Source organism: Ochrobactrum sp. WV_118_8 (genome assembly GCF_039631535.1).
Classification (GTDB): domain Bacteria; phylum Pseudomonadota; class Alphaproteobacteria; order Rhizobiales; family Rhizobiaceae; genus Brucella; species Brucella anthropi.
In genome coordinates this window covers 57,672-114,119 of the sequence record NZ_JBDIUZ010000004.1, presented here as the reverse complement: position 1 = coordinate 114,119, position 56,448 = coordinate 57,672, and the positions used below count along the sequence as shown (strand labels likewise).

The window sequence follows — 56,448 nt, the reverse complement described above, 5'->3', positions numbered from 1 at the left end:
GTTAAAGAAGGCAAAATACATTCGTGCCAGAGCAGGGATGGTCGCAGCACATTGGGATAAATTTGCCAACGACTTAGGAGCAGCATTTTTCGAACGCGTGAAAGTTGAGGCTCTTGCCGATACGATTTTGCACTTGCCACCGAACAAGCAGGCAGTTGACGATAGCGGTGAGCTCGTTTGGCAAGTTTGTAAGCCGCCAGAAAACTCAGTCGCCCTATTCGTCGCGATCCGCCGAATCCGAAACAACTTGTTCCACGGTGGAAAACACGAGAACCTCTTCAACGACCGAGACCAGGAATTGCTATCGGAAGGGATCGCAGTTTTGAAGTTGGCTCTCGAAACCCACGATATGGTGAAGTGGCATTACATGGGTAATGCCTAGTAACCGACTTTAAAACCTGGGCGATGCAGGCGGCTCGTAATTCTGACATGCATCCAACGCCGCAACGTAGGCATCTTTCAGCGTCCTTGCCTTCCCAGACATAATTTCAGCATCCAAATTATCCGCCGAGCCGTCATAGTCACCCTGGGTGATCCGCCATGCCGATTTCGTATCAGATATGCGGCGGATTTCAACGGCGTACTCTTGGTCTCCAATCTCGACAGTTTTGAAATACGTTTCAACTGGGGAATTTAGATTTCTCTGCCAACCTGAAAGATCGACGTCGTGCATGAAGGACGCATATGCGTGCACGGTCGTCATCAACTCATGATATCCGTCCTCAAAACTATCGGCTAATCCACCTTTTATTTGCTTGTCAAATTTGCCGTGGCCTGCATCGTATTTCCGGCGCTGGAACAGCCATAAACCACGGCCCTCATTTGTGCGGCTAATCTCAATCGAGTAACTATCGCCATCGATTTTTATCGTTTTTCCAAATACGTTTGGAGACGACTTCGTCGTTCGCCAGCTGCTGAAATCAATTTTATTGGTCATGTTGCCTCCCTAAAATGTGCAGATGATCATAATAGCCCAACGGCTAGCAAGTCACCAATTGTGGGGGAGGTCGGAAAGACGTGGTTTCATTCGATGTTCAACGCGTGCAACACGAAAGAGTTCAGCCGTCCGTGGCCCAATAATTGAGTTTGGAATAAAACATCTGATGCCGTCGATCTCGATGGATTTCGGTATTGAACGCGGGGCGTCAGCCCTGATTTTGATAACGGATTCAAACGAGGTGAGGGCTTCAATTGGCAGAAATAGCCGATAAAAGGGTGGCAGTTCGCTTCCTGTGCAGGTGAATTCCAATGCGTCATCGAAGGCAGCTTCCTGAAAGCGGTACCAATATGTAAGTGGAAAGAGATCGAGCGCGGTTTCAACAAGAAAGTGTTCTGGATACTCCAATGTCCAGTCTTCACGATGATAGATAACGCCTTCCGTGCCTGTAAGTCGTTGGATCGCCTGCTGCCTGTGTCGGACTCGGTTTGTGATGAATGTCATTACATTGGCTTTATGTGACAACGGCTTTTTTGACCACTCGTGAACGATGAATCGGCCCTCTGGTGTCTCTGAAAGTATATTGAGAACAAGATTTTTGATAGCGGATAACTGAAGGTGATTGTTACCTTCCAGCCGCTCAGCGTAGTCCCAGGATAGCAATCCGGGTGCTGATTTTGCGATATCAGCTATTAGTAGGCAGGCGGCATCGATGTCGGCTAGAAGGATCAGGGCTACACCGATCTTGTTGGACTGCGATAACTCAGCATTGTAGTCCTGTCTCACAAATTTCTTAGAAGAAACGACAGTCTCAGCAACTTCCAAAGCGTAACCGAACACATATTTTTCGTCGAAAACCTTCCTGTCACAAGGCGCTACAGGATCAACGTTATCTTTGAATTCCTGAGCCGCCATCCTTTTAAGCGTAGCTGTAATCCTCTCTTGATCGTCACGGTCTTTAAGGATTTGTGTCATCTCAGTGGTCGGTTGAGATGCTTCCTTTGGTTTTTTTCGGAATCGGTTTCGTATTTTTTCTATCATATGAACTCTCAATTGTTGGGGGAGGGGCCTACTGAAATTTGGCAGAATGATCTGTCAGGTAATAATCTACTGCATGCCCGTCTGGGAGTTTCGTAATCGACCCGCCGCTTTGTAGATACTCGCGCACCAAATCGCGGTCAGCTTCAATCGAGTTTTGCTTTCCTTTTAGCTTTCGCTTCCATGCTCTGCTACAAGCAAAATAGTCGTAAGGACTATTGTGAAATTGATCTGTATTCATGGCAGCACCCCCTCAACGAATATCGATATGAGCGATTGCAGAACCAGCAATTACGCCGACAAAACAAACAATTGCATACATGAGGATTGAAGGATTGAAGTCGACTCCAAACAGAGTTGCGGCCTCCATGATCGACCACAGGATGGTCACGCAAGCCCAAATTGAGATCGCATATGTCCCAACAGTCGGGAATCCAGATTGGGAATAGGGGTCATTGTAATAAGCAGTATCAGACATCGATTTTTCTCCTTGTGATATCGGTTTCGGTTGGTGTGACTTCGGTTGCCTCACACAAGGGATATCGTCACCTGACGGCTTGCAAGGAACTAAAGATTTCTCTAAAATCCGAAGGCAAAATAAAACGGCCGCCGAAGCAGCCGTGTGTCATTAAGAGGAAGTAGGGCAGGGGCGCGCGTAGTCTTTATTTGACGTCAGCGGTCTTTAGTTCGTTTACCAGTTCCTCAATTATGATGTCCGGAATGGCCTGACAGGGATTCCGCCGCGCTTCACTGATTGCTAGCATTTGCTTGGCTACTTGGGCCTCGGATTTTTGAGTATTTGAATGCGGCATGGCGTTTTCTTTAATTCAAGCGGGGGGATGCTGGCATTGGTGTCATAAAAAACTCGACACCCAGGGCTTCTTCATAAGCGACGATCAATCCGCATACGATCTTAGCCTTCGCATCCGGATACATGCCATCCCATTTTTCCAATGCGGATGCTATGTCGTCATTATCATTGCTGTCGTCAGCATTCTTCAACAGCGCTCTTATCAATGCGTCGCGGAGTTCATCGTTGAGAAGAATTTCAATGGCATAATAAGGCTGCTCGTCTACGACACCATAGGCACGGTAAAACCAATCCAGCGTTTCGATGCAATCTTCGACCTCAGTCTGGTCGCCTGCGTTTTGGTGGTTTTCAAGTCTTTCCAACAGGTAATCGATCATCGCGGTCGCATTCGGATTTTCGATTTCGTCTTCATAGCTTAAAGCTTGCAATTCAGCTAAAGCTCTGGATTCAATGTTTTTTATTGCATTCATATGATTTTTCCTTTTTGGTTCATCGCATCTCCAAGTTCGGTTTCGAGATGGTGTAAATTTATGGTCGGTCAAACTCTTGCAAGGCACAAATAGTTTATCGGTGGGCTTCAAATTCAAGCTGAGGGCGCTGCCTTAGAACCCCACCTTCGACCACAAGGGTCAGGTTATGGGTACCCGCCTCAATGGCAATGAGGTCTCCCAGATTGCACCAGATATCGCGGTCTGATTTCTGCAGGATCTCGCCGAGGTAATCCAACGTCGTGTTGCGGTAGTCATTGGCGAAGTCGAACAGGAGAGTGATGTTGGCAACGCTTAAATCGGCGATATCAGTTACTGACCTGTTGATGGCCAGGTAGACTGCATCAAGCCGATCCTTTGCGATCTCGTCCTCATGGTCAGCACCTACTACAATAATAGAGTGGGGCTCATTCCATACATGCTCAAGCAGACGGAATACCCCTAACAACCCTCCATCCAGGTAGAAGTCAGGGTTGAATCCGGCGACCTTGATGACTCCGGCTTCTCGAAGCGATAACAAGCCAATGGCGTCAATGATCCGTGCCTTCATATGCGCTGTGCCAAAAAAGCCATTTTGTCGGCTGTATCGTTCACCGAGGCGGACAGCTTCAAGGAAATTGCCATTGGCTGCAATCAGCCGTGCAAGGCCATTTAAAGATGGCAATACGGTTTCATGCGGTTGTTCGAGAACTCGACGTGGCCAATAGGTTTCGCCGTCGTATATGGTGCCAACGCTCGGGCGGATGCGGTCGTTGATGGTTGAGACTGTTTCGGTGTTTATGTGAAGTGCGGGCATTACAATTTCCTTTAATGCATGGACATCTCCATGGTTTGGGGTTGATTTGGCTGTTGATAATAGATGACGTATTTTTTACTCAGATCACGATCACCGACCTTTACCTTCAAGGCTATAAATAAGATCGTCCATTGCATCCCGCACATCTTGTTCAATTGGATTAGCCTCGTCTTTTGCCAATCGTTTCGCGGTAATTTCGGCCATTTCATTCGGGTAGATTACTTGCATCAGCGCGATCAAAATGCAGTTCACCAGGAAATGTAAGATAAGAAATAACACTATTATAGCTATAAATGACGCGACGGCCGATAGGGAAAGTAATGATGTAATCTCAGAAAACGGATTAACTATTTGCCATAGGCAAATGGAAGTAATAAGTAGCGTTATTCGATATAGACCCATTATCGCAAATCGTGTACGTGCGTTAATTCTTTGTAGTATCTTATCTAATAGTTTCTTCATTCTATTCTCCATTATAATTGCATGGACATCTCCATGGTTGTGGTTGGGTTTATTAGGATTTAGTTAGAGGCAAATATTCTGAATATTCAGGATGCCGTATCTTTTTCACGCTCTATACGGGCGAGTTCATCGCGTACTGCCTGATTGATGATGTTAGTAATGAAACGCCTCGAACTAAACATCGAAGCTAATTTTGTAGCCAATGTAATAAGCCAAATTAACCCAACCATACGAAGTCCCTCTACAGAAAATATTTGATGAACCAATTTGGAAAACGCATCGCTGTAAGTAATGAGAGGCAATGCTACCGTGATTGTGAAGAATCCAATCAGGTAAACCGAACTCGCGACAAAGGCGAAGTCTGATATCTTTCTAATAATATTCCTCATATCGTAACTCCCATAGTCGTCTGTGTGGCCTTTGCGTTCTCTATAATTTCTCTGAATTTTGGATCGCCGCGATAGAAGCCTGCTGAACTGTGCCCGAGTTCAATAACTGGCGCTGCACGATGCCCCAGGGACAGCACGTGATCGAAAGCCACGGCATCGTCTTCGAGGTCGATTGTTTCATAGTCGAGGCCTTCGCGGTCGAGGTAATGTTTGAGCTGTGTGCAGCTTGGGCAAACTTTCTTGGTGTAAACGGTAAGCATGTTTGATTTCTCCTCCTATAATTAGCAACTGAATAATAAAACGGTAGCGCATTAGAATGATCAATGAAAATGCCTGATGTAGTCAATGTCACGGTCTTCCAGGAGGCTCTGCATGGCATCGTCGTCGTCATAAGCGTTGTAATCGAGCTTCCGATGCTTAATATTGGTGAAGATATCGCAACCGAATTCTGCGAGTTCATCGATGGAAACGTTCTGTGCAATGTAAGTCATTTGAAAACTCCTGAGATCAATAGCCCCATGCCTGATCTTTATATTATAATTATATGTCGCGGCGTCACACATGTAAAGATTAGTAAAAAGTTGACAAGACAGTGCGGTTGCTCGACTTTGCTAAAAGTAAGCAAAAATAAATTAAAAATATAGATCACGAATTGTTACAGAAAGCGAATCTATACAGCTACTCAATGTGGAATATTGAATAGCTCTTATGGAAATCCGTTGATTGACGTAGCAAAATCTTCATTTCGCGCGATGCTATAGGCGATAAGTTGCCACCTTTTACAATTTTGCGAGATTCCAGTCCTTTCAAACGGTAGTCTAGTTCGGATGCCGAAATCGATGGGAGCACCAAACCGACTGAACGCGCATCGTTGCCTCTTTCTTTCTCAACAATGTTGAACAGATCTCTTGCCCATCCGAGAAAAGCCGTCTGCATTTCATTCACTAAGGCAAGCGGAGGAAGTACCGGACGACTATACTCAGCCCAGCTACGAGCCTCAGAAAGGCCTATCTTGTTGCCTGCTGCGACGTCTTGTGGCGTCCGGATGCCAGCGTAAAGAGCAATAGCTTCGGCCGTTAAGCCAAAGAAATCGATGAAATTCCGATATCTGGTTTTCTGCCACAGGAATTCTTCAAGCTCGGTACGTTTTTTGCCAGCTGCCAGCTTGAGCCAATTGCGATAAGAGAACCATGCGTTGTCCAGGATGTCGTCAACGAACGCAACGGTGGCTTCGAAATCTGGTATGTAATGACCGCCTTCGACTGATCCCAATTTGCGGTCAATAGATGATGAAATGGAGCCAATGAAACCGACACGGCCGAGAATGTCGAACCTGTGAATTCTGCCTTCATCTGAATCCGAAATCATACTTATGACGCCTTTGACGTTCTGACGATTGGCGTCGATGAATTCCTGCTTGCTGAAGGGATTTTCGCCCTCAATAGAACGGCCATCGTGAATAGCCTTGTGGGCGACGGCGATGGTGAATTCGCGCAGCGCATCGACAGCAGACTCCTGTGGCTGATTTACATTTGCACCCGGCCATTCTTTGGTCGCGAGGTAGTGTTCAGCACCCTCTAGGCCATCCAGCCAGCCTTTGATTTGTGGCTCTGTCGCCGACACGATTTCAGCTATCATTTTGCGCGGCAGTCTCAGTATTTTGCTTAAGCGAATGAATTCAACCTTTCTCTGCATCGCTTGATGCCTTCTTTCATCATCTATCTCTCGCATTTAAAATTCCCCTTTCATTAGCCACCGAGTGGCTTAAACCTATTATGTGTAACGAGGACGCATACATCAATGGTAAAAATAAAGGGAGAAGCCATTAATCATCTCCTTCTAATAGTACATTCTCTCCATGAAAATCATTGCCGACATCATCTTCGCGAGAAAAATACCTCAATATTGCTGAGGTAACTGAGCCAATCACGACGAACCCGAAGACAAACACGCTGAATGTGGCAACCAAATCACTGGCTATGTCTAAGAAGTAAAGTCCATTTGTCACAAAGGCCAAAATCGAAACTGGCAAAACAGCTGGAATGGCAGCGAACTGGATATGTTCGGAAGCCGTTTCGAGTGCAAAGATCGAGATGAATAAAACTCCGAAAAAGCCCACCCAAAACACGATGTCATGGATTTCGGATAGCAAAAACATTGTGGTATGTATGAAGACCCCAATTGTCATTACCAGCAACAGGATAAATGCAGATCCCGCAATTCCTGCATCGATCTCATCGGCGATGTCCTTGAGAAACTGTTTCGTGATCATGTCAGCCCCCTGGATGCAAAGACCGAGAGCATTATGCCTGCAAAAGAGAAACCTGCAGCGAGTATCGCGGTGTGTTTTGTTGTCCCATCAGACAATATCAGCCCGATGCCCATTGAGATGACGACGATAGCCGCCGTTTTCATTGTTAGTAGTGGTAGTAGATAATTATACATACAAGAAACTCCTTTATAAACAGTTATGAATATTATTGCCCAATAGGCTGGATTTCGGTTGCGGTGACGATACGCAGATCATGCAATGGCAGGTCTTCGACTGTTCCGCGTTCAAAGCTATTAATCCAACGTAGGCGAGACAGCTTGTGACCTTTGCCGTAGCGCTGAAGTCTGAAATGTCCACGAACTTCATGACGTCTTCTGCCAATCACTGGAAGCCCGGAAGTCCCGCATTCGCCATTGTTTTCGATCTCTCTTCCAAGATCGCGACCGCCTATGATTTTCTTGACGCGGAACAAGCTGAATTTCTTCGCAACCTGTCCTGCTTTGCGACCTTGGCGTCGAACATGATCATAAGCGAGGTGGGGCAACTGCTGATACTCGACACCGCCATGCTGTTCTTCGGATTCCATGAATGCGAGCGAGAGCCAAAACAAGCTCTCGATGTCGGTCATGATGCGTTTGGTTAGCATATCTGCATTGGTCAGCATGACCTCCGGCGCACTCAATGCGATGCCAAGCTGCTTAATTCCGCGACCCATGAAAAAGTCGTTGCCTTCAACCCAGCTGAGACGCGGGTAGCTGTTGTTCCTGTGGTCTCGAAAAATCGCTGTGAAGACGACCTTATCATCAGGCTTTCTGTGACGCATGACGAAGCCCTGATCATTCACAACGGTGTCATACGTGCCTGGATCGTCGCTTGCTAAAGTCTCAATGCGAATGCCGCCGACATCAACCAGGATAGCCCTCAGGGACAGTCTGTCCCGAAGTCGATAGTCTTTATGCGGGATGTCGATATAGACGCATTTGTGGTCATCAAGAATTCCAAATGAATGGTCGCGGATGTCTTGCGAGGCATCTGCTGCGGCCAAGGCAGCCACCGTTTCTTTTGAAAGTTGGAGAGCGAGTGGTTTTGAATCCTGATTGAAGAATGGCAGCAGGCGGGCTTGAAAATAGTGAGTTTCTACACTCGACTCTGACAGGCCTTTGAATTCATCTGCCAAATCGGGCGACGTGAGCAGTTTGCTGGCGACCTGTGCTATAAAACTGAGAGCATAGCCATCGGATTGGCATGCTTTTTTCAAGAACTCGAAATCCGATTCTGAGTATTCATTTTTAGCCAAATGGAGTTTTGCGCCAGCTATTTTGGCTGACAAACCGTGGGCGTAATAATCTAAATATGTCTGCATAATATGTCTCTTTCCGGCCAACAGCCAAATGCATAAATAAACAACTATGCATAGTATGTGTGACGCCGTTGCATATAACAATACTGAAAATAGAAAATTATGTGTTCACGTCTATAGATCCGCTCCAACTGCGGTCATCATGGTCGATGTATACGCGTCCGAAAAACGGCTTGGTCACGATGCCGGGTAGGGGATTGCCGTAGAATTCAGCGACATCAAGCGGTAGCAGCATCAGTACCGACGACTTCACTCTTATCGATTGAACACCGCCCGGATAGTCAACGGACACCATCATTCCATCATTGTTGTCCTCAGTTGCCGTGGCTTGCCAGAGGCCTTGCATTCCGCCGATGAGAATGCCGCCACCAGCAAATCCCTGTCTCATGTATTGAGCCATGGCTGCACCCAATTCAAACCACTCGGATGCCGAGAATATGGCTGAGGGGTCGCCGAACCAGACCTGAGATCTCTCATCATATGTGAAGTCGAGATGGTCAGCGTCAAATAGCTTGTAAAATGGCATATCTTCAGTGATTTCAATTGGAAACATCGGGTTCTCCTATGGTGCATCAAGAGCAATTATGAATGGGAGGAGCGACACAGAAAGGAGTAAAGTGATCGACCCCTCCCATTCACGCGGTCGCCCCAGAGCAAGGCTCGATGGCAGCGCCGCGCTTCGAAGACGAGGAACCGAAACCGTCATCTCCGAAATTCTTGATATCTGAAGTCTGACCGCCACTTTTGAGTTCAACAAGCGACAATTTTGCCGCCGGTGGTTTTTCCTTAGCAAGCGAGAGCAATACGAGCATCGTAAGCAAGAATGCAGGCATCGACATCAAGACGATAACAGTCAGGAAATCCACTCGTTTCGATTTCTTCGCCATCCTTAAGCTGCTCTCGCCATCGGGCTTGGAGCAGGCGCGGATACCGAACCTTGCTGATAGACCTCGTTCATGTCGACGCCGTGCTTGGCAAGGATGTCTCTCTTGGCATCGAAAAGATCGCGCACGCCTTCGATACTATCGGTGCCCGCGAGATGGTTGTAGACATCGGCAGGATCGGCGTTCTGCAGGATTGCGCATTCGCGGTCACTCATGGAAACTAGCCAAAGACCGTGATTGCCGTCAAAATTGTCGACGTTCTTGGCCAGGAACTGAACACGCTCAAGCTTATCAAGGCAGGCCCAATCCTGCACAAATTGCGACACCGCAACTCTATCGTGATGGGAAGCGAACATCTGGTTCTGAGAGCGAAGCCATGCCACGTAGTCCTCACCTTGTAGTGGGGTGTCGTGCAGTGGGCTGATCATGGTCTTCGTATTTCGATTATAAAAGAAAATCGAGTTTTCTTCATCCGACAGATAAAATAGCCCGTAATCGCGCAGGAATTCCTCAAGACGTCGATTCAGATCATTCTGGTGATCTTCTGCGCGCTTCATCTCTATCCGCTGTTGCAGTCTTGCTTTCATTGCCTCATTCATTTTTGTTCTCCCTTTTATTGGTTTGGTTTCGGTTAGTTTTGCCCAAACGGCGCGATGTCCGTCAGATACGTCCACTTTTTGTTGTATCCAGCTTCTGAGCGTGCCCATCTTGGCAACAGCATCCATGTGATGATGATTACCGCGTTCGAGTACATAATTTTGAATTCGGTGGTGAGACGCTTGTCTTTCACGAGGGACTGGTGGATGTCTTTGTAGTCAGCGCGCTTCATAAACCATGCCCTGAATTCGGCGTATGTTCCGAAGGTCGGCGTGCAGATCAGTCTTTCTTCGATATCGTCCAAAATGTCTTTTTTGTCTGCCTGACTGTCGACGTGGCAGTAGTCGCGCAGCATATCTTCAAGAGCGTCATACGATCTCATGACCATGGTGATCGCCGTGGTATCGAAATGGAGTATATTAATGTCGAAAGTCTTGGTTGCACGTTTCAGCCTGACTCGAACACCGTTGTAAAGCTGGTTTCTTGTATAAGACAGATGATGCAAGATGCCGTTTGCAGCTTCTCTTGCGATCTTTTCATCTAGCTCAATTGTCAGTGTCGGTTGCATTGTCGAATACTCCTTTTCCTATGCGATCTCCATTTTTATTGAGAGTATCCTTATTGTGTTCTTGTCTCTTGCAAGCCACAAGGCATTTGTTTCTTGCAAATCGCAATGGCCTTGAAACCGTCGTTAAATGTGGCTACATGTGACTACATGAAGTTAGTCGACAGGAGGGCTCTGCCATGAGAAGTGTCAATCTTCGTGAAGCGAAGTCTGGGCTTTCTGCATTAGTAGATGCGGCTCAACACGGTGAAAGCGTGACTATCACCAAACATGGGAAGCCTGCAGCCGTAATCGTGCCGCTTGCATTGGCTGAAAAGTGGATGTCGAAGAAGCCAAATTTTGCAGACTTTCTGATGTCTTTCCCAGGCGAAGGCGTTGAATTCGAGAGAAATACGTCAGCAGGTAGAGACTTCGAGTTTTGAGCATGCCAGAAATCAAATTGAACGGGTATCTGCTGGACACGTCTGTTATATCGGCTTTTGCACCTGGTCGGCCGCCGTTGTCACCGGAGATGGCGTCGTGGTTCAAAGACAACGCCGATAGTCTCTATCTGTCAGCGATGACGGTGCAAGAAATCCAGAAGGGAGCTTCCAAGCTAACGCTGGCAAACCGAGGTGGATCCCGGCGGGCATCGGATCTTGTTGAGTGGTTGGAAAGGCTGCTAACCGATTTCGGCGATAAGGTGCTGCCGATAGATTCTCGTGTTGCCCGCGTTGCAGGTGGTCTGGAAGCCGAGGCGACATCAATTGGGCGCAACCCTGGACTTGCTGACGTCCTGATTGCTGCTACGGCGAAAGCTCATGATCTGGAGCTGTTGACGGTGAACCTGAAGCACTTCGCGCCGTTAGATGTGGGTTGTTGGAATCCGTTTGAGTGAAGGTGTCAAAACTGCCGTGTGACGAATTCCATGTCACCACGGTAGTAACCTTTCGAGACCATCAGCTCGGGTTCGACGATCCTGACCTTGAATTTGGCTTCCAGCGTTTCCCTACATTTTGCCCACTTGGGTAAGTCGTTATAAAAGAGCTGCAGGATTTGGCGATGCCGTTGGCCGTCACTCGACATCTCGATTAAGGCGTTTCGGACTTCAGGAATATCTGTGATGGCGTCCTCAAACTCCTCAAAGCGTTGATATAAATAAGCCTCTCCTTTCAATTTTCCTGTTCGGTCTGCTTCGCTGATCGGTTCCAGACATTGTGCAACAAGCTCTCGGAAATCGGCTGGTATGCGATATTCGACACCATTGGCGTCCGTCAGGATTATGTCGTTGAATTCTACAGTTTTCTGGTATGTCAAAGTCCTCTCCTGAATCGGTTTTTGACCGATCTTTGAAGCTGACTTTGCAAGGCACAAACGATGACAGAACTGATTTTACATATGGAGCTGACTGACGAAGCTCGTTCTGTCCTGAAGCGCGACGGCGTTTTGGTGAACGCTTCCGACCTCATCGGTGATCAGGACTGGCTTCCAGCTTATGAATGGCTGACTTCGAAGATGCTTGAACGTCTGCCAGTGCCAGAAAGTGGTTGGAAACCCTGGCCGCTGTGGGTGTGGCTTCGTAGAGATGGAAAGGAAAAAGGGTTCCGCATCTCAGAGCCTGGAAACTGGATGTTAAAATTCCGAAAGCCAGCCAATCAGGTTTTGCTTTCAGACTATATGAAATGGCATTCCTCGCTGAACCTGTCATTTTTGCCAGACTACGCCGCCGATGAAGCTGCCGCTGATCGCGAATACGATGAGTTTCAAGAGTTGCTGGCCAAAGCTGGACTTATCGGCGTCCACGAGCTGATCGAGAAATCGAAGCATGAAAGCAGTCTTCATCCCTTGCTGGAAATTGTGCATCGCTCGTGGGATCGTATTCTCGATGTTGAGAATGCTGAGACTGTGCAGGCAACCTTTTGGCAACTTGATCAACGTGAAGTGATTAGTGCTAGACAGAAAAAGTAAAACAGCCGAGTAATATTTAATAAATATTGTATCCGACAGTTCTCCGGGGCAAACTGATTACATCACTCAGTTTAAAAGGAGATAGAATGAGAGAGTTTGCAAATACAGAACAAAATGATTTCGAGGATTATGACGAATTCGCCTTTGATTTTACGATACCACTTGACGATGACAATCGCGTCAATCCGCATACGCTCTGTTTCGGAAGAAGTCGTTCCAATGATCCGGTAATACTGGGTGAAACCTTGGGCGGGGAGGGCTTTGTCATTCGACTGGATGACAATAATAAACCAGTCTGGATTTCTGGTCGCGAGGGCGAAACCGTTTTCGAGGACGAATGTTCCATCTTCAAGCCTGATGGTTCGCGACGCGCTGGCGACAAGCCTCACAGCAATAACGCCCTTAGAGAGGCATCATACTGGCTAGATGGGCAAACTGTGCCGGACTTCACGGGACTTCCCTTGGAAATCTCAAACGTCGAGTACTTTGAAGAGCATCCATTTGCGCGAAAAAAGCGCGATGTCGTGGTTTCGTTCGACATAAACGGATGCGATGGCGACGTTGCTATTTTGACCGATGACTACCAGGACATTCTTGGTGAAGACCACGCAAACATGCTGGCAGGTATCCAACAATTCGATCTCGAAACTCAAGAACGGTATCGAGCTATTTATCGTGAAATCGCTAACTTGCTGCGCGCTCACCTGAAGACCTATCCGTATCAGATGGCAGACTCCATGCTTTCTTATTACATGGAACACGGTGTGAGGGAGGTCGCGGGAGACGACAGCGAACTGATCCGCTACGATATCCCTATCATTACATACAAAGGCATTCCGAAAAACGACGCCGAGCGTAAGGCCAACGGAATTCCAGCTCGTCTGATTGTCAATCGCAAGAACAGCTATTGGGAATCCATTGTTTACGTCAATGACGATTTCTATTCAAAGAGCGCGCAGTTTGCGACCCCGACAAACGGCGGTTTTGGAAGCTATTTGTCTCACAAGGAATTCCTGCACAAAGTGCATACGGTCTCGCTTTTCGTAAGCGCTGTCGATTTCGACTTTGTTTCCGACGATTTCGAACCGATAAAATTGGCATCCTGACAGGTGGGGCAGGGGACGCGAAAATGGGAGGCTACGGCCTCCTTTTTCTATTGAAGACCGTTTGACCATTTCCTAAAGTGAAACTGTAAGTTGATTTGGGGCGGGGTGTTCCGTGTTGAAGAAAATAGTTCTCACTTGCTGCATTGCAGCAGGCCTTTCTGCATGCAAACAAGAAGTCGTTGGCACGCTTTACGTTCGTGACCTTCTGGAGGTCTTGGAAACGAAAAAGGACATTCCAGTCGATATTTCGATAAACATTTACGAGATGGGCATCGCCAAAAAATGCAATGACCCCAAGAGCGATCAAATTGTAAAAGCAGTTGCCGCTCAATTCCAATCTGCATCGCTTGCAGGCTGTGAAGTCGTAAAAGGCAGTATGAGAGACCGCATGACCATTAAGGCGACCACGGTCCTAACTGCACCTGAGGGGCGTGAACTCGCACCTGGGAAATACCTGCTGCAATTTGATGCGATGAAAACACCAGTCACCAACAATAATAAGCAGGTCGATGGGTTGTTTTTTGTCGCGCATTTTTCCAGAGACAAATATGAAGAAATCAGAAAAGCAATTCGGGCCGTTGATATGATGGCCAATATCGACCTCGAAGAAGTTGACGTTAAAATCAGTATTAATAACGATCTTCGCTCGGATGTGGTCGTCGTGCCGACGATTGGAACATTCGTCGATGGGCATCCTGTCGACGTCGAAAACGTGTCTCTTACACTGCAGCCACGTAAAGAAATTGAGGCGGTGTTTGGTAATGTGAAATCGGCTTCGCTTACAATGAACCAATGGGCAGCCGTTGCCACTCTGTTTGAACCGGAATCCTCCGACAAAGCGGCGACAAGCCAGTGATGCGTGCTTGGCTAACCATGGTCTTTTTGCTGATGGTGACGCAAATGTCACCATCAATCGCTGCCGAACTGACGAAAGCTGAAGCAAATGCTTCGATCTCACTCCAAGAGTTTGTTCAGGCTAACCCCGACTGCATGGATTTTACCGATCAGTGTACCACTTGCTCACAGCAGAGCGGGGAATTGGTTTGCTCGACGCCAAAGATCGCGTGCATTCAAAAAGAACTGTCCTGCACGCGATCTCGTAAACCTGACGCTGAAAAGAAGTGATCAGAATTCTTGTTGCTCGGTCAGTTGAAGTCCCCAATGCCGAATGAAGATGTCGAGCAGTTTTTGCTGGCGATCTTCCAGCACCTCCGGTGTCCAGGCTGGCAATGACCGGACTTCCTGAGTGAGCACGAACGGCGAAGCGGTGCCGTCATTTCCGGCAAAATAGACATTCTTCTTCGTTTCGAAATCAAAATTCGAAGCGGCTGGATTCTTACGGATGTGAAGCGGCACCAGGTTTGCCAATCGTTGCGTCCAATCCTCCCGCAGTTCGGTGTCTGGAAAGATATCCAGCCATCCGGATTCCACTGACGGTGTCTGTGGCAAGATGTGTTCAATAGAGACGTTTGTGAATTCCTGTCTCTTTGATCCGTCCGATTTCAATGCTTCGAGGCGTAGGATCAACGCCGCGCGTGCTTTCGGCAGCTTCTTGTAAACGTCGCCATCGAGTGCCGCGATAAAGGATTTCTTTGCATCATCGTTGAGATCCAAGGATTTCATGCTCTCGCTGAAGCCGTCAAATCCCTCCTTTTCAATCTCTTCAATGACAGCCACGAAATGCTCGATGCGGGAATTAATCCCAGCCTTCGTCACAAGCAGGTAATAGGATAGCCTTTCCAGGCGCTTCAGGAACTCGGCTATCAGGCGAGGCTGATTTCTGAATTTTTTGAAGAACGATAGCGCTGGCGGAACCCAATCTTTCCAATCAACTCGGTTGAGATGCCGAAGTTGTTCATTGATGTCTTCCGCTGCCTCGGTAGCTTGGAAATGAGCTTCCTTAAGGAATGAATAGATATCCGAATACGGTTCAATGACATCGTCGACCAGTTTTTCAGCTGGCATGCCCTTTGCAACGAATTCTGTGAACTCCTTTGACAGAATAGCGTGCTGCTTCTTCTTTGCGTATATCGTGCGAACGTGGCCGAGAAGATCTACGAAACCGTTTCGGCCCAACTTTCGTTCGAGTGAAGTCCATTTTTTCGCATAATCTTTGCTCTTAGCTTCACCGTCCTTTGACTTACGGATATCGCCCAGAATCTTGGCCTTCAGGATGTCACTTGGGAAAAGATCGAGGCCGCGATCATTCAGAACGCTAAAGATGCGATAGGCGGATTCAAAATTCGGCGTCGAGATGACCACCATCGAGCATTTGTAAGCTAGAAATCCGAGCAGTGAGGCGCGTTCTTCGTCTGTGAGCTTTCCAATCTCTTTGAGAAAGAGGGTGGCGTTTTCCTTGAACCGGAGACGGCTATCGACCAGTTTTTCTGTCGATGCGACCAACCGTTGGATTCCACCGGGTTCCTGAATGTAATCTCGAAAGAATGCTTCGTCTTCCTGAAACGCAGATAAACGGTACTCGTTGGGCTCGTCGTCACGAATGCCGAGGCCTTCCTTATATAGAAATGCTGTCAACGCTCTGGCCTTACTCGGTAGCAAGGCGCGCAGGGCGGAAAACAGAATAGTCAGTGTCGTTAGGCGCTGTTGGCCATCGACGACGTCGGCATTTGCAATGCGGTCTGCTTTGATCAGAACGATACTGCCAAGAAAATAAAAGGCGTTGTCCGTCGAACTGCTGGTTTGGAAATCCCGCATTGCGTCGAGGAGATCGCAAAGTAGCTCGCCAGCTTGCTCGGTCGTCCATGAATATGGTCGTTGATAATCCGGAATTCTAAATTGAAATTCGTCAGAAAAAATATCTTTAATCAGCTTATCATACGCTTCCAGAGATTTCGTCATTTCCCGCCCAAATCAGTACGTTAGAGGTTGTATTCCTATAATCCACATCTCGCGACCGTTGTGAATCGTGAATCTGTATCGTTCTTGATATGTTCCCGCATTGGGCGTATGACTCCTGACAAGCAAGACAGGAGATATCTCTCATGGTCGACGAACCAGAAAAGATCGCATTGGTGCTTAAGTGGACAAAGACATGGGAAGAGCGCGAAAACGATTTCGTGGCACGCTCTCCGGTGTATGAGGACAGCGTCGGTCGCATTTATCTCCATGATCACGGTGTCCAGCAAGGCGAATGGTCGTGGAGCTTTACTGCCCACGGTGAGGGCATTGCTCGTCCCAAAATTCACAACGGTATGGCTCCGTCACCTCGCGAAGCGGCGAAGGCTGTCGAAAATGCATGGTTCGCAGCCATCAAAGGCAGTCCGTTGGACGTCGCCGACCCACAAAAGCCTTCAAAGAACTCCTACGCAGCGGCAAAAGGTGGGGAATGATGACAACACTGACGCCAGTTCCAGTTTCCTACGTGCAGCGTTTGCTACCCTTAGCGTCAATTCGTGTGCCAGCTGGTTTTCCGTCGCCGACTGCCGATCACGAAGAAGACGAGATTGATCCAATAGCTTGGGTCATTCGTCACCCCTCAGCGACATTCTGGTGGAAAGTGTCAGGAGACAGTCTGATGGACGAAGGCATTCATGACGGAGATCTGATCGCCGTTGACAGGGCAGGGAAAAAGCGTGTCGGCAGAATAGTACTGGCAGTCGTCGATGGTAACGTGACCGTCAAGAAACTAGCAAAAAGAGACGGCCGATACTGGCTCGACCCGAAATCAAAAGGCAGGGATTTTGCGCCGATCCTGGTCACTGAAAGCACCGAAATCTGGGGCGTGGTTGCGGGCGTCGTCAGAAGATATGCCGTCGAGTGATTGTCTGCTGCTTATCGGCTCAATCCGGGCTATTGAAAGGAGAGGAAAGGGCTTCCGATGAACATGAAATCCGGTATCGAGAGTATCAGCATCAACCTTCCCGCAGAAGTCATTTCGAAGATCGAGGCAATTTCTGAAGCAACCGAACATTCGGTCGCTTGGGTGATTTCGCGAGCATTGAAGATATATCTGCTCAATGAGGGCGGGGATGTCTTAAATTCCATAGAGGGCCGAAATCAGATCGCTCGCGGCGAATTCGAGGATATTGACGTCGTGATCGCTGATTTGGAACACCTGATTAAGTGAAGGCTTGTGTTTTAGCTGATGTAGCCGATTGCAATGTCGACTTATCGGTCTGCTGACGGTATGAAATCTGTTCATTCGGAAATGTGAAATCGATACTATGAACCTGATTAAATCAAAGCAGCGCGTCAACGACCACGGGGAAGTCTTTACTCCGCCTTGGCTCGTGGAAAAAATGCTCGACCTCGTAAAAGGCGAGACCGAACGGATCGATTCACGCTTTCTCGAACCCGCCTGCGGTAGCGGAAATTTTCTCGTGCCAGTCCTGCAACGGAAAATGGCTGCCGTCGAGCTGAAATACGGGAAATCCGAATTCGAAAAACGTCATTATGCCCTCTACGGCCTCATGTGCACCTATGGTGTTGAGCTGCTCGACGATAATATCGCCGAATGCCGTGCAAACATGCTGGAAGTCCTCGCTGAATACCTGAATATCGATGAAGGCGACGATTGCTACAAGGCTGCATCCTACGTGCTGTCGCAGAATCTGGTTCATGGCGATGCGATGACCATGAAAGACCAGTCTGGACAGCCGATTGTCTTTGCTGAATGGGGCTATATGCAAAAGGGCAAGTTCCAACGTCGCGATTTCCGCTTCGATGTCCTGACAGGATCATCTGCTTACAACACTGAAGGCACGCTGTTTGCCCACCTGGGGGCGCACGAAATCTTTACGCCAGTGAAGGTTTACACGCCGATGACAATGGGCGATCTTGCTGAACAGTTGCGGGGATAGTTCGGGGAGGGGGCTTATGAACCAGCAGGTGCCATTTACGATACGTGGGCGCAATCCCGACGTGCTGACGTGTATCGCCAACCTATCGAATGATCAGGTTTTTACTCCCCCCAGTTTCGCCAACATGATGCTGGATACCCTCGCTGAGGCATGGGCAGATTCGAACAATGGCGAAAACATATGGGCGAACAGCTCGGTTCGGTTTCTTGATCCGTTCGTTAAATCTGGCGTCTTCTTGCGTGAAGTCACAACGCGATTGATTGCTGGGTTGGCGACTGAGATACCCGACTTGCAAACACGAGTAGATCATATCCTAACCAAACAGATGTTTGGTATAGCCACCGAGCAAATCACGAGTCTGATATCGCGACGTAGCCTTTATTGCACTAAATTTGCTGACGGTGAGCATTCCGTCGCCAAGGGCTTTACGCACGGCGATGGGAACATTTGGTTTCGTCGAATTGACCATGTTTGGGAAAGCAAACGATGTAAATTTTGCGGAGCGAGTAGGGAGACATTCGACCGTGATCAAGAGTTAGAGAGCCACGCGTACGAATTTATCCATACCGACAATATCCAGAATAAAATTAGTGAGCTTTTTGGAGCTAATATGCAATTTGATGTAATTATTGGCAATCCTCCCTATCAATTGGACGATGGAGGATATGGCACGAGTGCTGCTCCGATCTACGACAAGTTTGTTGAGCAGGCAAAAGCACTGAATCCCCGTTTTTTAACGATGATTATTCCATCTCGTTGGTTTTCGGGGGGGAAGGGACTCGATGAATTTAGAGCGTCTATGCTTACAGACAATCGGATTCGATCAATCGACGATTACCTGAGCGCCGCCGATGTTTTCCCAGGTGTCGGTCTCAAGGGCGGTGTATGTTTCTTTCTTTGGAACCGAGATAATGCCGGAGATTGCCGGGTAACAACACATTTTCAAGGTTGGCCATCTTCGACGGCGACCCGCCCGCTTCTTGAAAAGGGGGCGGACGTATTTGTCCGTTTCAATGAAGGTTTGTCGATCCTGAAAAAGGTTATTACTGCGGAGACAGGACAATCTGCATCAGTTTCGTTGCCGAAATCTCGACGCTTTGAACATTTAATTAGTTCTAGAAAACCATTTGGCTTGGACACAACATTCAAAGGTAAAACCCGAAAGTCGCCAGAAGACCTGATCGTTTATCAAAATGGCGGTACTGGTTATGTTTCTAGAGCTTCAATTACAACTGGGACTGAGCTTATAGATAAGTGGAAATTGTTTGCTGGTTACGCAGCGCCAGGAACGGGAAATAAGGATACCTATCCTCATAGGATCATTAGCACGCCATTTATAGGCGCACCGGGAACGATTTCCTCTGAGACTTACTTGAATATCGGCCCATTCGAAACGAAGATCGAAGCAGAATCTGTACTGTCTTATCTGCATTGTCGTTTAACCAGATTACTTATTCTATTGCATAAGCCGTCTCAACACGTAACGCGAAAAGTCTATACTTTTGTTCCGACACAAGACTGGTCTCACCGATGGACGGATGCCGACCTTTATGCGAAATACGATTTAACAGCTGAGGAAATTGAGTTCGTCGAAAAAGTTGTTCGTCCAATGGCTGGCAGCGATGAATAAACCCACCATCGACGAGATCCTGACAGCCAAGCCGGAAGCCCGCCCACGCATCTATGCGTATTCGATAGCTGATGCGGCACATGAGGGCTTGCTGAAGATCGGCCAGACGACGAGGGATGTTAAGCGACGGGTTTCAGAGCAGCTGAAGACGGCGGCCATTAAAAACTACGAGATCGTACTTGATGAAATTGGTATGCGAGATGACGGGTCGGTAATCACCGATCATGCTGTTCGGGATGCATTACGCCGCAAGGGGTTTGCCAATCCAATACTGGAATGGGTCAAATGCACGGTTGAAGACGTAAAAACTGTGCTGACGGAACTGCATACGGGCCAGAAGGTTACAGGTAACCGTCACGAGACGTTTCCACCACGCAGAGAGCAATCGGAGGCCGTCGAGCAGACCTACCTCTATTATCAGTCACGCTGGCAGCAAGATAAGAACGCTGTGCCTCGTTTTCTCTGGAATGCGAAAATGCGCTTCGGGAAAACATTCACGACATATCAGTTGGCAAAGAAACTGAATGCCAAGCGTATTCTGGTTCTGACGTTCAAGCCTGCGGTTGAAGATGCCTGGCAGACCGACCTTGAATCCCATGTTGATTTCGAAGGTTGGCAATATCTTTCCGAAAATGCAGGTCGCGATCTAAGCAACATCGATGATGCTCAGCCGTTGGTTTATTTTGGCTCGTTCCAAGACCTTTTGGGACGCGACAAAACGGGCAACATCAAAAGCAAGAACGAATGGCTTCATGCGATCAACTGGGATCTCGTTGTCTTTGATGAATACCATTTCGGGGCATGGCGAGACACAGCCAAGGAACTGTTTGAAGGTGAGGATGACAGCATCAGGCGGTCGGCTGATAAGGCCGAATATGCATCCGAATTGGGAACGGTGAACGACGACCTGAATGTTCTTACCGAAACCGAGGTAGAATTCCTCCCAATCACAACTCGCGCATACCTGTATCTGTCTGGAACGCCATTCAAGGCGCTGGCGACAGGCGAGTTTATCGAAGAACAGATATTTAACTGGACCTATACCGACGAACAGCGCGCCAAGGAGAAATTCGCCGACGAAAACCCCGGCATACGAAATCCATATGGCGCATTACCGCAAATGCGACTGCTGACCTATCAGATGCCACCTGAAATAACGCATATTGCCAGCGGCGGCGAGTTTGATGAGTTTGATCTCAATACCTTCTTTTCCGCCAACGGAACGGGCATACTGGCGCAATTCAAATACAAAGACGAAGTCCAAAAATGGCTTAACGTCATCCGTAATGCGCCGGATGCACCTCGTTCTGTTGAAAGCCTGAAGACTGGCACAGTTCCACCGTGGCCTTATTCGGACACAAGACTGCTGCCACACCTGCAGCACAGCTTTTGGTTCCTGCCCAATGTGGCCGCCTGCCACGCGATGGCAAATCTCTTGTCTGAACGACACAATACGTTTTGGCACGATTACCAAGTAGTCGTGGCCGCAGGTACATCTGCAGGTATCGGTCTTGATGCACTGCCACCTGTGCGAGCTGCTGTCGGCAACGGATTTGATACGAAGACGATTACACTTTCATGCGGCAAGCTGACGACTGGCGTAACCGTGGCGCAATGGTCATCAATCCTGATGCTCCGCAACCTGAAATCGCCAGAAACGTACTTTCAGGCCGCATTCCGTGTTCAGTCACCGTGGTCGATCAAAAATCCCAATGGCGACAATCCAAATGAAGAGGAAGTTCTGAAACCTGTTTGCTTCGTGTTCGATTTCGCACCGACACGTGCGCTGCGCCAGCTATCGGAATATGGCATCGGTCTTTCGCCTGGAGCTTCTAACCCGGAGGATGCCGTCAAGGAACTCGTTTCGTTCCTGCCTGTTCTTGCCTACGACGGCGCAAATATGTCTCAGATCGATGCTGGTGGCATTCTGGACATCGCGATGGCTGGCACCTCGGCGACGTTGCTCGCGCGGAAATGGGAATCCGCGCTGTTGGTGAATGTCGATAACGACACTCTTCGCCGTATTCTCGATAACCCGGAAGCCATGGCAGCGGTGGATCGTATCGAGGGATGGCGAAATCTTGGTGACAATATCCTCGAAACGATCATCAACAAAAGTGATAAAGTCAAAGAACTTAAGCAGAAGGCCAAAGACGGAGAATTGACGTCGAAGGACAAGAAGGAACTGACTGAGGAGGAGAAGGAATACAAGTCGAAGCGCAAACTCGTGCAGGAAAAGCTGATCAAGTTTGCCACACGTATTCCTGTCTTCATGTATCTGACCGATTTCCGCGAGAATACTCTTCGGGACGTCATCACAAAGATCGAACCGGATCTTTTCAAGACGGTGACAGGTCTTACCGTGGCGGATTTTCATCTGCTGGTTAAGCTGAATGTGTTCAATACCGAGCGCATGAACGAGGCTGTCTTTGCTTTCCGCCGATATGAAGATGCTTCACTCCGCTACACGGGTATCGAGAGCCATGAAGGGCTGACACACTACGGTCTATATGACACCGTTGTTGCCAAGGAGATGTCGGAACGAGGTTAGCGCCTGAGCCTGTCACTATTGTCGGATAATACGAAATGACGTCGCCCATTGCCCTCATCGACTGCAATAATTTCTACGTGAGCTGCGAGCGCGTTTTCGATCAACGTCTCGTTGGCGTTCCCGTGATCGTGCTTTCCAACAATGATGGTTGTGCCGTCGCCAGATCTGAAGAAGCGAAATCTCTGGGCGTGAAAATGGGCGTTCCATTATTCCAAATTCGCGACCTGGTGAAGAAGCATGGCATCCGCGTTCTGTCATCGAACTACTCGCTTTATGGGGACATGAGCCGCCGTGTGGTCGAAACCATTGGCGGTTTTTCACCTGCCATTGAAAATTACAGCGTAGACGAGACATTTGTCGATTTCGGTGGCTTCAAAGATTATCGGAAGCTGGCGGGAACGATGCGGAAATCGGTGAAAACCGTAACTGGCATTCCCACTTGTGTAGGATTAGCGCCGACCAAGACACTCGCAAAGCTGGCCAACTTCACTGCCAAGAAGAATCCGATATTTGGCGGAGTGTGCGATTTCATGGACGACAAGGTGCGAGCCTGGTGCATGGATCGCATTGATGTCGGAGAAGTCTGGGGTGTAGGAAGCCGAACCGGGGCAAAACTGAAGGCGATTGGGATCAATACGGCAGCCAAGCTCCGCGATATGCCGATGCCACAGGCCAGAAAGATCGGCACTGTTGTTCTGGAGCGCCTCGTTGCCGAATTGCAAGGTGTTCGTTGTCTTGAACTCGAAGAAGTGGCTCCGCAACGCAAGGGAATGGCTGTCACCAGATCGTCTGGATCGCCCATGACGTCGCTCGATGCCGTCGCCCAGGCGGTGACCGCTCATGCGACCCGCGCTGCCGAGAAGCTCAGGCAACATGGACTAGTTGCTGGGCAGGTGACGGTCTTCTTTCACACCAGCCTGTTTTCACCAACCGCTCCGCGCCACTCGGTATCGAGAACCGTCCACCTTAAGCCAATGAGCAATGACACGTTCGAACTCGTGCAGGCTGCCTTGCTTTGCGTTCGCAAGGCGTGGAAGGGAGACTCTTCGAAGAATGGGTACGCCTACACAAAGGCGGGTGTCATGCTCGATGACCTGATCGCGTCCGACAAGGCTCCCAAGATGTTGTTCGAGATCGAGCGGCCGAGAGATGCGCGGCTCATGTTGGCACTCGATGCGGTTAACGACCGTTGGGGAAAGAAGACGCTTCTGCTCGGTTGCGAGGGGTTCAAAAGGGAATTCGAAGCGAAGGCAACAATGAGGTCTCCCCGCTATACAACCAGACTAGCTGAACTCCCGGTCGTCTCGGTTTGAATGTCCTCAACAAATTTCAGGCTTTGACAGGTAATGCGGTAATTTAGTGCGATCACGTGTCATGGTGGTTCCAATGGAATTTGGATTGCAAAGATTTCAAATTCAAAGTTATGTCCGAACTCACGTGATGATTGCGTTATTCGGTTCAATGGCAACTGGGGGCCAATATGAAAAAACTGGTGATTTCGACTGCAATTTCAATGATTGCCGTCACAAGCCATGCAAATGCGGGTTGTCGAACTATGAGCCAAGTTTCCGACAACATGATGGAATTGGGTTATGTTGAGGATTACGAAGGGGACAACAATCGCGATGTGCTGGAATTTGTTCAAGCATACTCGCGCATGTGGTGCGGCGGCAAGTCTTGCAAAACGGACAATGACGCTGTTTTGAAAGCTGACCACGTTATCGTTTACTCGGGAAAAGACGACAGAGCTGTTTTCTTCAATCGCAAAGGCTGCAAGTCGCATTCAATAGTTCATCGAAAAGGTGATTTGACCAGTATTTGGTGAGACTTACATTCATTCAGACATTGGCGGTCGACTTGGAAGATTTGACACAACCAACAAACGGCGAACACACTTACAAAGTTCTGAAGTTTTTAACTAAGTCCATTGTCCAGTTTCTGCCGCCAGGAGCATCGGGAACAGCCTCGGAGTTGTTCGATCTTCTTGTGTCGGATCCGGCAGTCAAAAGGCGAGATCGCTTTATGATGGATCTCGCTAATAGGCTAGAGGAACTTGCGGAAAATGCGGTGTTTGACCCTGCATCGTTGGTACAGAACGATGATATTAGTGCATTCCTGCTTCACGCCGTACAGATTGCTATTCGCTCGCGCGGCGCTGAAAAACTAGAAGCACTCAAAGAAGTCGCGGCCCGAGGAACGATAGCAAGCGATGAGGAAGAACGAGCTCCTGCGTACGTCGCTATGGGTATAATAGATCGGCTTACGGAATATCATATCATTCGGTTACGATGGGAAGTGAAGCCACGCAGATCTTACACTTACGGAGAGGTCAAGGCTGGATACTTTGACGGCCTGCATTTTGGTCAACCTACATTCTCAGATCCTACCGTTCTAAAGAGTCCCACTGAAGTATTTAATTTTCAGGGAACTGTACGATATGTGGAAAAACAGAGCGTCTTGAACTTCCGTTTAGCGTATGCCGATCTTGCTGCAATGGGCCTCCTCACGGCCGTCCCTGAGCAGGAAAGCTATGTTGAAAATTACCATCGGAAACAGAGGCCAACAGGGAAGATAGCTGGATATGTCCCTTCGGAACTCGGTAAATTTGTTGTCCAGTACATCGAACCTTTGTAGACCTCTTTATCAACGAGAGCATGAATCTCAACTCAGATTGAGCAAGGCAACCATTGGGGTCTGAAGTATTCAGGGCCTTTCTCTCAGTCTGAAACGCAAAAAGAGGGCGGTAGCCCTCTTTTGTCTGGAATCGAACGTAAGATCAGAAGCTAACCTTCAACGAGGCATTAAAGCCATTTCGTTGTGCTCCTGAGCCGAAATGCCCACTATAGGACACGCCGAGAGTAGCATCTTTCGACAACTCGAAATCCAGCCCGGCTTCAATGATGGCCGTGTCCTTAGCTATCGGCGCGCCCGCGACAGTGAAAGCGTTCGAGCCGACAAAGCTGGCCGTTGAAACGGGGTTAACGTCACCAGCTGCATGTCGCCATCCAAGATCGGCCCTAGCGGTCGTCGGGATCGTTCCAAGATCGAAGCCAGTCGAAGCCCGGAAGCCAAGTGTGCTGAACGTTGTATCGGTCGTGTCGGAATTTACAGCCAGAGCCGCCGCCGTCTGACCATCCTCGTTGAAGCCATCAGTTTTCAAACGAACATAGGACAGATTGGCATAAGGTTCAAAAACCGCCTTCGGGAGCCTGATTTTGTAACCAAGTTCGCCAAAAATCTGGAACGTTCCTGCATCGTAGTCCGCATTCAAGTTATCGCCGAAAGCGGGGAAGGCGACAGATCGGTTCATTTCTATCTGATGCCAGGTGTAAGCGAGACCCGAGCTGAAGGCCAATGCGTTGCCGTTAGACATCGGCCATTCGGTGCCCGTGTAAGCGCCGAGGGTGTAGTTATCGCTGCTGCCCGACGATGCTCGGCTATCTACGTTAAACGAGGTATGGCTGTATCCGGCCAAGAGTCCAAGACGCCAGTTTTCATAAACAAGTCTGTCGATACCAGTTACAAAGCCACCTACCGAAGATTTCATGCGGCCAGTGTTGCTGGTCGAATCCTGTTCGCTCCAGGCTCCATAAGCGTATCCCCATCCCGTATAGCGATTTTCAGAATCCGTTTGGGGGATAACGGTCCCAAAGGCATCAGACTTTTTGGCTTCCGACATATAGTTCATCGTTGCCACTGGGGCTGTCGGCGTGGAGCCGTTTGCCTGCTGAAGTCGATTGGTTATAGCGCTGTTGATGAACTGCGACTGATTGATCAGCGCACCTTTCGCAGACGCATATGCCTCACCAGACAGATTGTCATAAGCCGCACGAGCTTCGTCAGCAGAGAGCATTAGGAGCCTGTTATAAAGCGCTAGTGAGCTTCCGGTCTGTGAGAGAGAATCCAGTGCCTGAGCGGTTGCGAACTGGTTGTTCGTGTTTGCAACTGTCGTGAACAATGGACTTGGCTCCGGCTTTTCGCCGGGTTCTGGATTGGTGCCCGGATCAGGCTTGTTTGGCTCCGGCTCCGTAGCTTTCGGCTTCAATGCAACGTTAAAGGCATTCGAACTCTGCTCTGGATCGAGTGTGAAGGTTAGAAACGCTGAGTTCGACGTCACATCAACAAACTGACCACTGACTGAATTGCCTGCTGACAGAATATTGTATTTCTGACCTGCCTGGTAGCTGATCTCGGGGCCGAGAGCCGTTATGACGAGATGTGAACCGCCAATGTTTGCACGACCAGTAACATTGACGAGATCGGCACTGCCATCGCCAGCCAGCTCGGTCATGAGATAGGAGCCAGCCTGCAGTGTTAGGTCGCCATTGATGGTCAAGGTTCCAATCGAATTTCCTGGCGACAGTATTCCGCCTGATTGAATGTCCACAAGGGAACCTACACCGGAGCCTAGTGTGCCGTATCCACCAAGGGTTGCGCCGTCAGAAACGGTTACATCGCCGCCGAGCTTGCCATTGCCCAGGTTGTTTCCAACGATCAGCTTGCCGCTTTTCACAAAAGTGGAACCTGCATATCCGGAACTGTCACCAGTCAGCGTGAGCGTGTTGGTTCCTTCCTTGATGATTTCGCCGTTGCCAGCATAGACACCTTTCCAGGAAACATCATTGGAGCGATTGTAAATCAATGTTCCGAGGTTGGATATCACTCCGGTGAAATTGGTGCCGCCAATGAGACCAGTCGTGCCGCCGTTACCCAGCTGAAGTGTGCTGTCAGCTCCAATAAGAACGTCGCCTCTTGAACTACTGGTGGTGGTAAGAGTGAGCTTTCCGCTGCCGACGTGGGCGAAAAGACCATTGCCAGTAATTTCTCCATTGTAGAGGACGTCATCTGAGCGATTGAAAACAACCGCGCCATAATTGGTTATGCTGCCAGCGACTGATCCTTCAGTACCGCCATTTCCTAACTCCAGCACCGCACCAGCCATGATGCCTGTCCCGCCTGTATAGCTATTGGTACCAGTGAAAACTTGTTGTCCACTACCGATATTTACGCCGCCAACGCCGGAGATCACACCGCTAAACGTTCCAGCGGCGTTATTGATTTGCAGATAATTGCTGCCAAGCGCGACATTTCCATGGCCTGAAAGGTTGTTAATCTGTGCGGAACTGGCATTGGAAACGTCGAACGTTCCATCAACTTGAACGCCGCTTGATTGGTTCACGCGCCCTTGACCAGATAAAGCTAACGTCGCGCCGTCGGCAATCGTGGTTGCTCCGGTATAATCATTCATGCCCTCCAAGGTCAGCGTACCATTTGCGGAATTGCTACTATCCTCGACTGTCAGGCCACCGCTTCCTGATATTGCCCTTCTGATCGTGCTCTCGTTCCCTGCCATGTCGATGGTGCCACCACCTGCCGACAGATTGATTGCCCTCGACGTCGACAAATCAAAGGCCGAGCCAAATTTGAGTTCGCCGCCATCAAAGGTTATTCCTCCATTGACGTCACCGAGATTGCTATCAGAGGAAACAGAAAGCGTACCCTGGTTGAGAACCGTGCCGCCTGCATAAGTGTTGTTTCCTGATAGTATAAGCGTCCCAAGACCTGTCTTAATGAGCCGCGCTGCTTCACCTCCACCAGAATTCGCCTGGATATTGCCCGTCAAAGAAATCGCATGTCCAGCAGTATCCACCGTAAGATTGCTAGAAGCGCTCAGGCTGAAGTTGTTGGCCAACGTTACGTCTTTATTTGCCGACAGCGTGGCCGAAGAAAACTGTGTTGTAATGCGAGCGGTTGAAAGAGCTCTATCATCGCCTGCCACGAGTGTTCCATTACCGATAAGGATAGATCCTGAACCTCCGCCAAATGTGTTGGCATGATTAAGAACGAGCGTCCCTTGGACGTAGATTCCCGTACCGCCGCCGCTGATCTCACCATCAATTGTAAGTGTGCCCGAGCCAGCTTTATCGATGAAACTCGTTCCGCCTTGGATGCCCCCAGTGATATGGCCGTTACCTAATGTGTTGAATTGCACATATTGGCCATTCGTGACGATATTTCCACTTAGAACGCCATTTGCACCGTTCGCAAAAAGCACAGTTGCAGGCATTACCAAATCGAAGTCATCCGTGACCGTCTCCTCACCTGAGATGGTGAGCGTACCACCTGGAAATACACTCTGTGTTAACGCCGATGAAATGAACGTAGTTGAAGACAACACAAAAATGGACGCCGCGATAACGCAGCGCGAAGAATTTCGCGATTTTGACATGTGTCCTACCCCAAGACGCCTACCGCGACGTCTATTTGCCCTAAATGTGATCTTCGCTTTTGAATGCCCGCAGCGAAGACTTTGCCCACTTTCTTATGCTCAATTTTATGAAGTATTTTTTGGAAAACGTCTACGGAAATCATGAGGTTGCACCTTAAAAATCCCAATAAATTGGGATCTAATTTACATGACAATGCTTGTGTACTTTAAATTGAAAATGCCGCCCAACCACGAAGGCTGGACGGCAAGGTAAGGACTCCGGAGCAACCCAAAGTCCTGATCATGAAAATCGCGATGCTGTGTGAGGGCACGTCGCGATTTCCAAGTTTGTTTTAGAACTTCACATTCAAAGTGGCATTGAAGCCATTCTGGGTCGTGTCGCTGCCGAACTGACCGACATAGCTTAAACCAAACGTCGAGGCTTCGGTGATCGCGACATCAAAGCCAGCTTCAACGAGTGCCGCATCCTTGGCAATTGCGACACCTTCAACCGTGAAGGCATTGCTGCCTGCAAAGTACTGAGTGGATTCCGGCGTGATGTCGCCATAAGCATGACGCCAGCCCAGCGTTCCCTTCAGATTAGCGGTGGTGGCACCAAACTGGAGAGGAGCAGATGCACGCAGGCCGAGCGTGGTGAAGGTCGTGCTTGTCGTTTCGCTGTTAACCGACAAAGCTGCCGCACCGCCCTTTTCCGTGAACCCATCCGTATGCAAGCGAACGTGAGAGAGATTTGCAAATGGCTCGAATGCCGCGACAGACGTGTCAATGCGATATCCCAATTCACCGAATGCCTGGAACGTACGGGCATCATAGTCGGCATCAAGGCTGTCGTTGAAGCCTGTGTAGGCAACAGAACGCGAGGAGTCGATGCTGTGCCAGGTATGGACGAGGCCAGCGCGCAGTCCAATCGGCCCCCACTGGTTGCCGCCATAGACACCCAGATGCCAGTTGTCGCTCGTTGTCGAAGCATAGCGGCCCTTGGCATCAAGATCGGTCTGGCTGTAGCCGCCGACGACACCGAGACGCCATCCGGATGCAAAGCCGACGTCAACACCCGACAGGAAGCCTCCCGTGGTCGACTTCAAGCCGCCCGTGTTTGCGTTTCCGTCGTGATCGACCCACGAACCGAAACCGGAAGCCCAGACGCCATAATCGTATGAAGCAGGTTCAACTGCATCGAACCGCTGCGGTGCACTGCCTTTTGGCGATTGAGCGAAGGACAGAACAGGAGCATCCTTGGCGGCTACACCTTCAAATGCCGAACGCAGGCGATTATTGATGGCATCAGCAGTCAGGTTTGCGGTGTCGATCAGACCCGTCTTGACCGAAGCATGCGTATCGCCCGACAGCTGATTGAAGGCGTTACGAGCTTCGTCTTCATTCGTCAGGAAGAGAACAGAATTATACAGTTCAAGCGAAGAACCGCTTTGTTCCAGGCTGTCCAGCGCACGAGCGGTAGCGACCTGATTGCTTGTCTGCGCCACCTTTTCGAATACGACTGGCGGGTTTTCCGGATCGACAGGATCGGCAACCAGGCCCACGGTCAGATCGACCTCGTTTGCCAAATGCTGCAATTCAGCCGTCAGGAAGATCGACTTCGAGACGGCTTCAGAGAACTGGCCGTCAACACCGCCGCCTGCAGTCAAGATCTTATAGGTCTGACCGTCCTGGTAGCTAACCTTGTCGTCAAGTGCAGTAACCTCAACAGTACCACCTTGCAGGATTGCCTTTCCGGTCACATCGATACGGTCGCTCGTTCCGTCGCCTGCGATTTCAACTGCATAAACAGAATTTGCGCCGAATGTGGCATCGCCGCCAACCGTTACGACACCAATCGAGTTGCCGGGTGTAATAATGCCATTTGCGGTCAGATCGCCTGCAATATCCCAATTGCCGCCCATAATGGAGGTCGGATCAACGAGGACATTTCCGCCAACAGTGATTGGGGTGTCGATGCTACCGCCATGGGTGGAGGAACCGTCATTCAGTTCAACATCGCCGCCGATATTCGCGCCTGAAGGATCGAAATTGAAGGTGCTGTTCGTTCCCGTCAGCTTGCCCGCGATCTCAGTGCCAGCTTCGAAAGTCAGTTCGGTGCCGGATTCCGCATCCAGATCCGTGATGCCTTCGATCTTACCATTATAGGTCGCACCTTGCTCAACCTTGACATTGGTGAGACCGGTCGTCTTCGTAGCGTCAGTATCAACGATATCGCCGCTTGATGTCGATCCAGCTCGCAGATTCAAATTGACGATACCGTCACCGCCAGCTGTTTCACGATTTACCTTTAGCAGCGTTCCGTTGTTCTGTGTTGCAACAGTTCCATCGCCCAAGCTCAAGTTCTGGGTCTGACCAGATTTCGTAAATGTGGAGTCGAACGTTTCCTTACCGGAGATAATCGTGGTCTTGTTAAGCGTTACGTCGGCATCGTCGGTCAGTCCAATGCCAATACCGCGTTCGGATTTCAGGGTTGAATCCGAGACCGTAAGAGTGCTGCCATACTGAACTTGGCCGATATAGGCGTTCTCACCAGAGGCAGTAATCGTGGTATTTTTCAGATCAATTGTACCAAACGTTTGGTCATTGCCAACTACTGCGCCAGCACGGAAACCATAGCTGTCAGCGCCCGTGGTATTAATCACGAGGTTCTGAGCGTTGATCACGCCGCCATCAGTCGTTGCCGTACCACCAACAGCAATAAGACCATTGGCGTTTTCATGTGGGGAATTGGAATTCTGCTCGCCAAAGACGTTATACGTACCGCCGTTCAGATTAAGAACGCCACCCGCATAGGCCCATGCAGCGTCGCCCACGTCGCCAGAAGTCGTAATGTTGACGTTCTCGGCGTTGAGCACAGATCCTGTACCAGACGCATACACACCGTAGGCCATGAAACCTTCGGTCGTGATCGACAAGTTTTTCAGGTAAACATCGCCGCCATTGTACGCATATGCGCCGTAGGCACGTTGGCCAAGTGTGTGGATTGTCGTACCGTCTGCACTGATAAAAGAATCGTCGCCTTGCGAGAAGAGAGCGTAGCCGCGCGACCCATCGCCATCTTGCGTTCCTTTGCCTTTCTCATTCGCAGTTGTGATTGAACCGCCTGTCAGGCTTATTTGGCCACCGTTGTCAGCAAACGCACCATAAGAATGAACACCATTCGTCGTGATGACGGTGTCTACGACCGTGATCTTGCCGCCAACGGTGTTTTTATCGTTGTTGGCGAGCAAACCGTAGGCTGCATCTGCGTTGGTTGTAATCGTAGAGTTGTTGAGGGAAATAACGGATTCGCTCTCGGCAAATGCACCGTGTCCGTTCACACCGGATGTCGCAACTGATGTGTTGCCCTGGATCGTTCCACCTTGAACAGCATGCAGACCTCCAGAGAAGATTCCTCCAGTGGTGACGCTCCCCCCTGAAAGATTGACCTTTCCACCCGGATTATTGGCGTCTTCGCCAGCCTGAACGCCATGGGTCTTATCGAATGAGGTTGTGACGTCGGCGCTTGAATTGACGATGCCTCCGTTGCTGGCGAGAATGCCATAAGCGCGTTCGCCTGTTGTCGTGATCGAGCCACCATTTAACGTAACTTCGCCGCCGTTCTTGGCATAAGCACCGAATGTCCAGCTGGAAGCGGTATCTATATCAACATCCGTCGCGATGATTTTACCACCGACAGTATTCATATCGTTGTTCGCGAGCAGACCATATGCAAGGCTGCCACTCGTGGTGATAGAGCCGCCAGTCAGATCGATTGTCGAGAAAGATTCTGCAAACGCGCCGTAAGCTCTGGCACCGGTTGTACCGACAGTCGCTGTGCCTGAGATTTTGCCGCCATCAATAGCATGAAGACCATAAGAATCATTTCCGCCCGTCGTGACATTCACGCCGTTGCCAAGATTGATTGCTGAATGATCTGCACCGTCTGCGTTGCCACCTTTGGCACCGACCTGAATTCCGTGAGCCTTCGCTCCAGACGTGATGACTGTTGTATCGGAAACGTTCGCAATTGAGCCGTTATATACGAGCATGCCCCATGCCCGCTTTGTCGGCCCACTCGTGGCAGCTTCAAAAGTGTTACCACTCGTCGTATCCGTGCCGCCCGCAGAATACCGATATGCGGCTCCATCCATTGTAACTGCGGGCTCAGCTTTCGCAACTGCGCCTGTTAGAACCAGTGCAATGGCGGTTGACCCCAGTACACGCGCCAGATCTCTGGAAATTAATGACATGTCTTACCCTCAGAAATAGCCTGGAACACAGGCTCGATTGAATGCAGGAATGCTGGTCGCGATAGGTGAAAACCTTGAGTATGAGTTGCCCCTGCTAACACGGCATCGATTAGATGAGTGCTGGTTTCCACGCCTTCGACGATGACGGTCTGAGCGGCACATTTTGCTAGCCCAATCATGAATTGAAGACTGTTGCCACGTGGATGTGATTCCTTAATTTCGCGCACGAATGCTGCGTCGATCTTTACGATATCCACTTCAAGGCGAAGCAATTGCCAGGGCGAAACATGCCCGCTTCCGAAATCATCGATGGCGATGAGACAACCAAGCTTTCGAGCCGCGCGCAGACTTTTGTTGATTGACGCAATGTCCCCGAGTGGCCTGGTTTCCGTAATTTCGAGTACCAGGCGGTGAGCCAAATGAGAACGATCTGCAAGTTGACGGTAAATTGGTGGCCATTCAGCGTCAGTAAGGCTGTCAGTAGAGATATTACAGCCCAGAATTGCACGTGGATCGGCCTCAAGCTCGTCGAGAATGAGTTTGATCATGTGCCGATCTAAAATTGGTGTTTTGCTCCAAATGTCCAGAACAGGAATGAATTCGCCTGCACTGTGAACAGTGCCGTCCCGGTCTATAAGTCGAGCGAGACATTCACCGTATAACAAACGGTCGACGTTAGTAGCTGAGTGTATGCCTTGCACGGCGATGTGAATTCGGCCTTCGTCAATGGCGTCAGTGACTTCAGTAAGCAAAATTTCGTCTGCGACATCGAGGTGATCCAACAAATCCGTCACCCCACTTCTGCGTAGTGAAAGGCAGTTATGCTCGTTGGATGGAGAAGGGACGTAAAGGAACCTTTATGGTATGCCTCATCATAAAACTCATGGCGGTAGGTTTAAAGTACGACTTTTTCAGTATTCTCGGCCTGTCGGCCAATAGTGTGGGGGCACGCTCGTTGCAAAAAAAGTTGCAGAAATCAAGGGACAGAAAAGGTTCCTTTTATGTCAATCACCAAGGGTGTCCACCGTACTAAAAATGGCGTTATAATTCATGAGAAAGCTCAGAATAACGAAAATGCCAATAAAAAAATCTAGTTACGATGCCACTCCTTCACGCAACGAACGCGGACGGCGAATTGGATATGCGCGTGTATCGACAGATGATCAGCATCTCGATTTACAATTGAACGCATTGAAGAAAGCGGATTGCGACCGGATTTTCACGGATCAGGGAATATCTGGCAGCGTTTCAAATCGACCTGGACTTAAAAGCGTCATGGATACTCTTAGGAAGGGTGACACACTAGTTGTTTGGCGATTGGATCGCCTGGGTCGATCACTCGTTAATCTAGTTGAGATCATAAATAATCTGGGAAAACGTGGCGTCGAGTTTCAGTCATTAACCGAGAACATAGATACGAGTTCGAGCGGGGGAAGACTGGTGTTTCACATTCTTGCGGCTTTAGCCGAATTCGAACGAGCCTTGATAAGCGAGCGAACGAGGGCAGGAATGGAAGCAGCGAGATTGAAAGGCAAACAACTCGGAAGGCCACCAAAGGTCAAAGGTAATGAAAGACGAGAGATCAGGACTGCACTCCAAAAGAGAAAGGCATCTGTTGCAGAAATTGCGCAAAAATATAATTTATCCGTTCGGGCTGTTCGAGCAATAGCCAAAAGCACTAACGACGCTTGTTGACAGCAAACGAGGTGAATATGTGCGGTCGATACACCCTTTACCTACCGTGGTCGGAGATTCATCGTCTCTACAATTTGACGCTGACTGCTGATCAGGCACGCAATACGCAGCCCCGATACAATATCTGCCCAACCCAGGATGTCCTATTCGTCACTCACGCCGACGACGGGATGAGATTACGGGAGGGCAGGTGGGGCTTGGTGCCGTTTTGGGCCAAGGAACTCGGTAATTTCTCGACTTTCAATGCGATGTCGGAAGACGCCGACAAGAAACCCATGTTTCGTGAAGCCTTCAAATCGAAAAGATGCCTAATCCCGGCCGATGGTTTCTATGAATGGACGAAAAATGCGGAAGACGGTGGCCGAGATCCGTGGCACATCCATTTGCCAGAACATGCACCGTTCTCCTTTGCAGGCCTTTGGGCGACGAATGAAGCACTGGGGATCACAAGCTGCACGATTTTAACGGCCAAGCCTGTTGAGCCGATATCAGAGATACACAACCGGATGCCCGTCATTCTAACGCCGGATGTCTATTCCGACTGGATTGATCCCGCGACGTCCGTACCCGACGCCAAAGAACTGCTGAAACAACACTTGGACGGCGATCTTCAGATGTATCGGGTTGATCGCCAGATCAATTCGAGTCGTTGGCCGGGAGATGAGACTGCAATTCAACCGATATAGATACTGAAGGAACGCCCTCAGCAAAAACAACCTGATTTCGGCCTTTATTCTTGGCGGCATAAAGGGCTCTGTCAGCTCTCGTAAGCGTTTCGGAGAAAGTCGCATTGTCGCTATGCAGGACAACTCCAATCGAAACCGTTACAGAAATCGCTGTGGTGCCAATCTGGAAAGTTCGGCTGCCTATGATCTGACGAATTCTCTCGGCAGAAATTTCAGGTGACATGCTGCCCTTTTCGCCGAAGATAACAACGAACTCCTCGCCGCCTGAGCGTGCGATGAAGTCCTCCGAATGTAGAATTTCCACAATTCGCATTGCTATTTCTTGCAGGACAATGTCACCCGAATGATGGCCGTAAGTGTCGTTGATGATTTTGAAATCGTCGATATCGAGCATAGCGACTGCTCGACGACTATTGTTAGCTTTATCGTTTTCCAGGCACGCCAGACTGTAGAAGATAAGCGAACGACGATTTGGCAATCCCGTTAAATGATCTCGCGATGCCGCGTCTTCCCATCGCTTTTTCACTTGGTCGGAGCACATCAACAAAAACGATGTCGTGCCTATGACAGGCATGATGCAGAGAAACATTGGAGTGACTGCATTCATCCAATGTCCGTTATCGGCGACGGTGTTCAGGCCACGATTGCCATCGAATATGTATATGAGCGTACGTGTGAGATTGGCAATTGTGCACACGACATAGATAACGGTCAGCGACAAACCGCCCCGTGAACGGTATTCGGGATTTCTGATGTTCTGAATTAATATGATTGCAGACGCACAGGTTATGAAGCCCCATAGAAGCGCAACAAGAAATATGCGCGCACCAATATCTGGGACAATGAAAAGATAATAGGAATATGGAATTGTGCCAACCGCAGGAACAATAAACGCATTGGTGTAGACTTGTAGCCCGTGAAACTTACGAATGCTGGCGTGATATAAACAAAGGGCAAACAGTAATACTGCATTAGCAGAAGACGTAGCCAAATTATACGGGAGCCTATCTTCAATTGCAAAAATAACGCAGCCGATTGCTACCAAAAGAGTAGCTGCTTGCCATATACGTGCAGCAGGCCGAAGAGACGAGGGTAGATCGGCCAGAACTGCGGTGAGGACACCACCGTTCGCCAGAATGACGAGCGTTACTGTTATATAAACCGACCGCGTGTCCATGATTACCCCCTCGCAGACAACTCGATCATATCGGGAAGCGGTTCAAATAACAACGCGAGCAGCGACGCCTGGAAAGCGTATACTGAAATCCATCCTTGAGAATTGACTATTCTGCGCGAGTTTCAGCGGGGCTACATCCGGAGAATTTATATACATTTTCTGGCAGAATCATCTCATCGACGGCGGGCTTATATCCATTCAGGAAATTGACCTCGATGCCGCCATAAGCCTTTCGGTAATAAGTCGCGTCCCGTTCTTTCATATAAAGAGTTTGCCGGAGTTCAGCGAAGACGGCCCATGGACGAGAATTGACATATAGCGGTTGGAAGGCCTCTTCATATTCTTCACCTGCTCGGGTCCGAAAGCTCATTCTGCATATAACTGCGCCATTCGAACACATGTTGTCGGGTCTGGTTGTCCAGATGGCTTCATTGTTTTTATACCCTGTGAGCGTGGCTCGCCCCTGTAAGTAGCCTTCTGTGAACTGAAGCACTTGATACGTGCCATCGTCGCGGGTGTCTGATTGCATCAGGCTGCGATCAATGGGACAATCGTCGGCCTTTGGTGTGTATTGTGGCAGCAGATAGGGGTTAATTGAAGCGCAATACTGATATTTTTCACCGCCTGGGAAAATTCGGATGCCGTCCTGTAATTTTACGACCAATTCACGCGGTTTCGTGATTTCAGAGTCCAGGTCGTTGCCACCGCATTCGTAATCAAGAATGATGGCGTCGATATCCTTGATGTTATGTTGCTTTGTTATTTTGCAGCTTGTCTCCCAGCCTTCCATCGTGGTGGCAGAAAACGTTCGTATGCTATCATTGTTCTCACAGATACCGCTTCCGTCTTTTATGAATTTATCTTGCCACCACTCGCCTGCTTTGCCGTTGACTGCAGAAAAAAAGAAACCAAATATCATTACCGTAAAGATGTAATTCTTTTTCATATGTAACATCCATATCAAGGCATTTGGCCGATTACAGAAATTTTATCAGAATAGCGTTCCGACTTATATATATTACGGATCTACTAAAGAATTCCATTCCTTAATATCTGGGCAACTGTCGAGTATCTTACCGATGGATGGAATTATATCGATTTCATATTGGTTGGATAACAGTGAATTCACCACTTCATCAAACTTTTGACCTTGTTTTTTTGTGGGGAATATTTTGTCGTTTACCTCGGTAAGCTCAAGGTGGCGGTAGTCATCAAAGTACAGCCGAAATCTATCTGCACGCAGGAGTGCAGCAATGGCTTTTCGCTGATCACCAACAAAATCAACGAAGATATGGTTGTCCTTGACCTCTCCTTCAATCGTGAATACCTGCTCTTTTGCCCCAGATAGCGGTGCTAACACCAAACCAAAATATTGTTTCTCAATGTATTCCTTCCCGTACAGGTCTTTCAATGGAAGCTGTTTTGGGATTACAAAATCTAAATATGCGGGTTCATCTCTAGCGCAATTCAGCATCAAAATATTTCTAAAAGGTATTTCTTTATCTTCTGGAACGAAGGTGTATTTGTGGAAAACCATGAAATTGGCGTTGTCTTTACCTTCTAAGTGCAGCCAAAGAGACGTAATAGGTAACTTCGGGTGCACAATATCGTCGTTCTTGCCGGGTTCTGCACCAACTGAGGGTGTGGACAACATAGCAGTCGTCCCAACCAGCAATGTCAAAATTCGTAGCAACCCTTTGAAATTTCCCATATCGCCCCCACAACGCTATTTCAATGTATGCAAACGCACTCCCCGCTCTTGCCAATGGTAGCAAAATTCCTGAGCACGTTCAAAGATATCGCTGTCCGGATTCAATACGAAAAAGGTTCGGCAGCTGTAAGCATTCGCACGTATCGCAAATGCTTTTTCATCAAAATGGCTTAGCCAATATTCGACTTCCAGATCATGTCCACCAGGCCGCCGAGTGTTGTGGTGGTAAATGATGGCGGGGCGATTGTGGGCGAGGGCGGTCGCCTCCTGCAGAGTTATCGACTTTCCAAATTTGGCCTTCGTTCGCCGCTTAGGATCGTCATCCACGAGCCCGTTGTCAGGATCGGCAAAAACAATGTCGGCATCGGACATGCGCGCAACGACATCTTGAAACCAGTTGTGACGCCAAGCTGACCGTTGTTGCCATAGCAGAGCCTCAGAAGTGAGCGGCGTGCCGTGAAATAGGTCTCCGATCATCCCAGTTTGCTGCAATGCTTGGACGGAACGTGCGTTGTCTGCAACCAGCTTCAGGGCGTCGAAGAGTTCCGGGTCGAGATGTCGCCAGCGGTCTGGGAGACTGAGATAGCCTATATGACGTCCATCGGCGTTGTGACCTTCATCGGGGTAGAGATACCAGGCGATACCGAGTTTTCGACCCGCAGATAAATGGCGAAGTAGGGCGAGCTTGACATAGTCCCCGATGTCCCCGGCGTATCTGTCCTGCATATTGTTCCCCGCAATCATCAAATAGGCGTGTATTAGACGGTTTATTATTTCGAAAGTCGAAACAATTTGAGATGGACGGGTTAATTATTGGTTTGAATAATGCTTCGAAATTTGAACGAATTGAGCAGGTGAATTAGACGTCGGGATGCGGCATCCAACGGTTATCAGACGGGTTAAACGACGCGGTTACTTCGGAAACCCAATCGTCATAAACTGCCCAAATAAGCGTTGATTTTGCATCAAGTGTGTATCCGGTCGGAATTTGCAAAGATGCAAAGATTTGTACGGTTTTTGAGGCGTGAATGCGTATGCCGTTAGCGAGGTTCATATTGCGTGTTGGCTAACGATGTCGTCATAGGCTAGTGGTTTTAATTGAGGTTGAGCCGATGGTGGAAAATAGAACGCCGCCTATTAAAGCTTCAAAAACGGCTCAAATCCGCGTGGTTTTATGATCTGATGAGTAACGGAGTGGGAAATGCGAAAGACGTAGCGATTTTGGCCGTTTCTGTAGATCGTAGAGGCATGTCGCCAACCATGGCTGATCGTATATCGGGCAAATTACAGCTTCATATCGGCTGAAGCCTTGTGTCCCTCTCCCTCAATTGAAAAAACCCGTCAAAGATTATCCGCTAGGTCGGATCGTAGAGCTGCAACGAAAAGGCCAGTGCGAAGCACCCAAGCGAAGCGCCCCACGGATTTGAAAAATCCAAACTGCACCGCAGGTTTGCCATACGCGCGCGTACGCGAGGGAAACGGGTAAAAGTCTTGGTGTGCCGCGATTTGTTAACATTGTTTTTATCCCACGATTTAATGGAGGCCATTCTTTGCCGTCAACAGAATAACGAAAAAGATACGTCTAGAACCCATGATTTAACGGCAAATGCCAACAGGAGGAATCAATAACTACAAATTTAAGAGCCCGACTCAAAATTCTAACCTTGCGATACGGCGTGTCATTCGTCTGATGGATGATATGAACATCCAAGCCTCTGACGATGCAATCGAGGCCTCCCAATCTTTTGCCAACCGACGGCAGCGGTTAAGCCACGCAAAGGTCCGCTCAACGATCCACCTTTTGGGCAGGATTACAAAGCCTTTGGCCTGATCAGAGCGCTTGACGATTTCGATCGCGAGCGCTTCGATATGTGCTACAGCCGTTGTCAGCTTTTCGCCAGCATAGCCGCCATCGACGAAGAGTCTCTTCACGGAGGGATAGTTCGCGCGGGTTCGCTCGATCAGATCCGGCGCGCCGTCCCGGTCTTGAACATCGGCACCATGCACGATGCCTTCCAGCATATTGCCGATCATATCGGCTGCGATATGGCGCTTGCGCCCTTTTATCTTTTTACCTGCATCATAGCCTCGTGGACCGCCAGCTTCCGTCGTCTTGACCGACTGGCTATCAATAATAGCGGCTGTCGGCTCCGCCTTGCGACCTTCCGCCAGGCGTGTCACCGCAACCAGCATCTCATTGATAAGATCAAGCAATCCGCTGTCTCGCATCCGGTAAAAATGGTACTGCACCGTCGTAAACGGCGGAAATTCCTTCGGTAATTGCGCCCATTGGCAGCCGGTTGTCGCGATGTATTGGATTGCGTTCCACAACGTGCGGGAATCGTGCTCGCGCGGACGACCGACTTTGCTCATCGGCTGTAAAAGCGGCGCAATGATAGTCCACTCATCGTCCGTGCAATCGCTTGCGTAACGCAAGCCTCGTCTGGCATAGTCACGCCGAGCGGTTTCAGTCCAGGCCATGTGATCCTCCGTAGTCTTGGTAAACCACAGAGAATCATAAACTCCTGAAATCGCTCAGCTTAATTTTCGGTTCGGCTCTAAGGCAAATATTACACATTTCTATCCCATAGAATACTGAAGTGGGTTAAAAAGAAAGACTAATTAAAACAAATACGTAGATGTTTATATCCCAAGATTGGACACTTTTGCTTTTCTATTTAAATCCCACAAAACCGAAAAGTGTGATTTAGACATAGACTCAAAGGGTATAAATCCGCCGATAAAATAACTATATCCCGTATGTTCGGATTGCAGGATATAGATATTTATTTAACAATAACAATAAGTTGCAGTACATCAACATACACTTAAGCGGCAGATTTGAATCCGTGTGATTTTATTTCTTGTCGCATGCAAGTGGTCGACTCATCATTGAAATACATGATTGAGAAAGGCCAAGACAAATGAAACCGAAAACAACCGAATTATTTAAACCTGCTACTCGTGGCGATGTCATCGCTGCAATTGATAGTGATGCGCTTTCAAAGGTCGCACCATCCAGCCCTCGTCCAGTTGAAATGCTGGAAAGCTGTGAGATTACTTCAGACGACAAACTGACTGCATCGGACACCGCGCTGCACGAGCTGATGGTGGCGACCGCATACATGTTTGACCCAGAAATGATTGAGGCCACTCATTCCATTCCGGTGTCCACGGTTCTCAAGTATTTCGGCCAAAGAGATACACATATCAACCGTCGTGAGATGCTTAAGCTGTCACTCAAAAGGTTGACCGCAACAACGGTAAACTACGGCGCACTGGAAACACGTCGATACGAAAATGTGCCAATGATCGTTTCTTGGCTGGAAAGCGACAAGCAGTCCGACATCATTCGGTATAGCTTGCCGCAACCGATCCGCGATCTGATGAAATCGATGCCTTCCTATGCCTACCTGGAGCTGGCACCATTGGCCGCCATGAGATCGAAGTTTTCCATTCGTATATACCGTGTGCTGGCTGCGACCGCCGTTCAGAAAAAATGGCGTCCGGAAGGCGACAATGTAATCATCATCAAGGCGACGGCCGACGAGATTGCCGCATGGTCTGGCTTCCCCCGTGATGTCGATGCGGGCGTCAGCTTTGGCAAGCTGAAAGAACGCGTGTTGAACGGCGTGGAAGCCGATCTTGCATCCATTCGCCGCTTTAAGACCAAGATCGTGGAAGTTCGCAAGGAGACGCGCGGTAGGCCTGTAGATCATATCGAATTCCGTTTGGAATTGCAGGCTCCAAGCCATCATCAGACCCGCGTTCTGTTTGATGCAGTGAATTCGAATGCAGGCAAATTCGATGTCGAGCCTTATTTGGTCGCCGACCATGTTTGGCTGAAGGCTCAAAAGTTGTTTGCAAAAAAGCTCGGATTTGGGCATCTGCAATTTTGCCAGCTGTGGCAGGTCGCACTACACGAGGCGACAAGCAATGTCGGAGTGACATCAGGGTTTGAAACCCGTTCTTATCGCGGTGAAAGGCTGCTGGCGGCCATTGACGAGTTTGGGGCCGATGAAGCGGCATGGATGATGCTAAGCGAAGAAGTTTTGAATCCCGATCTCGCACATGCGGATGCCTTTGTTGGGTTTCTTGTTGCCGCCGACAAGGCCGAGCAGGCCAGATTGGCGCGCATCAATGAAGGCGGAGTCGAGATTGAGAAGGAGGTGGTTCAGGCTTCCGAAGAAGCTGTTTTGACACCTGTGGTGCCCGTTTCGACATCTTTGGAAGGTGTTTCAGAAATCGTATTATTTGCAGATCGTAGTCTTACTCCGCAAGACGTTGACGACCTGATTGCGACACCGATCATCAGTGCTGTTTTGGGCAATGAGAATGATCCGATTATTAGTTTCACCATTCGTCACTGGGTTGATGGCAACGAAATGGAATCGTTTGGACTTCGACCGCGTCGGGTGAATATCAATGAGTACACTGCTCTATTTGAAAGCCTGTCGCGCTATCTGGACCGTGAACCGGAGATCGTGCGATGACCTATTCCTACTCATGTCCAACAATTTCTGACCTACAAAAGGCTGACGGCAGGATCGTCGTGGATCGTGCGATTTCCCTGGTATACGACGAATATCTCTCAATGGATTACGTCTATTGGGTGCAAAAAGTTGTCGATGAAGTTCGGGATGAGTTTCCCTACCTACGCAAGGTATCCGAGCAGCGTAGTATCGTAATCGAGCAGAAAATGACTGACCTGTCATACACCATCAAAATCTATGTCCAGACAGAGGTTGCTGACAATATCGGCCTCATTGACCGTTTGATGGAAAAATTGCGCGAACCCCTTTACGGGCCAAAACCTGTCGAATTCAAGCGCAGGCACAATTGGCAAATTTTCCCGACTTCCAAGACTGCTGACCTCAAAACGGAGAAGACGTCAGGTCAGGATAAGGAGGCGGTTGGACCAGGAATTGACCTCAGCAAGGTGCCAGCTGAATTCGAATTTATGCTGACTTCCGCCTTCAAGGATCAGACAAAGCAATTCTACAAGTCACTCGATCTGATTAATTCTGGCAGCAGGCCGGATTGGGTACGAAAATACTATGTCGAACTACTGCATGACCGTTGGTCACATATTGCTCGTGCGGACATCGCGATGGATGGATTGATCTCAAAGGTAATGGCAAAGGTCGCCGATGATCCAAGATATGCGCAGTCGGAAAACTGGTGGCGTGGCTTTGCAATCGCACTATCGAAAGGCGATGGTTTGGCCGCGTATGAGACTTGCCAACGATTTCTTGAAAAGAGGCTTCAAGCCGATGCGACTTCAGGCCTTGAAGATTGAGATTCCGGCTTAAAGACCTCGTCTTCCCACAAGGCCTTTCGAGCGCCGCTTGCTCCGCGTGGTGTTACCAGAGAAAGTGACATTTGCGGGTCATTGGATCTTGTGACGCCCCTTTCCTTGTCTGTTATGACGTGCCTGATAGCCTGAGAAAAGCGCCGCGAAGAGTCATCGACAAAGGCTTCCAGCACCTTCATATCATTGGTGCTGAAGGTGTGCTCTTTCCGGTATTCAATGCCTTCACGTTGATTGCGGAGTTCCAGTGATCTGGAAACCCGACATGTAAGCCAAGGTTCAGATTGGCTTGAACGCAGGTACTGCTGCATATCGCGCGACGTCGAAGTGACTTTCCCGAATTTCTCTGAAGACAGGTCGATTGCGATTTTTCCATCGTATCCGCTTGGATAAAGTGTGGCCGTCGAGCCTCGATGAAAGTTGCGCTCAGTCTGGATGGACTGACCTTGCTGGATATTCGTGAACTCGGTCGCGGTTTCCATTGCCAGCTGAAGTTCGGCCTTGGATACGGATTTCGCGCTGTTCGGGTGCATCCTCTCGATTTGCCTATTTATGCGCCTCAGAGTGTCATCGGTACTATCTCCCTCGATGATGTCTTTGATATCCGGCTGTTTTATCAACTCGCTGAAAGGCATCACGGGACGCCAGTTTTCGTGTGGGTTCCAAGTTGTCATATATCGTCCTCCCTTGTTTGTTCAATTTGAAGAAGCCTTTTGCCTCTCTCCTCCAATAAAATTAACCCTGCCTTTCATGGCGGGTCACCAACCAGAATTCCTCAGTTCCCGGAGGCGCAAGTGCATAAAAAGTTGTGGCAGGCGGAGGTAAAGACGAGCCTGCTGCCTCTATTGGGGTTCGCTCTTCCCAAGCTGTCGTTGCACAAGTTGACACGATACCGTCATGTCCGTCGTGCCTTGAAGCCTGTTTTCCATGGCCTTCTTGGCCAGAATGACCGCCACCTGCCGCCATGCTCTCTTTGATTGCCCGCTCGAATTCCAGCAGGTATCCCTGCGACGACTGTCGCATGTGTCGCAACAATGGGTTTCCGGAGAAAACCTTGCCCGTATTCAGGTTCACACCGATTTTCCCGCCGAAACCGGATGGGTACATGATGGCGTTGATGTCAGTGCGACCTGCCATCGCTGAATTGGCATTTTTGATAGCGCTTTGGTATTCCCTGAAATCAACTTTCAAGCCAATTGAGGGATATATCCGGTCAATTTGCTTATTAATGCGATTTAACTGGGAAGTGCTGCTGGCCAACATTAAAAAATACTCCTTATTCAAAGAGTATTGTTGTCGGCCATTAATAAATCAAATTGCGGAGTCAGGTTCGATAGAAAAGAACTCTTCCTGTTGGAACGAGTTGTAAGCAATAATCAAAGTCGGAGATGTTTCTTGTTACCAGAACGAGGCCGAACTTCAGTGCTTGCAGGAAAATCGTACAATCATTCAAGCACCGCAACTTCTGATCATTGCTATAACCCTGAATTCGACAGATGACGCCATTGAGAATTGCTGCGCGCCCCAGAATATCGAGGTCGGGAACAATTACCCTATGATCGGGCATTGCCTTGATGATGTCGCTGATGGATTTCTGCACCGCTGCAGTTCGGAGATCACTAGGATCAAGCACACCGATTGTATGTGCCAACTCCTGAATTGCCGTCGAACTATGATGACTCAGTCTCGCACGCAGACGATCCCGAATATGGTCGGGGATGACGCCCTTCAGGCGGTCGATATAGACACAGGTATCCAGCAAAATGGGTTGGCCACCAACTGGTTCCTCGTCAATGAATGGCAGCTCGTCATCAGGACGGCGGGCGAGGGTCTTTGTTGGAAACCTGCGCATCCACCTCGTTGCGGCATCGACATCAAACACGATCAATCGAATCCGAGCTTGATGTCTTTGTCTACAGTGCCATCGAGGCGCGTCATGGTCTCTTCAAACAGGTCTTCGAGCGCTACGCTTGCGAGAGCGAATTCGAGCAGTTCAGACGTTCCCTCAATGCCAGTGCGTGACTTCGCCTGCGCAAGCAATTCATGGCTAACCCGCGCACTGATCCGGTCTTCTTTGCCAACGCCAATCAGGCCGTTCTTCTGCGCTGCTGATAGCGTTTCCTTGATGCGGAATGACCGAATGGAGGCGAGCTTCTCAGCCAAGCTTGCTCGCTTTCTCGGAGAAACAGGGCTGGCTGCAGGCATAAGCTCTTCGTGTCCCTTAGGCATTGCTGAGGCTCCATGTAGCACAAAACGTCAATATTGTATGACATGTAGCACTTTTTGCGACCATTATCAATGTCAGCTTTCGCCACCGCCTGTTTCGGAATCCGAGGATTTTTCAGCTTGGCGTTGTGCGCGTTTACGCGCGCGGTACTTAGCTTCATAGATGCGGCGTTTAGCACGACGCTCTGATGGATCTTCACTGTAAGCAGCGTTCTTCGCTCGACCGACCTTCGTTATAAGGTCTGAGTTATAGCGGGAGATTGTGGACTGGGATACGCCGAGTGTTTTTGCGATACTGATTTGATTATAGCCTTCTGCCTGCATCTTTTTAAATTGTGCTATCTGTTCGTCTGTGAGGGCCGATTTCCGACCGCCCTTATTGACGCCGACCTTTGCGGATTTCTTCTCCTTTTGCTTTTCGACAAAGACATCACTTTCCATCGCTGCCAGCATTTCCACTATCTTAAGCGGTGACACCAAGTTAGCTTCATTGGGGTCGAAGATAATGGGGTCCACAGGCGCGTCTGTGTGGGCATCGACATATATATTCGGCCGCGCAACGATCAGGGTGGCACCCTTTTTATTTACTTTATGTACGAAATCCAAAAAGCCACGAACCTTGCCAGCGACCATGTCCGGGGAGGTGATAATAAGGGTTGAACCGTGCTCCATACGATCAACAAGGGCGTCCAGCTTGGGTCGGGTCTGTTTGACGGCTGATACCTGTTCTTCGACAACCCGCGAGCTGGCATCGGATTCTGAAATGGAAAAATGTCGGCTAAAGAGGTACTGTTTGACCTGCTGCGTAACAATTTTTACCTGTTCACTAAATTCAATATCAGTATCGCTGATGGCCCGCTTGGCGTATCCGTAAAACACGGAAACCTCCTGAAATGAGTTGTGTTTTCATTGGGGATATGCTATATCGCTTATAATTCAGTATGTCCAGACGTTAGGAGCATCTGACACGGAAAAGGAGATTTCAACATGGCGCGCAAGGGTGAACCCGATCTTAGTATGATGTATGCCTCCACGGCAATTGCTGGTACCGTTATTGCCTCAGGCATGATCAACCTAGCGCATGCCGTTCGAGAAGCTCGATGGGAGCGTACGGAAAACAAAATTCTCGCGCAGAACGAGGCCCGCTTGGCAGAGTTAAAGACCAATCTTACCAAGCTGACTTCGCAGGTGAAGATGTTTCTTGACCGCCTGGATGAACGTCGTCGGAATGTATATATCGGTGCTGCTGTATTCTCAGCAATTGAGGCACACCTTGGTTTTCAAGCACACTTTGAGGTTTTCTCAGGTGTCGAGAACGGTTTCACACGGGCTGAGCTTCTACGTGGTCTGGCTATCCGCATTCGGGACAAAATTGACGAATTGGATGAACAGTCAGATGAGGAGGCGATTGCTTTACTGAACGCCATTTGACCGCCCGCGTGTTTCGTCGGCGGTTTTAAGATCATTTGCATTATGCATAACTGTAAATAACCATGTAGGTGTTATTTGACAGAAAAGGAGATTTTAAATGTCAAACAAAAGAGAATATAAAAGAGAATATCCATTTTTCAGTGCAGTACTCGACCTTATGGCAATTCACTCAAAGAAGGTGAGTTTAATCGGTACAGCGATAACTTCAGCCTTGATTAGCCTATATCACGGTGATGCTCCACACCAATTCATGTTTGCGGGATCTGATGTAATAATATCTATGCTGATTAGAGATCTTGGTGCGGCTCTGTGTTTTTATGCACTTATTCATATTGTGGATTTCTGCAGGCAAATTTCAATAGACTCTGGTTTGGAGAATAGATCCCTAAGGAAGAGTGTTTCAGCTCTGTTGTTTTTGTATTTTGCTGATTGGTTTAGGCCAGATGACGGTGTTGTCCAAACGTATATTGATTATGGTGTAAATCCAACCTTTGCGTGGTCGTATCACGGTGCTGGGGTTGCGGTATTGTCAGCTCTTCTGATTTACGCATATGTCGATGACAAGATTAAAGAAGCAACTGGTGGCTAAATATTTGTAGTGACGTAACAAAACAGGGCGGTTTCCCGCCCTTTTTTATTGATTTCAATTTTACCCCATGGCCATCATCAAGGCAGGGGCATTACGCTCCTTTCTTGTCTTTCTTTCCTTCTCCAATCGCTCTTTAAGACGTATCGCTTTCGGATTGAATCGGGATTCTTCAGCAATTGCTTCGACCATTGATGGTTCTTGGGGTGCAGCCCTGTCATGTTTGAGCATGCCGCTCTTTCTGGCTTGCAGCTCGGACACGCCTTTATAAACGACTGCGAGTGCTTGATCCGGCTTCATCGTAGTCAGCTGATCCAGCTTCGCTTGGTTCAATGTCGATAGCCAGATTTTCTGATCCATGGAAAGCGGTGACAGGTCAACTTGCTTTCTGTTTTCAGGCGCAGTGGCTGCGTATTCAATAATTTTAGCCACCGTGGCGGCTGGCACCATCTTCATCATCTGCGATACTGACGGTTCATTCTTATGCTCATTCTTCGGTGAAGTATCGGATTCAGCTACAGACGTCGCTGGTTTCGGCACTGCAGCCGAATGCGGATTGCCGACTGGGCCGATGCCGAAGACGCCCAGTATCTTGTTCACCATTTTCAAAACAGCGGCCATCATTTTCATGAGCCACTTCGGGATTGCCAACAGCCAATTCTGCTTTCCCGCCGATACGGCATTGGCAGACGTGGAATTCTTCATCGCTTGCTGGGATATCTGTATCGGTTTCTTCTTTGCATTATTCATATCGGTATCTCCTTCTGTTGAAGACTTCAGGATAAGAAGAATACTCGCAAGAAACAAATAGTTGCGACTTGCGGCCGATAGACATACCATTAATGCATAACCGTTTAGTTGCTTAAAGGAGTATATATGGAAAACGAAAAAAGCACTGCCAAAGGACTAAAAATTGAATACAGATCTCTACTCGACGATTTGCTGATCGATAATTACGATATCGATTATTTAAAGGCATCTGGATCGAAAATTGAACGCGAGGATGACCAGTATTTCGTGACACTGACTGTAGATGTGACGCATCCGCAGTTGCCTGAACTGGTCTCAAGCGATGATTTCATCGTGACCTCGTTCGAGGAGGACGCATTCGAGGATCACCTGACGGCGATCAAGGCTATTGCTATTGACGCCTGGAGTAGGCTGAAGGAGGAAGCCAAGACACAGGCTGAAACCGATTTCGCGAGCCTTGAAGCTGAATTTCAGGGGCAGGGCATCGAGTTTGAGCGTGATGCTGACGGCGATATCGTTGTCGATTTCACTGATACGAGTATCGCCTTCGAGAAGGGCAGTGCCTGGCTTCCATCTTCCAAAGAAACGGCCTTCGATGTCGAAGAGGCTCGCCAGATAGCGAGCAAGAAAATTGAAGAGAGAACAAGGCTGGCATCTGTCGTTGGAAGAACGCCTGATGACCGACCGTTTGATGTGATTTCGGATGGTACTTATAATGACATCAGCCGCAACCTTGTCGCCACCGATGTGGGTGCCTCGCATGCAGGCGTTAACATACTGAATGAGCCGAGAACGTTCCAATTTGATAAGCACGGCTTGTTCCTCGTCGCATGGGATGGTCGGATTGTTCGGGATTGCATCCCCGCTGAATCATCCAAGCATTTGTCGGAGGTGAAAGCGTATTACAGCGACTACGGTATCGTGATTTTTAAAGACGACCGCGATGGTTATTGGGTAGGCGTTCACACCAATCATCTACCTGTCGACCGTGAAGGCTGGAAGAAGGCTTCGAACGCTCAATGGGTAGTTTCCATAAGAGATGCGGACAAGGCCGCTGAGGATCTGAAGCGACGACTTGCTCGTCCAACATCTAGGCAGGCTGTAACCCACCCAACAACTACCGTGGCAGTCGCATCGTGAGCGAGGTTGCCTTGGAACTTAAAAAACACGCGGTCTCGATAGACAATATCAAGGCGCAATTTCGCTTCATGAAAGACGGCATGCTTGACCATCGCGGCATGTTTCTTGGGAAAATGGGCGATCAATACATCGACGATAGCGCTCAGGAACTTCTGCGGGCAGACGGTGTCTGGATTCATGGTGATCGCGCAGCTATCAAGATTGATATTGATGTCGATGGTCGACCGCATATAGCATTCCATGACCACGACAGTCTGACCACGCGCGCGTTCAAAGAAGATTTCTTCAAAGCAAATGTGGTCAATATCTGTGCCGAGGCCGCTGTCCGGCATATACAGATCGAAACCAAGCGTTTTCCTCAGATAGTCCGCCAGCTCGACGGGAAAAATTTCAGCATCACAAAGCTGGAGGTGGGTGGTTATCGCATTGCAAGCAAGGACAGCGATCTTGGATATGTCAAGGTTTCAAATTGTCATCCGAAGACGGTTTCCGACGCAATAGACGGCATCACAGAGCGGTTTGCGCAGGCTTTTCAGCATCATTTCGAAAAAGCCGACTATGCCGTGCTGGATGCCGCTGCTTATAAAAAAGTGACGTCGGAATTGGCATCAGGCGGTCTTCTGAATTTGAACAGCACGAAATCCGTCGAGGCACATTCGATGTCGCGCCATGTCGTCAGGGTGTCGATCAATAAGCAGACAGCAAGATTAGTAGCAAGAATCGGCGATAGGGCTGTTGATATCGTTCTGAAGGACAGCGACGAGCACCTGCGCGCATTAAAGAGCGACCTCGCAGAGAAAGGCCTGTTTCTGCGTACGGATGGTGGTGAATACAGCTTGCATAGTTTTTCTGATCAGATGCCAGTTGCCAGCGGATTGAAATCGCCGACCGAAATCACGAAATCGATTGTTGCATATGAGCGAGCGCAATCGGATGTAGCGGCCTACAGTAGTGCTGCATAGATATCTGTCGGCGGATATCTCAGGTGCCGAAACCAGTTTTATTGGATATCCAATAGGTTGACCGACATCGAATTTACTAAGTGAAATTATCACAATTGGAACTATTCGACTTCAAGGCTTTTCACTGGGTAAGTCTCACCTCATAATTATTCTTATTCGCAACAAATAGTGTTGGCTTATCATTTCAGGAGAGACTTATGATTACCATATTTGATACCAGTAAAAGCAATCCTTCGCTTCACAAGATGCATTTTCCGGTTTCCATGCTGGATAATAGAATTGTCCAGACGCTTAAAAATAATGACACCGAGGGATATGCGAAGTTCGTCACCCATGGAGGTGAAGAGCGCGTTGAAATGATCTTGTTTGATAAAGGCAATGGAGCTTTTGGCATCCGCAGGTTTGCTGACCCTGCAAATTCTCAGGGTTTCAAGACTCCAGAGGTCAAGGATGCCCTGCTTAATATAATTGACACCAATCGTGCTGATTTGAAAACTGCGCTTGACCCGGACGATGACAAAAACAGCGCAAAAGACGCCACTCAATCCTCCTCTCATTATGATCCATTGGGTGTCGCACATTTCACTGCCGAGCTACTGAAAGATCAGGAATTTCAAGGGGAGGCGACCTTCGCACACTATGATGAAACGAGAGATACCTATCTCGTTGGTGTCATGGGCAAATTCGACCAGATGCCTGATGGCATTCGCGCCGAGTTGATAGCGTCTAACACGCTTATTCAATCAAAACAGGGTGTCGACACTCTATACTATGACGCTGACAAAATCGGCGGTATGGACAATATTTCTCGCATACACGACTACCAGCTTAGTCCGGAGGCCAATGGGTATCTCAATGATATCAGCCGTGTGAATGCTACGATGGTGGCCGACAGCATTGAAAGTGAGAAAAACTCTTTCGACCAGCAGATGTCGATTGAAAACCCGCCTGATGAGTATCTGAGGCCGGATCATGACGATCACGAATATTCCATGGTCGAGCCGTCCCCTTTGGAGCGGCTTGAGGAACTCCGCTGCGAGATTGAGGCTGACGAGATTGCAGAGGCTGAGTATCACGATATGTCTGTTGAAGACTATCGCACTGCCTATCGTGATGGAGTCTCTTTTTTTGACGAAGAGCTATTGAAAAATGGCATCTCACCGGAAGAATATTGGCGCGAGAATTCCAACGATACCAGTAACTTCGTTGCTACAGAAGTTCCTGACACAGAAAACGCAGTAAACATCACAATGACGACGCCAACACATGTTTTGGCTGACGCTTCACCCGAGGCTTTGGATGAGCTGCACGACACACGGATTCTGATAGATAACCAGGATGGAACAACCACGCTTCAGGTCGAGGTATCTGACAAGGGAAAGGTCATCGAACCCTATGATGTGGAATCCACCTTTCAGAATAGGCTCGGCAATGAGGCGCTTTCTGTCGTCGATCAGATCCATGCTGAATACAAGAGTGGCATCCAGGGGTCGGTAACAGAGTTCGATAACCAGCAGGCAGCGCAATCGGATGCTGTCAGCCAGACACGCGTTGAAAATCATCTCCAGTTTCTGAAACAGGACACCATGAATTCAAAGGGCTGGATCAAACTAGATGTGCCCGAGGAGGTCGCCAGCCAATATTATGAGCGGTACCTGCGTGACAATGGCGTCAATGTATCTGATGGCAAGATGGCAATGCTCGTTTCTCTGGATGACAACGGGCGTCCAAGTTTGAATTCACGTGTTATCGAAAAAGGTTCGTTCGCCGAAGCATTCGAGCAGGACATGTATGCTGTAAACGAGAAAACCATCATGTCTCAGGCGGCTGCCATCCACGAGCAGAAAGAGGCCTCCAAATTGGAGCGTATGCAAAATTCGCTTGGACGAGAGGGCTACGACCTAAGCAGAAATGATAGCGGGAAATACGTTCTGACGGCCAAAGAAGAACATTATCAGCGCCCGGACGGTGTGAAGAGCTTTATGGCAACACCGGGAAATCTGAAGCTTGAAAACCGCGAATTCCAGAACATGACCTCGGTTATCGCTGCAGCGAAAAATGTGCAGACGCAGCGTGCGGAGGATCAGAAATCCGTTCACGATCAGCTCGGCGTCAAGAGTTTTGTCGTGATCGACCAGAAGAAGTTGGAAAACGCTACTGAGGTACTGAAGAAGAATCCGAACCGAGTGGTTGAGACGACGTCTATCACGGGTGACAATGTGAAACTGGCTTACAACAAATCGCAGTTTGAGCTTGTGGCAAAAAGCGGTGGCCAGTCAGTTACGCCAGTTGGAGACAACAGCAGGCAATATCTCGCAGAGGTAAAGTCTGCGCTATCTGAGAAGGGCATTTATTGCCGTCAAGACAAGCACGGCTCTTACGAAGTCGGCCACATGAGCGAAGATAAGCCTCGATATTCGGAAAAATCCGTCGCCCTTGCAGCTAAATCTGCATATCACATGACCCATCAAGTCGATGCTGAAAGAGAAAAACTGACGGCGACAGCAAGACTGACTTCCACACAGGCTATAACTTCGACGTCTTACTGAATTAATATTGATAGCGGATTGAACAGGGCGAGATTACTCGCCCTTTTTCTCGTCGGCTATTGTGACTTTCATGATTTCAATCTTACCATATGCATAACCGCAAAATACTGGATTGTTTAAAGGAGTAATCATGAAGGCAATTGATAAATTGTCTGGTGCCACAACAAGGGCGTCAGGCTTTATAAAGGATCAGATAAAAGATAAGTTTCAGAAACCAAGTGTTGATGAGAATGAGGTCGTCGATCATCTTGAAGAACAAAAGAAGCTACGAGAAGAACTGCTTGCGAGGACTGAAAAGGAAGCTGTCGAGGCACTCGTAAACAAAATCATTCCAAGTGGATACGAGTTCTTCAAAGGGTATGAACGCCTGATTGATATGCTCGTGTCTCGCGGACACATGCAGTTCCAGAAGCTGACAAATTGGGCTCGCTATGAAAATGGCAAGCAGCCTGCACGCCTTATGGCGACGGCTTTGCTTGTCGCAGCTGGTCTCCCGGCCTTATATTTTGCCTCCCCCGTTATTTCATCGGCCGCCCTGTCCTTTCCACGCGTTATCTTCACTGCGCCAGCCTCGTTAATATCGAGCCTTGTTGGTAGCGACGATGAAACTGCGGATGTTGATGACGAAAATTTCTTTGAAGATGAGGCTTTTGAAGGGACAGGTTCAGCTTCCGGCCAAAAACCATTCGACCTCCAGGCGTGGGTCATAAGCCATATCGTCGACTACGACACGGGTGCCACACTGCCTGATGGACAAGTCGGCCATATACGTTGGAAATTCGCCCAAGATACGCCTTTAAAATCCGGCTTCTCAGCTAATGCGGAGGACTTCGACTTTTTTGCTGAAAAAGCGTTGTCTCTTCAGGGGATTGTCGCAGACAATTCTGAAAAAGTAGCGGAACTCAACGAGCGCTTGTCCAAAATCCAGTCTGCTGAGAAAAGCGGTCCAAATTCCACTGAAGTCTGGAATGCCTGGCTCGACGCTAAAAGTCTGACGCTGGATCTCGAAGATGTCGGCCTTCCAATTGTGTCAGTAGCTGATTTCTGGAAATCCGATGGCAATCTTGAAGCGATGGCGAAGACGGGTGTTGTTGCGCACTCGAATTCCGATGGAAACATCATTGCCGCCACTTATGTCGACGGAACCCCAAGTATTAATATCATCGGAGCCGATGGGTGTCAGAATATCTTCGGCCGAGCGCTTGCTGATGAATGCAAGACAATCAAAAAAGACGCCTCGGAGCCGCCTGTGATCCTACAGCAGATGTATGGGGTAATCGACATTGACGGCGGTCAGGAAGCCAATTCAGTAGCCCAGATGATGGTGCCAGATCGTTGGTATCTGAACTTGCCAAAATTTGATCCAAGTAAAGCGACGCTGACGCCCGAAGAATTCAACACGATGACGAAATTCGTGGCGAGAAATGTGTCGGCCTCGACGGGTTACTGGGAGAAATATCAAGGTGCTCTTGATACCGTCACCTGGACTCTCGCATCCGAATTGCAGCTTTGCCCGTCTTCGCACCTCTAAAGGGTCTCTGGAATAGCCCTGAAGTCATTGATGCTATGTCGAAGACAGGTGTCGTTTCAAAGCTTTCAGATAATAGATTTCTGATAGCGGCTTCGGTTGATGGAAAGCCCGCTGCACGCGTGTTGAATGCGTCGGACAATAGCTGTGTGACGGTATTTGGAGAGCCGCAGGATGGCTGCAATTATGGCGACGTGTCTCAAGTTGTTGCAGGCCTTAAGCAGACCTATGCGACTACGGATGAGAAGCCAACATTCAGCGACCTTACTTTCTTTTCCAAGGTGCCGTTCCGTGGCTCATCCGCTTTCAAAAATGCCGATCAATATGTCAGCTTTTTCAACACTGTTTTGACCGACTTTCAGCGCTACGGCGGCCAGACACGTGATGAAGTTTCGAAGTGGAAGAACGGCGCATTCGTTACGCGCCCGGATACTTTCCTGAACAATCCGAAAGCTATCGAGGCCCTGTCGCAGAAGGGCGTCTACATCGCGCCTGAGAATTCGAAAAACCAGTTTCTGCTAGCGGCCTATGTGGACGGAAAACTGCAGCTGGACATCGTCAGGCTTGGTAATCGCCTCAGCTGCCAAACCATTGTTGGTCAGCAGTACGTCAGCGAGTGCAAGAAGGGCGATTTCGGCCCGCAATCAGAATTAATCAAGTCACTGTTTTAAAAGGAGGAATATTACAATGACAGTTATAGATCACGATATCAATGAGCCTTTAAACCAGAAACCGTCTCGTTTCAGGAAGACGCTCGATTATTTCCTCGGCCTCCATCAGGACAAGGTGTCCGAGCAGAACAGCAAGCGTTTCGAAAAATTCTACACGCATGTCGATCAAGTCGCGGCTCGAACCCTTGTTAATCAGGCGGAGGACGGCAAGAAAGCGGTTCGTGCGCCAGAGGACTACTTATTGAACGGCGAACTTGAAAAGTATGCGCAAGCTCGTTTTGGCGATACCGCCCCCTATTTGTGGCTCAATCTGCCAATAAACGCGCTTTCAGTGCCTGTTGTGAACGGCCGTCTCCCAGACGTTAACCGCAGCGCGCCTGGTGAACTGGGCTTCAAAGACTTTCACCAGGCTGATGAAGAGGCCTTGTTCGAAGCTGCAGACCGTGCTGGACGCCAGGCTTGGAAGAAAATGTTTGCCACGACGTCCTCCATTGCCATCATCATGTCGGGGCTCCGTGGGCATTTCTACATTAATACACGCTAAGGGAATTTGAAGTTTTTTGGATTGAAGCGGTTAGCCCGGATTGGCCTGAAGCGTTCGAGGGGTCGGTCAATTTCGTTCCAGAGGTAGTCGCCGGTGAGCGCGATATGCGCCCATGGTAGTGGTGCGACCTGGGAGAGCAGCTCGTCCGGAATGATAATACCCTGACTGCTGATATAATCGACAGCACGGCTGAGATAGACAGTGTTCCACAGGATGATGGCGTTGACGACGAGGTTAAGACCGGACGCGCGGTAAGCCATGGTTTCGGCGACGCGGTTGCGCAATTCGCCGAGCTGGTGGAGGAAGATGGCGCGTGCGAGAGCATGACGGCTTTCACCCTTGTTGAGGATCGCATGCGATCTGCGGC

The 56,448-nt window shown here is 49.0% G+C and carries 61 protein-coding genes (2 of these 61 running past the window's edge); 27 read left to right on the top strand and 34 right to left on the bottom strand.

The genetic code is table 11. From position 1 onward, the window contains the following. A protein-coding gene (locus tag ABDF71_RS25285) for a hypothetical protein (protein WP_500061933.1) crosses the window boundary here: on the top strand, positions 1–382 show its 3' portion. The gene continues 131 nt to the left of window position 1, outside the view; the window shows 382 of its 513 coding nt (coding positions 132–513); the start codon falls outside the window, past its left edge; its stop codon occupies positions 380–382. Positions 383–391: 9 nt separating this feature from the next. Here the strand turns inward: ABDF71_RS25285 and ABDF71_RS25280 are convergent, their stop codons facing one another. The 17 genes from ABDF71_RS25280 to ABDF71_RS25200 form a co-directional block, all read right to left on the bottom strand. Then, a complete protein-coding gene (locus ABDF71_RS25280; protein ID WP_500061932.1) occupies positions 392–937 on the bottom strand; it encodes a hypothetical protein in 546 nt (181 codons plus the stop codon). A 51-nt stretch (positions 938–988) separates the two neighbouring features. After that, the gene (locus tag ABDF71_RS25275; RefSeq protein WP_500061931.1) at positions 989–1,978 is read right to left on the bottom strand and encodes a hypothetical protein; all 990 of its coding nucleotides are present in this window, start codon (positions 1,976–1,978) and stop codon (positions 989–991) included. Positions 1,979–2,006: 28 nt separating this feature from the next. Then, the gene (locus tag ABDF71_RS25270; RefSeq protein ID WP_151648450.1) at positions 2,007–2,216 is read right to left on the bottom strand and encodes a hypothetical protein; all 210 of its coding nucleotides are present in this window, start codon (positions 2,214–2,216) and stop codon (positions 2,007–2,009) included. 12 nt (positions 2,217–2,228) lie between these two features. Continuing rightward, positions 2,229–2,453, bottom strand: a complete 225-nt coding sequence (locus tag ABDF71_RS25265; RefSeq protein ID WP_500061930.1) for a hypothetical protein — start codon at positions 2,451–2,453, stop codon at positions 2,229–2,231. A gap of 344 nt (positions 2,454–2,797) precedes the next feature. Next, positions 2,798–3,256 (bottom strand): hypothetical protein, encoded by a 459-nt coding sequence (locus ABDF71_RS25260; RefSeq protein ID WP_500061929.1) that lies wholly within the window; start codon positions 3,254–3,256, stop codon positions 2,798–2,800. Positions 3,257–3,350: 94 nt separating this feature from the next. Next, positions 3,351–4,070: a hypothetical protein gene (locus ABDF71_RS25255; RefSeq protein WP_500061928.1), complete on the bottom strand. Its 720-nt coding sequence runs from the start codon at positions 4,068–4,070 to the stop codon at positions 3,351–3,353. Between the two features lie 90 nt (positions 4,071–4,160). Continuing rightward, complete coding sequence (locus ABDF71_RS25250) at positions 4,161–4,310, bottom strand: hypothetical protein (protein WP_500061927.1); 150 nt, start codon at positions 4,308–4,310, stop codon at positions 4,161–4,163. A gap of 308 nt (positions 4,311–4,618) precedes the next feature. Next, on the bottom strand, positions 4,619–4,921 hold the full coding sequence (locus ABDF71_RS25245) for a hypothetical protein (RefSeq protein WP_500061926.1): 303 nt from the start codon (positions 4,919–4,921) through the stop codon (positions 4,619–4,621). Beyond that, the gene (locus tag ABDF71_RS25240) at positions 4,918–5,181 is read right to left on the bottom strand and encodes a glutaredoxin family protein (RefSeq protein WP_500061925.1); all 264 of its coding nucleotides are present in this window, start codon (positions 5,179–5,181) and stop codon (positions 4,918–4,920) included. The genes ABDF71_RS25245 and ABDF71_RS25240 overlap by 4 nt, the downstream gene beginning before the upstream one ends. A 60-nt stretch (positions 5,182–5,241) precedes the next feature. Then, positions 5,242–5,412 (bottom strand): hypothetical protein, encoded by a 171-nt coding sequence (locus tag ABDF71_RS25235; RefSeq protein WP_500061924.1) that lies wholly within the window; start codon positions 5,410–5,412, stop codon positions 5,242–5,244. Between the two features lie 187 nt (positions 5,413–5,599). Beyond that, a complete protein-coding gene (locus ABDF71_RS25230; RefSeq protein WP_500061923.1) occupies positions 5,600–6,652 on the bottom strand; it encodes a hypothetical protein in 1,053 nt (350 codons plus the stop codon). Between the two features lie 94 nt (positions 6,653–6,746). Continuing rightward, complete coding sequence (locus ABDF71_RS25225) at positions 6,747–7,193, bottom strand: hypothetical protein (protein ID WP_500061922.1); 447 nt, start codon at positions 7,191–7,193, stop codon at positions 6,747–6,749. A gap of 205 nt (positions 7,194–7,398) precedes the next feature. Then, positions 7,399–8,556 (bottom strand): AcrVA2 family anti-CRISPR protein, encoded by a 1,158-nt coding sequence (locus tag ABDF71_RS25220; RefSeq protein WP_500061921.1) that lies wholly within the window; start codon positions 8,554–8,556, stop codon positions 7,399–7,401. A gap of 97 nt (positions 8,557–8,653) precedes the next feature. Beyond that, a complete protein-coding gene (locus ABDF71_RS25215) occupies positions 8,654–9,106 on the bottom strand; it encodes a hypothetical protein (RefSeq protein ID WP_500061920.1) in 453 nt (150 codons plus the stop codon). An 82-nt stretch (positions 9,107–9,188) separates the two neighbouring features. After that, positions 9,189–9,440: a hypothetical protein gene (locus tag ABDF71_RS25210; RefSeq protein WP_500061919.1), complete on the bottom strand. Its 252-nt coding sequence runs from the start codon at positions 9,438–9,440 to the stop codon at positions 9,189–9,191. Between the two features lie 2 nt (positions 9,441–9,442). Beyond that, positions 9,443–10,162: a hypothetical protein gene (locus ABDF71_RS25205; protein ID WP_500061918.1), complete on the bottom strand. Its 720-nt coding sequence runs from the start codon at positions 10,160–10,162 to the stop codon at positions 9,443–9,445. Next, positions 10,069–10,602, bottom strand: a complete 534-nt coding sequence (locus ABDF71_RS25200) for a hypothetical protein (RefSeq protein WP_139975208.1) — start codon at positions 10,600–10,602, stop codon at positions 10,069–10,071. Before ABDF71_RS25200 ends, ABDF71_RS25205 begins: the two co-directional genes overlap by 94 nt. Before the next feature lie 176 nt (positions 10,603–10,778). Between ABDF71_RS25200 and ABDF71_RS25195 the strand changes: the two genes are divergently transcribed. Together ABDF71_RS25195 and ABDF71_RS25190 are read left to right on the top strand one after the other, a co-directional pair. Further along, positions 10,779–11,021 (top strand): type II toxin-antitoxin system prevent-host-death family antitoxin, encoded by a 243-nt coding sequence (locus tag ABDF71_RS25195; protein ID WP_313533920.1) that lies wholly within the window; start codon positions 10,779–10,781, stop codon positions 11,019–11,021. A gap of 2 nt (positions 11,022–11,023) precedes the next feature. Beyond that, a complete protein-coding gene (locus ABDF71_RS25190) occupies positions 11,024–11,476 on the top strand; it encodes a type II toxin-antitoxin system VapC family toxin (protein ID WP_500061917.1) in 453 nt (150 codons plus the stop codon). A gap of 5 nt (positions 11,477–11,481) precedes the next feature. Here the strand turns inward: ABDF71_RS25190 and ABDF71_RS25185 are convergent, their stop codons facing one another. Beyond that, a complete protein-coding gene (locus tag ABDF71_RS25185; protein ID WP_500061916.1) occupies positions 11,482–11,895 on the bottom strand; it encodes a hypothetical protein in 414 nt (137 codons plus the stop codon). A gap of 60 nt (positions 11,896–11,955) precedes the next feature. Here ABDF71_RS25185 and ABDF71_RS25180 point away from each other — a divergent pair, with 60 nt between their 5' ends. The 3 genes from ABDF71_RS25180 (at position 11,956) to ABDF71_RS25170 (ending at position 14,508) form a co-directional block, all read left to right on the top strand. Next, the gene (locus ABDF71_RS25180) at positions 11,956–12,546 is read left to right on the top strand and encodes a DUF3841 domain-containing protein (protein ID WP_500061915.1); all 591 of its coding nucleotides are present in this window, start codon (positions 11,956–11,958) and stop codon (positions 12,544–12,546) included. An 86-nt stretch (positions 12,547–12,632) separates the two neighbouring features. Further along, on the top strand, positions 12,633–13,652 hold the full coding sequence (locus tag ABDF71_RS25175; RefSeq protein ID WP_500061914.1) for a hypothetical protein: 1,020 nt from the start codon (positions 12,633–12,635) through the stop codon (positions 13,650–13,652). Positions 13,653–13,764: 112 nt separating this feature from the next. Further along, positions 13,765–14,508 carry a DUF7424 family protein gene (locus ABDF71_RS25170; RefSeq protein WP_500061913.1) on the top strand — a complete coding sequence of 248 codons (744 nt, stop codon included), beginning with the start codon at positions 13,765–13,767 and terminating at the stop codon, positions 14,506–14,508. A gap of 269 nt (positions 14,509–14,777) precedes the next feature. On the opposite strand, the gene ABDF71_RS25165 is transcribed toward ABDF71_RS25170, so the two are convergent. Beyond that, complete coding sequence (locus ABDF71_RS25165; protein WP_500061912.1) at positions 14,778–16,511, bottom strand: DUF262 domain-containing protein; 1,734 nt, start codon at positions 16,509–16,511, stop codon at positions 14,778–14,780. Positions 16,512–16,654: 143 nt separating this feature from the next. On the opposite strand from ABDF71_RS25165, the gene ABDF71_RS25160 reads away from it, so the two are divergent. The 9 genes from ABDF71_RS25160 (at position 16,655) to ABDF71_RS25120 (ending at position 25,287) form a co-directional block, all read left to right on the top strand. Beyond that, positions 16,655–17,002, top strand: a complete 348-nt coding sequence (locus tag ABDF71_RS25160) for a hypothetical protein (protein WP_500061911.1) — start codon at positions 16,655–16,657, stop codon at positions 17,000–17,002. Then, complete coding sequence (locus tag ABDF71_RS25155; protein WP_500061910.1) at positions 16,999–17,433, top strand: LexA family protein; 435 nt, start codon at positions 16,999–17,001, stop codon at positions 17,431–17,433. The genes ABDF71_RS25160 and ABDF71_RS25155 overlap by 4 nt, the downstream gene beginning before the upstream one ends. Positions 17,434–17,496: 63 nt before the next feature. After that, positions 17,497–17,739, top strand: coding sequence for a ribbon-helix-helix domain-containing protein (locus tag ABDF71_RS25150; RefSeq protein WP_500061909.1), 243 nt, complete (start codon positions 17,497–17,499; stop codon positions 17,737–17,739). A gap of 97 nt (positions 17,740–17,836) precedes the next feature. After that, complete coding sequence (locus ABDF71_RS25145; RefSeq protein WP_500061908.1) at positions 17,837–18,472, top strand: N-6 DNA methylase; 636 nt, start codon at positions 17,837–17,839, stop codon at positions 18,470–18,472. A gap of 16 nt (positions 18,473–18,488) precedes the next feature. Further along, positions 18,489–20,102, top strand: coding sequence for an Eco57I restriction-modification methylase domain-containing protein (locus tag ABDF71_RS25140; RefSeq protein WP_500061907.1), 1,614 nt, complete (start codon positions 18,489–18,491; stop codon positions 20,100–20,102). Further along, complete coding sequence (locus tag ABDF71_RS25135) at positions 20,095–22,653, top strand: DEAD/DEAH box helicase family protein (protein ID WP_500061906.1); 2,559 nt, start codon at positions 20,095–20,097, stop codon at positions 22,651–22,653. The genes ABDF71_RS25140 and ABDF71_RS25135 overlap by 8 nt, the downstream gene beginning before the upstream one ends. 35 nt (positions 22,654–22,688) lie before the next feature. Further along, positions 22,689–23,966 carry a Y-family DNA polymerase gene (locus ABDF71_RS25130; RefSeq protein WP_500061905.1) on the top strand — a complete coding sequence of 426 codons (1,278 nt, stop codon included), beginning with the start codon at positions 22,689–22,691 and terminating at the stop codon, positions 23,964–23,966. A 167-nt stretch (positions 23,967–24,133) separates the two neighbouring features. Beyond that, complete coding sequence (locus ABDF71_RS25125; RefSeq protein ID WP_500061904.1) at positions 24,134–24,478, top strand: hypothetical protein; 345 nt, start codon at positions 24,134–24,136, stop codon at positions 24,476–24,478. Between the two features lie 32 nt (positions 24,479–24,510). Continuing rightward, entirely contained in the window at positions 24,511–25,287 is a 777-nt protein-coding gene (locus ABDF71_RS25120; RefSeq protein ID WP_500061903.1) for a hypothetical protein, read from the top strand. Positions 25,288–25,429: 142 nt separating this feature from the next. Here the strand turns inward: ABDF71_RS25120 and ABDF71_RS25115 are convergent, their stop codons facing one another. The 3 genes from ABDF71_RS25115 to ABDF71_RS25105 form a co-directional block, all read right to left on the bottom strand. Next, positions 25,430–28,882 carry an autotransporter domain-containing protein gene (locus ABDF71_RS25115; protein WP_500061902.1) on the bottom strand — a complete coding sequence of 1,151 codons (3,453 nt, stop codon included), beginning with the start codon at positions 28,880–28,882 and terminating at the stop codon, positions 25,430–25,432. A gap of 332 nt (positions 28,883–29,214) precedes the next feature. Continuing rightward, positions 29,215–33,114, bottom strand: a complete 3,900-nt coding sequence (locus ABDF71_RS25110; RefSeq protein ID WP_500061901.1) for an autotransporter domain-containing protein — start codon at positions 33,112–33,114, stop codon at positions 29,215–29,217. Beyond that, a complete protein-coding gene (locus tag ABDF71_RS25105; protein ID WP_500061900.1) occupies positions 33,105–33,908 on the bottom strand; it encodes an EAL domain-containing protein in 804 nt (267 codons plus the stop codon). The genes ABDF71_RS25110 and ABDF71_RS25105 overlap by 10 nt, the downstream gene beginning before the upstream one ends. Positions 33,909–34,188: 280 nt before the next feature. Here ABDF71_RS25105 and ABDF71_RS25100 point away from each other — a divergent pair, with 280 nt between their 5' ends. Further along, the gene (locus ABDF71_RS25100) at positions 34,189–34,809 is read left to right on the top strand and encodes a recombinase family protein (protein WP_500061981.1); all 621 of its coding nucleotides are present in this window, start codon (positions 34,189–34,191) and stop codon (positions 34,807–34,809) included. A 17-nt stretch (positions 34,810–34,826) separates the two neighbouring features. Further along, a complete protein-coding gene (locus tag ABDF71_RS25095) occupies positions 34,827–35,495 on the top strand; it encodes an SOS response-associated peptidase (RefSeq protein ID WP_500061980.1) in 669 nt (222 codons plus the stop codon). On the opposite strand, the gene ABDF71_RS25090 is transcribed toward ABDF71_RS25095, so the two are convergent. The 5 genes from ABDF71_RS25090 to ABDF71_RS25070 all read right to left on the bottom strand — a co-directional run bounded on the left by ABDF71_RS25090 (position 35,446) and on the right by ABDF71_RS25070 (position 40,864). Then, entirely contained in the window at positions 35,446–36,672 is a 1,227-nt protein-coding gene (locus ABDF71_RS25090; protein WP_500061899.1) for a GGDEF domain-containing protein, read from the bottom strand. The two genes, ABDF71_RS25095 and ABDF71_RS25090, sit on opposite strands and share 50 nt — an antisense overlap. A gap of 106 nt (positions 36,673–36,778) precedes the next feature. After that, complete coding sequence (locus ABDF71_RS25085; RefSeq protein WP_500061898.1) at positions 36,779–37,618, bottom strand: hypothetical protein; 840 nt, start codon at positions 37,616–37,618, stop codon at positions 36,779–36,781. Positions 37,619–37,690: 72 nt separating this feature from the next. After that, positions 37,691–38,383 carry a hypothetical protein gene (locus ABDF71_RS25080; protein WP_500061897.1) on the bottom strand — a complete coding sequence of 231 codons (693 nt, stop codon included), beginning with the start codon at positions 38,381–38,383 and terminating at the stop codon, positions 37,691–37,693. Positions 38,384–38,398: 15 nt separating this feature from the next. Continuing rightward, entirely contained in the window at positions 38,399–39,109 is a 711-nt protein-coding gene (locus ABDF71_RS25075) for a hypothetical protein (RefSeq protein ID WP_500061896.1), read from the bottom strand. A 924-nt stretch (positions 39,110–40,033) separates the two neighbouring features. After that, a complete protein-coding gene (locus ABDF71_RS25070) occupies positions 40,034–40,864 on the bottom strand; it encodes an IS5 family transposase (protein ID WP_151610747.1) in 831 nt (276 codons plus the stop codon). A gap of 443 nt (positions 40,865–41,307) precedes the next feature. On the opposite strand from ABDF71_RS25070, the gene ABDF71_RS25065 reads away from it, so the two are divergent. Both ABDF71_RS25065 and ABDF71_RS25060 read left to right on the top strand, forming a co-directional pair. Then, the gene (locus tag ABDF71_RS25065; protein WP_500061895.1) at positions 41,308–42,876 is read left to right on the top strand and encodes a replication initiation protein; all 1,569 of its coding nucleotides are present in this window, start codon (positions 41,308–41,310) and stop codon (positions 42,874–42,876) included. Next, positions 42,873–43,682, top strand: coding sequence for a hypothetical protein (locus ABDF71_RS25060; RefSeq protein ID WP_500061894.1), 810 nt, complete (start codon positions 42,873–42,875; stop codon positions 43,680–43,682). The genes ABDF71_RS25065 and ABDF71_RS25060 overlap by 4 nt, the downstream gene beginning before the upstream one ends. Here ABDF71_RS25060 and ABDF71_RS25055 read toward each other — a convergent pair. From ABDF71_RS25055 to ABDF71_RS25035, 5 genes are all read right to left on the bottom strand, one after another. Continuing rightward, positions 43,649–44,368 carry a hypothetical protein gene (locus tag ABDF71_RS25055; protein ID WP_500061893.1) on the bottom strand — a complete coding sequence of 240 codons (720 nt, stop codon included), beginning with the start codon at positions 44,366–44,368 and terminating at the stop codon, positions 43,649–43,651. The two genes, ABDF71_RS25060 and ABDF71_RS25055, sit on opposite strands and share 34 nt — an antisense overlap. A 61-nt stretch (positions 44,369–44,429) precedes the next feature. Next, complete coding sequence (locus tag ABDF71_RS25050; RefSeq protein ID WP_500061892.1) at positions 44,430–44,957, bottom strand: hypothetical protein; 528 nt, start codon at positions 44,955–44,957, stop codon at positions 44,430–44,432. Between the two features lie 61 nt (positions 44,958–45,018). Next, entirely contained in the window at positions 45,019–45,576 is a 558-nt protein-coding gene (locus tag ABDF71_RS25045; protein WP_500061891.1) for a type II toxin-antitoxin system VapC family toxin, read from the bottom strand. Between the two features lie 2 nt (positions 45,577–45,578). Further along, the gene (locus tag ABDF71_RS25040; protein ID WP_500061890.1) at positions 45,579–45,923 is read right to left on the bottom strand and encodes a hypothetical protein; all 345 of its coding nucleotides are present in this window, start codon (positions 45,921–45,923) and stop codon (positions 45,579–45,581) included. A gap of 72 nt (positions 45,924–45,995) precedes the next feature. Then, positions 45,996–46,799, bottom strand: coding sequence for a recombinase family protein (locus ABDF71_RS25035; RefSeq protein ID WP_500061889.1), 804 nt, complete (start codon positions 46,797–46,799; stop codon positions 45,996–45,998). A 108-nt stretch (positions 46,800–46,907) separates the two neighbouring features. On the opposite strand from ABDF71_RS25035, the gene ABDF71_RS25030 reads away from it, so the two are divergent. Both ABDF71_RS25030 and ABDF71_RS25025 read left to right on the top strand, forming a co-directional pair. Next, entirely contained in the window at positions 46,908–47,351 is a 444-nt protein-coding gene (locus tag ABDF71_RS25030) for a hypothetical protein (RefSeq protein WP_500061888.1), read from the top strand. A 97-nt stretch (positions 47,352–47,448) separates the two neighbouring features. Beyond that, positions 47,449–47,940 carry a hypothetical protein gene (locus tag ABDF71_RS25025; RefSeq protein ID WP_500061887.1) on the top strand — a complete coding sequence of 164 codons (492 nt, stop codon included), beginning with the start codon at positions 47,449–47,451 and terminating at the stop codon, positions 47,938–47,940. A gap of 60 nt (positions 47,941–48,000) precedes the next feature. On the opposite strand, the gene ABDF71_RS25020 is transcribed toward ABDF71_RS25025, so the two are convergent. Further along, entirely contained in the window at positions 48,001–48,687 is a 687-nt protein-coding gene (locus ABDF71_RS25020) for a hypothetical protein (protein WP_500061886.1), read from the bottom strand. A gap of 126 nt (positions 48,688–48,813) precedes the next feature. On the opposite strand from ABDF71_RS25020, the gene ABDF71_RS25015 reads away from it, so the two are divergent. From ABDF71_RS25015 to ABDF71_RS24990, 6 genes are all read left to right on the top strand, one after another. After that, on the top strand, positions 48,814–49,827 hold the full coding sequence (locus tag ABDF71_RS25015) for a hypothetical protein (protein WP_500061885.1): 1,014 nt from the start codon (positions 48,814–48,816) through the stop codon (positions 49,825–49,827). Beyond that, entirely contained in the window at positions 49,824–50,789 is a 966-nt protein-coding gene (locus ABDF71_RS25010) for a hypothetical protein (protein ID WP_500061884.1), read from the top strand. The genes ABDF71_RS25015 and ABDF71_RS25010 overlap by 4 nt, the downstream gene beginning before the upstream one ends. Positions 50,790–50,986: 197 nt before the next feature. Further along, positions 50,987–53,338, top strand: a complete 2,352-nt coding sequence (locus ABDF71_RS25005; protein ID WP_500061883.1) for a hypothetical protein — start codon at positions 50,987–50,989, stop codon at positions 53,336–53,338. A gap of 130 nt (positions 53,339–53,468) precedes the next feature. Further along, complete coding sequence (locus ABDF71_RS25000; protein ID WP_500061882.1) at positions 53,469–54,869, top strand: hypothetical protein; 1,401 nt, start codon at positions 53,469–53,471, stop codon at positions 54,867–54,869. Positions 54,870–54,904: 35 nt separating this feature from the next. Beyond that, a complete protein-coding gene (locus ABDF71_RS24995; protein WP_500061881.1) occupies positions 54,905–55,537 on the top strand; it encodes a hypothetical protein in 633 nt (210 codons plus the stop codon). 16 nt (positions 55,538–55,553) lie between these two features. Continuing rightward, positions 55,554–56,081: a hypothetical protein gene (locus ABDF71_RS24990; RefSeq protein ID WP_500061880.1), complete on the top strand. Its 528-nt coding sequence runs from the start codon at positions 55,554–55,556 to the stop codon at positions 56,079–56,081. Here the strand turns inward: ABDF71_RS24990 and ABDF71_RS24985 are convergent. Continuing rightward, positions 56,078–56,448: the 3' end of a Tn3 family transposase gene (locus ABDF71_RS24985; protein ID WP_500061879.1), read on the bottom strand. The gene runs 2,599 nt beyond the window's last position; 371 of the gene's 2,970 nt are visible here — the last part of the coding sequence; the start codon falls outside the window, past its right edge; its stop codon occupies positions 56,078–56,080. The genes ABDF71_RS24990 and ABDF71_RS24985 overlap by 4 nt on opposite strands.

What these genes read in the sequence shown, in the direction of transcription:
- ABDF71_RS25280 (WP_500061932.1), bottom strand. Translation starts at nt 937, where the DNA reads ATGACCAATAAAATTGATTTCAGCAGCTGGCGAACGACGAAGTCGTCT.
- ABDF71_RS25275 (WP_500061931.1), bottom strand. Translation starts at nt 1,978, where the DNA reads ATGATAGAAAAAATACGAAACCGATTCCGAAAAAAACCAAAGGAAGCA.
- ABDF71_RS25270 (WP_151648450.1), bottom strand. Translation starts at nt 2,216, where the DNA reads ATGAATACAGATCAATTTCACAATAGTCCTTACGACTATTTTGCTTGT.
- ABDF71_RS25265 (WP_500061930.1), bottom strand. Translation starts at nt 2,453, where the DNA reads ATGTCTGATACTGCTTATTACAATGACCCCTATTCCCAATCTGGATTC.
- ABDF71_RS25260 (WP_500061929.1), bottom strand. Translation starts at nt 3,256, where the DNA reads ATGAATGCAATAAAAAACATTGAATCCAGAGCTTTAGCTGAATTGCAA.
- ABDF71_RS25255 (WP_500061928.1), bottom strand. Translation starts at nt 4,070, where the DNA reads ATGCCCGCACTTCACATAAACACCGAAACAGTCTCAACCATCAACGAC.
- ABDF71_RS25245 (WP_500061926.1), bottom strand. Translation starts at nt 4,921, where the DNA reads ATGAGGAATATTATTAGAAAGATATCAGACTTCGCCTTTGTCGCGAGT.
- ABDF71_RS25240 (WP_500061925.1), bottom strand. Translation starts at nt 5,181, where the DNA reads ATGCTTACCGTTTACACCAAGAAAGTTTGCCCAAGCTGCACACAGCTC.
- ABDF71_RS25235 (WP_500061924.1), bottom strand. Translation starts at nt 5,412, where the DNA reads ATGACTTACATTGCACAGAACGTTTCCATCGATGAACTCGCAGAATTC.
- ABDF71_RS25230 (WP_500061923.1), bottom strand. Translation starts at nt 6,652, where the DNA reads ATGCGAGAGATAGATGATGAAAGAAGGCATCAAGCGATGCAGAGAAAG.
- ABDF71_RS25225 (WP_500061922.1), bottom strand. Translation starts at nt 7,193, where the DNA reads ATGATCACGAAACAGTTTCTCAAGGACATCGCCGATGAGATCGATGCA.
- ABDF71_RS25220 (WP_500061921.1), bottom strand. Translation starts at nt 8,556, where the DNA reads ATGCAGACATATTTAGATTATTACGCCCACGGTTTGTCAGCCAAAATA.
- ABDF71_RS25215 (WP_500061920.1), bottom strand. Translation starts at nt 9,106, where the DNA reads ATGTTTCCAATTGAAATCACTGAAGATATGCCATTTTACAAGCTATTT.
- ABDF71_RS25210 (WP_500061919.1), bottom strand. Translation starts at nt 9,440, where the DNA reads ATGGCGAAGAAATCGAAACGAGTGGATTTCCTGACTGTTATCGTCTTG.
- ABDF71_RS25205 (WP_500061918.1), bottom strand. Translation starts at nt 10,162, where the DNA reads ATGGATGCTGTTGCCAAGATGGGCACGCTCAGAAGCTGGATACAACAA.
- ABDF71_RS25200 (WP_139975208.1), bottom strand. Translation starts at nt 10,602, where the DNA reads ATGCAACCGACACTGACAATTGAGCTAGATGAAAAGATCGCAAGAGAA.
- ABDF71_RS25195 (WP_313533920.1), top strand. Translation starts at nt 10,779, where the DNA reads ATGAGAAGTGTCAATCTTCGTGAAGCGAAGTCTGGGCTTTCTGCATTA.
- ABDF71_RS25190 (WP_500061917.1), top strand. Translation starts at nt 11,024, where the DNA reads ATGCCAGAAATCAAATTGAACGGGTATCTGCTGGACACGTCTGTTATA.
- ABDF71_RS25180 (WP_500061915.1), top strand. Translation starts at nt 11,956, where the DNA reads ATGACAGAACTGATTTTACATATGGAGCTGACTGACGAAGCTCGTTCT.
- ABDF71_RS25175 (WP_500061914.1), top strand. Translation starts at nt 12,633, where the DNA reads ATGAGAGAGTTTGCAAATACAGAACAAAATGATTTCGAGGATTATGAC.
- ABDF71_RS25165 (WP_500061912.1), bottom strand. Translation starts at nt 16,511, where the DNA reads ATGACGAAATCTCTGGAAGCGTATGATAAGCTGATTAAAGATATTTTT.
- ABDF71_RS25160 (WP_500061911.1), top strand. Translation starts at nt 16,655, where the DNA reads ATGGTCGACGAACCAGAAAAGATCGCATTGGTGCTTAAGTGGACAAAG.
- ABDF71_RS25155 (WP_500061910.1), top strand. Translation starts at nt 16,999, where the DNA reads ATGATGACAACACTGACGCCAGTTCCAGTTTCCTACGTGCAGCGTTTG.
- ABDF71_RS25150 (WP_500061909.1), top strand. Translation starts at nt 17,497, where the DNA reads ATGAAATCCGGTATCGAGAGTATCAGCATCAACCTTCCCGCAGAAGTC.
- ABDF71_RS25145 (WP_500061908.1), top strand. Translation starts at nt 17,837, where the DNA reads ATGAACCTGATTAAATCAAAGCAGCGCGTCAACGACCACGGGGAAGTC.
- ABDF71_RS25140 (WP_500061907.1), top strand. Translation starts at nt 18,489, where the DNA reads ATGAACCAGCAGGTGCCATTTACGATACGTGGGCGCAATCCCGACGTG.
- ABDF71_RS25135 (WP_500061906.1), top strand. Translation starts at nt 20,095, where the DNA reads ATGAATAAACCCACCATCGACGAGATCCTGACAGCCAAGCCGGAAGCC.
- ABDF71_RS25130 (WP_500061905.1), top strand. Translation starts at nt 22,689, where the DNA reads ATGACGTCGCCCATTGCCCTCATCGACTGCAATAATTTCTACGTGAGC.
- ABDF71_RS25125 (WP_500061904.1), top strand. Translation starts at nt 24,134, where the DNA reads ATGAAAAAACTGGTGATTTCGACTGCAATTTCAATGATTGCCGTCACA.
- ABDF71_RS25115 (WP_500061902.1), bottom strand. Translation starts at nt 28,882, where the DNA reads ATGTCAAAATCGCGAAATTCTTCGCGCTGCGTTATCGCGGCGTCCATT.
- ABDF71_RS25110 (WP_500061901.1), bottom strand. Translation starts at nt 33,114, where the DNA reads ATGTCATTAATTTCCAGAGATCTGGCGCGTGTACTGGGGTCAACCGCC.
- ABDF71_RS25100 (WP_500061981.1), top strand. Translation starts at nt 34,189, where the DNA reads ATGCCAATAAAAAAATCTAGTTACGATGCCACTCCTTCACGCAACGAA.
- ABDF71_RS25095 (WP_500061980.1), top strand. Translation starts at nt 34,827, where the DNA reads ATGTGCGGTCGATACACCCTTTACCTACCGTGGTCGGAGATTCATCGT.
- ABDF71_RS25090 (WP_500061899.1), bottom strand. Translation starts at nt 36,672, where the DNA reads ATGGACACGCGGTCGGTTTATATAACAGTAACGCTCGTCATTCTGGCG.
- ABDF71_RS25085 (WP_500061898.1), bottom strand. Translation starts at nt 37,618, where the DNA reads ATGAAAAAGAATTACATCTTTACGGTAATGATATTTGGTTTCTTTTTT.
- ABDF71_RS25080 (WP_500061897.1), bottom strand. Translation starts at nt 38,383, where the DNA reads ATGGGAAATTTCAAAGGGTTGCTACGAATTTTGACATTGCTGGTTGGG.
- ABDF71_RS25075 (WP_500061896.1), bottom strand. Translation starts at nt 39,109, where the DNA reads ATGCAGGACAGATACGCCGGGGACATCGGGGACTATGTCAAGCTCGCC.
- ABDF71_RS25070 (WP_151610747.1), bottom strand. Translation starts at nt 40,864, where the DNA reads ATGGCCTGGACTGAAACCGCTCGGCGTGACTATGCCAGACGAGGCTTG.
- ABDF71_RS25065 (WP_500061895.1), top strand. Translation starts at nt 41,308, where the DNA reads ATGAAACCGAAAACAACCGAATTATTTAAACCTGCTACTCGTGGCGAT.
- ABDF71_RS25060 (WP_500061894.1), top strand. Translation starts at nt 42,873, where the DNA reads ATGACCTATTCCTACTCATGTCCAACAATTTCTGACCTACAAAAGGCT.
- ABDF71_RS25055 (WP_500061893.1), bottom strand. Translation starts at nt 44,368, where the DNA reads ATGACAACTTGGAACCCACACGAAAACTGGCGTCCCGTGATGCCTTTC.
- ABDF71_RS25050 (WP_500061892.1), bottom strand. Translation starts at nt 44,957, where the DNA reads ATGTTGGCCAGCAGCACTTCCCAGTTAAATCGCATTAATAAGCAAATT.
- ABDF71_RS25040 (WP_500061890.1), bottom strand. Translation starts at nt 45,923, where the DNA reads ATGCCTAAGGGACACGAAGAGCTTATGCCTGCAGCCAGCCCTGTTTCT.
- ABDF71_RS25030 (WP_500061888.1), top strand. Translation starts at nt 46,908, where the DNA reads ATGGCGCGCAAGGGTGAACCCGATCTTAGTATGATGTATGCCTCCACG.
- ABDF71_RS25025 (WP_500061887.1), top strand. Translation starts at nt 47,449, where the DNA reads ATGTCAAACAAAAGAGAATATAAAAGAGAATATCCATTTTTCAGTGCA.
- ABDF71_RS25020 (WP_500061886.1), bottom strand. Translation starts at nt 48,687, where the DNA reads ATGAATAATGCAAAGAAGAAACCGATACAGATATCCCAGCAAGCGATG.
- ABDF71_RS25015 (WP_500061885.1), top strand. Translation starts at nt 48,814, where the DNA reads ATGGAAAACGAAAAAAGCACTGCCAAAGGACTAAAAATTGAATACAGA.
- ABDF71_RS25005 (WP_500061883.1), top strand. Translation starts at nt 50,987, where the DNA reads ATGATTACCATATTTGATACCAGTAAAAGCAATCCTTCGCTTCACAAG.
- ABDF71_RS25000 (WP_500061882.1), top strand. Translation starts at nt 53,469, where the DNA reads ATGAAGGCAATTGATAAATTGTCTGGTGCCACAACAAGGGCGTCAGGC.
- ABDF71_RS24995 (WP_500061881.1), top strand. Translation starts at nt 54,905, where the DNA reads ATGTCGAAGACAGGTGTCGTTTCAAAGCTTTCAGATAATAGATTTCTG.
- ABDF71_RS24990 (WP_500061880.1), top strand. Translation starts at nt 55,554, where the DNA reads ATGACAGTTATAGATCACGATATCAATGAGCCTTTAAACCAGAAACCG.